This window comes from Rhizobium mesoamericanum STM3625, from assembly GCF_000312665.1.
GTDB classification, from domain to species: domain Bacteria; phylum Pseudomonadota; class Alphaproteobacteria; order Rhizobiales; family Rhizobiaceae; genus Rhizobium; species Rhizobium mesoamericanum.
Genome location: NZ_HF536778.1, coordinates 271,590 through 329,260 on the forward strand (window position 1 = coordinate 271,590; position 57,671 = coordinate 329,260).

Consider the following 57,671-nt stretch of genomic DNA (forward strand, 5'->3'; position numbering starts at 1 on the left):
TCGATGGCGACCACTATCTTTGCGCGGATCAATGTGGCGAAGAGCATCAACCGGGTCGATACCGTTCCGACCCTCGACGGTCAGAGGATGCGGCTGAAGAAGGACTTCGCCCTCAGTGTTTGAGGTCTCGCTATCAGTTCATCAGGCGGCCCCTGTTCAACTATCACGCCACCGTCCATGAAAGTCACCATATCCGCAACTTCTCGGGCAAATCCGATTTCGTGAGTCACTACAACCATTGTCATGCCTTCTGACGCTAGTTCCTTCATGACATTGAGAACCTCGCCGACCAGTTCGGGGTCCAATGCACTCGTAGGCTCGTCGAACAGTATCAGCTTTGGCTGCATGGCAAGAGCCCGCGCGATGGCGACACGCTGTTGCTGCCCCCCAGAAAGAGTGCGGGGATAGGCGTTGCGCTTGTTTTCCAGACCGACCTTCTTGAGAAGACTTTCCGCGTAGTCGGTCGCCTCGCGCTTGGACTGTTTTCTCACTCCGACCGGGGCTTCGATCAAGTTTTCGACGACTGTCATGTGCGGAAACAGGTTGAAGCTCTGGAACACCATTCCGATATCCGCGCGGATCTTGGCGATCTCTCGCGGCCGGAGCTCGTAGAGCTTATTGTTGCGTTCCCGATATCCGACGAGGCTCCCACCCACCGAGAGGTGGCCGCCATCGATGCGCTCCAAATGGTTCATGCAGCGTAGGAAAGTGCTCTTCCCCGATCCCGAAGGACCCAAGATGCAAGAGACTTGGCCATACGGAACATCGAAATTGATGTCCTTGAGGACCTCAAGGTGTCCAAAAGATTTTCGCACTCCTCGTGCAGAGACGGCGTTTTGCGGATTGATCTGACCAGAGCGGGAATCACGCATTGGAATTCTCCTCGGCAGTCGACGAGGCCTTTATGGTACCCCGAAGCTCACTGCGACCGAAGTGTCTTTCGAGGAAGAACTGAACGAAGGACAGGATCGTAGTCAGCACCAGATACCAGACCGACGCTACAATCAGCAGAGGGATAGTCTGGAAGTTGGTGGAGTAGATCAGCTGAGCTGAGTAGAGCAGCTCCTGCATCGCGATCACGCTTACCAACGACGTTGTCTTGAGCATACCGATCAGCTGGTTCCCCGTGGGCGGGACAATGACGCGCATCGCCTGAGGCAGAATGATCCGGAAAAGAATTCGCGGTCCGGTCATTCCGAGCGCTTCAGCGGCTTCGCGTTGTCCTTGAGGGACTGCATTCAGTCCCGAGCGGACGATTTCGGACATGTACGCACCCTCGTTAAGCCCGAGGCCCAAGACTGCTGCTACGTAAATCGTGATATATTGGTTTGCGTCGAGACTTGCGAAAGTCGGGCCGAAGGGAAATCCGATGTCGATTGTCGGATACAATGCTGACAGGTTGTACCAGAAGATGAGCTGCACGAGCAGCGGCGATCCGCGGAAGAGCCAAGCGTAGGCGGAAGCGAAACGCGAGAGTAACGGGTTTTTTGAAATTCGCATGATCGCGAGCACAGTGCCGAGCGACGTGCCTATCAACATGGCAGCTATCGTCAACCAGATCGTCGCATAAAGTCCCTGGAGTATGGACGGATCAAAAATGTACTGCCAAACCACGTCCCACTTGAAACGAGGATTGGTGACCATCGAGGTTGCGCAGGCAAATACAATGAGCCCGATAATACACGCGGCGGTCCACCGCCCGTAGTGTTTGAGAGGAACTACCTGCATTTCCGCGAAATCGGGGGCAGCCCGATGCGTATCACTGATTATCGACATCGCCAACTCCCTGAGACTTCTCATAATACCGGCTGCCGAGAGCCCGGCCGGCTGCGGAGCGGTCACCCACGGCGTGTGGATGACCGCATTTGAGTTAGTAGGTCGGCGGGGTCGAGCTAGCGTCGTAGATTTCGGACTTGGTGATTGCTCCGAAGCCCGCATGATTGGCATCAAGAATCTTCTGGTACTCACCGGATTCAATCAGAGAGTCCATTGCTTCCTTTACTGCCTCGTTCAGCCCCTTTGCACGATCTCCCCTGGAAACAGCGATCGCGGTCACGCCACCACCGATCTGCCCGTTCACGGCAAGACCAGGGTTGCCGCTCAGAGCTTCTTCGACCGCACCTCGGTCGGCGTACACAGCATTGACACGACCGCTCGTAACAGCCAAAACTGCATTAGCCGTTGAAGGAAATGCGCTGATTTTTATGGGCTTGTCGCACTTCTCAGCCTCCTTGGTAAGGGTTGCAAGTTCGACGGATCCCGCCATAGACGCGACTGACTTACCGCACATGTCGGCAACCTTGACCGGCTTGAGGTTGCTATCATTCTTCACAAGGAATGAGCTGAATGTGTGCCAGCTGGTAACCATGTCGACCACCTTGAGACGCTCCGCAGTGACGTAGAACTCACCGAACGACAAGTCATATTTCTTAGCCGCCATTCCGGCGAGGGCGGCGGTGAATGGTACGAGCGAAAACTCGGCCTTCAAGCCGAGCTTCTTTGAGACCGCCATAGCAAGATCGGGATCAATGCCCTTGAGCGCCGCGCCGTCCTTATAAGCGAATGGCTTCCCCTGATCCGGAATAGCTATCCGCAGTACTCCCGACTTCTGCACCTCCTGAGACAGCGCTGCCTTCGCGTCTTGCGCTCGGGCCACGACAGGACCCAGTGCGGTTCCTGCCAATGCACATGCTGCGAGCAGCAGATTTCTCCAGCGTGTCTTGTTCATGTACCCCTCCAATATTGGTTCTATTTCCCGCGCCGGCAGCTCATAGCCCCGGCGACTTCGATACCATACTAGCAAGTTTAAAAATTTGTCCAGCGAGTGCTTTTTAATTTTGATAATAATGTTGCGATCATTCGATAGGGTGCGTCTTCAGGCAACCAGTCAACCGAGGCGTTAGACGTTAAAGAAACAGGAAAAGGTTAAGCGGAATCGCCGCGAGGTTCGAAGGCAATAGCTCGTTGTTAGCTCCGAGTCGCAAGCCGCCAGCCGCACGCTATGTTACGAACTTTCTCGCGGATTAGCGGTTGCGTTTATCGATGGGTCACTAATCGCGGGAAATTGCCTTCGTCAGTGCCACGGGTTTTAAACTGCTCCACAAGGGAGCTGAGGGACTGCGCTTCTCGATGAAGGCCGGCGCTCGCTGCCGTCGTCTCTTCCACCATCGCAGCATTGCGTTGAGTGAATTCGTCCAGCTGGCCAACGGCATTGTTGATTTCGCGAAGGCCAGTTGCCTGCTCCGAGGCAGACGCAGAAATCTGCCTGATCACATCATTGATCTGCGCAACCTGGAGGGCGATGCCACGCAGAGCGTCACCCGCTGACGCCACGAGGGCGGCGCCGGTCGCGACTTGAGACGACGAATTTTGAACCAGTAATTTTATTTCCTTTGCCGCGGCAGCGGAGCGTTGCGCAAGTTCACGCACCTCCTGTGCGACGACTGCGAACCCCTTACCGGCCTCGCCGGCGCGGGCCGCTTCCACTCCGGCGTTCAGCGCCAGCAGGTTAGTCTGGAATGCTATTTCATCGATAACACCGATGATGCGACCTACTTCCTTCGACGATTGCTCGATGTCTTGCATGGCTTCAATTGCTCGGAGAACCACCTGCGCCGATCGCTCCGCATCGCTGCTGGCATTACCGACGGTGGCTGCTGCCTGCTTTGCGTGGTCTGCGCCCGCGTTGATCTGTACAGTTAACTGATTTAGCGCTGCAGCGGTCTCCTCGAGGTTTGCTGCTTGCTGTTCGGTTCGCTTTGACAGGTTGTTCGCCGCCGAACTGATATTCTTGGAGCCAGCGCTAATGGTAACGACTGCGGTACTGACCTTACTCACCAGGTCGATGAGGCCATCCACTGCGGAATTGAAGTCGACGCGGAGCTGATCGTAGCTCGCCTCGAACGTTTGGCGAATACGGTACGTTAGGTCGCCGGCCGCTAGGTGCCTAAGTCCTTCACCGAGCGATCGCACCACTTCCCGTTGAACCGCCTCCGCGCGCTGGTGCTCGTTATCGCGTTGGGCTCTTTCTTCGTCAGCCGCAGTGCGCTCCAGTTCCGCCCTAACTTCGATTTCCTTGCCGCGCGCGAGGCCGTTCCTGAAGCCCTCGAGCGCCTTAGCCACAGAGCCGATTTCGTCACCTCTATTCTGGCCAGAGACTTCGCTTTCGTAATCGCCATCAGACAAACTGCCCACCGCGGTGACAAGGTTCGAGATTGGATGTCGAACGAATACGCGTATCGCCACGTAAAGTCCGGCGATGACGGTCAGCATGACGCAGAAGCCAGCCGCGAGCATCAGAAGTGTCTGATCGCGGACCGGGACACCAATAGCTGAGCTCGGAACATCGAGGACCAGCGTCCATTTCGCCCCAAGGCCAGGCAGGTCGAACGGGTACGCAATTCGCGTAAATTGGATATCACCTTCGCCTACCTGTCCGACTTCGAATGGAAGGTCGCTAACCGTGGCCGCTTCGATACGTTCCTTCTGCGCCCCATCGTACGGTTGCATCAGGTCCGCTTCGTGCGCCCCGACGAGCCACCTCATATCTTGTGATATAAGCATCACGCGGCCCGAGCCGAACGGCCTGGCCTTCGCAACTTGTTCGGAAAGACTTTCGAGCGAGACGTCAATTCCAGCAACCCCGATCAGGTTGCCTGCCGAGAAGACAGGGTGAGCAATGGTGACCATCAGAATTCCGGAGGTCTCTCCTGAACCGATGGTCGGGACGCCCATAAGCGCATGGCCGGCCTTGGCTGTAGAAGCGAACCAGTCATCGTTAACACTGAACGGAAATGCCGACAGGCCAAGGGTGCCGTCTTGGTTGCGGGTCCAGTAAGGACTAAGATGACCGTCCTCATTTGCGCCAAGGTCGGTTCGGTTCTTCACCTCATCGCGTTAGCCGTCGAACGCCTTATCCGCTTCGGCAAAGTAGCTGCCAAGAGCGAGGGGGTTCGTCATGTTCGCCTTGAGCATGCTGATCAAACCCTTTCGGTCCAGTGTATGCTCGCCATGGCCGTTGCCGATGGAGGCGGCTGTCGCGCCGACTGAGCCATTGAGAAGCGAGATTTCGCTAACGATCTCCGAAGCGATGGCTCTCGCCTCGGTAGAAGCAATCCGAGTTACCAGATCCGACACTCTGTGCCGAGTTTCGAAGATGAGCACGGCATTGGATGCGACCAGAACTGTAGAGATGATCGTGCCAGTTACCAGAAGCAGCTTTGTCGCCAAGGAAATGTTTTTGAATTTTCGCATCTCGCTCTCCCGTGAGCATCAGTTCGTGCGCCATCGGGATTGATGGCTGAGATGGACGTGAGTTTGCTTAGGCGCACTTAAATATTTACTAAACTTATTCGTACGCAGAAAATACTTATACGTACGCACTGCGACAGGCGCGCTGATTTCGATACCGAGCAAAGAAGGCAGCGCGTAGTGGAACCAGATCAGACTTACCAACAACGGCGTGCAGCGGAACAGCTTCTGTTAATGCGACCAAAGACCACGCGAGAAGCCGAATTTCGGACATCCTGACGAAGGCCCGCTTGCCCAAAGAAAAGCCACCGGCGATGGTAAGGAGGTAAAGACGACGGTGTAAAGGAGCCCGCTCAGCAAGAGACCGCGATACTCGAATATTACGTTCAGATTCCAAGCGTACGTTCAGCGTCCCGATTATTAATGTATGAGCAGGCAAACCAAAAATACGATCGCTTAAGCGATATATCGAACCACGCGACCGAGGGACGGGACTGCCCAGACGGCTGCTCCTCATGCAATGAAATGAGCGCCTTAAGCAGCCGGGCTATTAATTCCAATAAACCCTGTTAAAGCGGCCCATAGATAGGCGAAAACGCCTGCCCAACTATCTTCCCCCTCCTGCGAGGCGACGGCCGATTTGAGATCGGCCGTTTTCTCCCCGCGAAGCGGCACTCCTTCGTGGCTTGTCTCCGGGTAGATCATGCTGAAGCCACCGCCCATCGCAATGGCACACCGACTTTCGTCATTATCCGTCACGCTCGCTCTCCCGTTAAACAAATTAGCTAGACGAAGTCGCTCAAATCGCAGGAAGTTTTCCGAACCACGGTAGGGCTTCCTCCAATCGTGCTGACAGCCGCAAAAGACTGTCTTCCGCACCGAATGGTGCGATCAGTTGAACGCCGATGGGAAGGTCCGATGAAGACCAGTGCAGCGGCACGCTCGCTGCGGGCTGCCCGGACGCATTGATGATCGCAAGGAAGGTCGCGTACCGGCTGATTTTCGTGCGGAAACTGAAGAAGTCATCGTCCATGTTGATCGCGCCAAGCTCTGCAGGTGGTTGCATCAACGTCGGCGTGAGAATGAAATCGAAGTCCTGGAGATAGTTTTCGAGCTGACGACCGATCGTGTGGAAACGTGTTATCGCCAGTGCATAGGTTTCCGCGCTTAGCGTTTTACCCCTCTGATAAGCATCCAAGATGGCCGGCTCGAGCTTCTGCTCCCAGCCCGATCCCAAATTGTTGCGGACTTTCCCGTTGACCGAAACGGTAACGTTGGCCGCCATCACATTGATTTGCGCTTCCACGAACTTCGAGAACTGGATTGGCGGCAACGGAGATTCTACCACTTCGTGGCCCATGCTCTCCAGCAGGGTCTTCGCCGTGATAAGCGCGGCGATGCAATCTTCGTGGACTGGAATGTCTTCGAAACCAACTTTCCACGTTGCGATTCGTAAAGGTCTTGCGAAAGGCTTGTCCAAATTTTCGAGGTAGGCCCCCCTTTTTGGCGGAGCCGCATAGGGTGCCCCGATCTCCATTCCGGCAATGCCATCGAGGGCTGCTGCGGTATCTCTGACCGAGCGGGACAACACGCCGTCGGTCGCGAGACCGCCCCACCCCTCACCCCTGGCCGGACCTGTCGGGACCAAACCGCGCGATGGCTTGAGGCCGTAGATCCCACAGCACGAGGCTGGAATGCGAATTGAACCACCGCCATCACTAGCGTGAGCAAGAGGCACGATGCCTGCTGCGATCGCAGCGGCTGCCCCGCCGCTCGATCCCCCGGTCGAGCGCGCGAGATCCCAGGGGTTGCGCGTTGGACCGCCATTCTGGATTGCCTCCGTGGTTGGAGCCATGCTGAACTCGGGAACAGTCGTTCGCGCGAACGGAACAAGCCCGTCATCCAGAAATCGACTAGTCAAGGTCGAGTTGAAGTTGATTTCGGTCCCCTCGAACAGTCGGGAGCCCAGCGAGTTGGTCAGCGCAGGATAGCCTAGCCCCGAGTCCTTCAACAAGAAGGGCAGTGCACCGAAATGCCCTTTGAGGGTCGCCGCTCGCGCGGTCTCGCGAGCCTGCTGGTAATTCGCGTTGCAAAGCGCGTTGATCTTGGGATTGATCTGCTCCGCCCGGTCGATGGCGCAATCCATCAACTCCAGCGGGGTCACCTCCTTCTCACAAAGCATCCTGGCGAAATCGAGACCGTCGTGCTTCCTATAATCGCTGTTGTTCATTTTGTCTTTTCCCGCGTTTCTCGGTGCTTCAAGCAGCTGCTAGCGCGTCTTCCGCACGGGCTTTGAGAGCCTTTTTGTCCACCTTTCCGGTCTTGCCCTGGGGCAGTTCGGACTCGAAGTAGATCGTGCGCGGGACTTTGAAATCGGAGAGCTTCTGGTCCAGGTACGCGATGAGCTCCTCAGGGCTGAGAACCGTGTTCGCGCGCAGTACGACGAAGGCGATCGGAACTTCCCCGAAAATGCGATCGAGGACACTGACGACCGCCGCGTCCTGCACGGATGGATGACTGATGATTGTCTGTTCTACTTCCGCGGGTGAGATATTGTGGCCACCTCGGATAATAATGTCCTTGATCCGCCCGACTATGTAGTAGAACCCGTCCTTATCCTGCCTGACGAGATCTCCTGTTCTAAAGAGTCCGTCCTGCAACGCAGCGGCTGTCATCGCTTCGTCTTTAGCGTATCGCTTGACCGTAGACGGACCGCGCACATAAGCTTCGCCGGCCTCGCCCAGCTCGCATTCGGTACCGTCTGGGTTCATGATCTTGACTGTGACGCCCGGACCGGCCCTTCCGATAGCTCCCGCCGGAAGAGGGGTTGGGTCATCGTAGTAGCGACCAAAGACAGGCGTGACCTCTGTAAGCGCGTAATAGTTCTGCAACGGTTTGCCGAATTTAGCCTCGAACCGGGCCGACACCGCCTCCGGGAGAGGCGCCCCCGAACAGATGAGCAGCCTGCTATTCGACAAGTCGAAAGATAGATCACGTTGTTCGCAATACTCCATCATCATGGAAAACATTGTTGGCACGCCGTGATAGACGGTCACCGAATAGGTGTTGAAAGCCTCGAGCACGTCGCGAGGGTGGAAGCGGCGCAAGAGAACTACGGTTCCGCCGACAGATAAAGCGGTTGCAGCCGCGGTTGATAATCCGAAAATATAACCCAGCGGCAGAGCGACCAAGGTGACGTCATTATCCGAGACGCCCCACATCGTGGACAGCGACGCTGCCACGCCGATCTGGCACCGTTGGTCCAACACCACGGCCTTCTGATTGCCTGTCGTGCCGGACGAGTAGGTAATGATGAAGTCGTCCTCGACATCAATTCTGGCGTGAGGATGCTCAGCTATAGATGGCTCTGCGGTGAGTTCGGAAATGGGAAGCAGCTTGTCTTCCGGCACCGCCTGCCTCGCGATTTCCTTAACGTAGTCGTCAAAGAAGAGGACCTTTGCGCCACTGTGCTTGAAGTTGTAAGCGACCTCCGGAGCCGTCAGGTTTGGGTTTACGGGAACAAACACCGCGCCGATCTTTGCAGCGGCGTAATAGCAATAAATCTGCTCCGGATGGTTCTGTCCAAAAACGGCGAAAACGTCGCCTTTCCCAATACCAAGAGATGACAAACGCGCGATAACATCTTCAATACGGGACAAAAGCAACGCGTAGCCAATGGCTTCGCCTTCGTGGACGATCGCAATCTTCTCCATGCGCCCCCGAGCCGCCGCCAATAGTACGTTGTAAACCGACGAAAAGGGTGTTTGGTGTTCCATTAGGTATTCCTAGGAAGGCGGTTGGGTTCGTTGGTAGAGGAGGATTTAAGAATTGAGGGCGACCGGTTCTGCACTTCGTCCGCTACGGTCCGGAAGACTACCCCCGGAGTTGTAGCCATGTAATCGATCAGTCTTCCAAGCATATTGAGGCGGGGGCCACGTCCTATTACTTGCGGATGCATAGTAAGGGTGAAGACCCCGTCTCCTAAGCTGTGGCAGAAATCAAACTCTTCTCTCCACAGTTCGAAGACTTCCCCAGGCGTCCGCAACCCGAGATACATTGGCTTATTGAGAAACGTGAAATGAGGAAAATCGTCGAGTTCCCAGGCGACAGGGACCTCGATCACATTGCTCGGCTCTCCCAGTTGGTAGTCGTCTTCGGTCGCGACGTAGTTCTTGCGCGCTCTGTATGGCTGAAAGTCGTCGGCCATCATGCTCGAGTCATAGAGGATCCCTCTCTCCTCGAGGATCGATATCGAATCCGGAGTGAGGTCCCACGCTGGAGACCTGTAGCCTACGGGGTTGTAGTCTTCGCCCAAAACTCCACGAAGCTTCTTGATCGAGCGGTCGATGAGCCTTTCTTCCTCGGCACGGGAAAGGCCTACTGGGGTCTCGTGACAATAGCCGTGAAGCGCGATCTCGTGTCCAAGCTCGCGGATTCGGCCTGTCTCGGTTGGAAACGCCCCTGCGGTATGCGATGGCACGAAAAATGTTGCGGGAATGCTGTTCCGAGTGAGCAGGTCAAGCACTCTCGGCAGTCCCACAAGCGCACCAAACTCGCCCCGTGAAAGGGGCGTGGCGCTTATTTGGCGCATGGTGCTGATCCATAGCGATACCGCGTCAAAATCGAAAGTCAGACAGACCGTCGTCATATTGCCTCCGGACCTAGACTCACCTTTTGTACTAAGGCGTATTATTTCCGTCCTATGAGTATCCCTACCCAGATTGGCTGCACATTGCAAGTCGAACATGCCGGCGCGCACAAAATACATTCTCCCTAGTATTTTTCAGTACGGTGGCGGGTGTGTAACTCAAGGCGCCCCCAGTCTCTTGCTATCTCGTTCCTTTGGGCTTTCTCTGGAAGGTGCGAAGAAATCCACGGCGGATTGTACGCAAAAGGCAGCTTCACATTCTTGACAGAATGTTTTTCGTATCCGAGGGTACGCGTGCGATAAAGGTCGCAATTAAGGACAATTGGGAGAGCTGCGCGCAATGAACAGTGATCAATCATTTCTCATTACCCGTCGCAATTTCGTGGCGAGTTCACTGGCGGCCGCAGGGGGAGCCGTCACGATGGGTATTCCGATCTCTAGCTGGGCAGCCGGGAAAGCACCGGTCGCCACCACCGTCAACGGACCCGTTTTGGGCTATGCCACTGCGAACGTTAACGTCTTCAAGGGTATCCCGTACGGCGCACCAACCGGCGGCAGCGCACGATTCAAGCGCTCCACGCATCCCAGCCCGTGGTCAGAGCCCCGCGTGACCCATGCGGTAGGCGACCCGTGCTACCAGATCAACGAAGACTGGAAGGGGTGGGTCGACAACCGAAACGGCAGCGAAGACTGCCTGGTGCTCAACGTCTGGTCGCCGATCGGAGCAGAGCGCAAACCCGTAATGGTCTTCCTTCATGGCGGCGCTTACAGATTTGGCTCGGGCGGAGCGCAGCTCTACGACGGAGAGAACCTGTCGGAGCGCGGTGACGTTGTCGTCGTGACCGTCAATCACCGGCTTCACGCACTTGGCTTCACGTATTTCGCCGACCTCGCGCCTCAAGCTGGTTTCGCCACGAATGTTGGACTTCTCGATCTGGTCGACGCGCTTGAATGGGTGAAAGCCAACATCGCTCAGTTTGGCGGAGACCCGGGTAATGTCACCATCTTCGGCGAGTCGGGAGGCGGCGGCAAGGTTTCATGCTTGATGGCCATGCCCTCTGCAAAAGGTCTCTTTCATCGCGCAATCGTGCAGAGCGGCGCGCAGCGAAGGTTGAGGACTCGGGAAGAGGCGACCAAGGATACGATCGCACTTCTGAAAGAGCTGAACCTGGGGGAGAAGGATGCGGTCAAGCTAACCGACGTTCCGGTCGAAAAGCTGTTCGCTGCGTTCAAAAAGGTTCTGGAAGACGGCAGCTCTGCGCCTGAACTTCCCACGGCATTCTCTCCGGTTATGGACGGTGAGATTCTACCCTGGAATCCAACCGACGACGAGGCCCTCAAGCTATCGAGCAGCGTCCCGAAAATGTATGGTACGAACGCCCACGAGACAGCCTATTATCTGGATTTCGCGGGGCTTCTTACCGTTCCAAAATCGGACGACGATGTTGTCCGCGACACGGCAGCATTCTTCAAGACGAAGTTCAAGCCCGAGCATAGCGCCGAGATCGCTAAGCTTCTAGCGGATTACAAAGCAAGATCCCCTAATGAGCCCTTGGACCGGATCAAGGGAAGGATAATTTCAGACCTATGGATGGCATCGGATGCAGTGAAGGCTGCGACCCGGGCATCGTTGGACGCCTCGGCTGCTCCGGTTTATCACTACATGTTCACATGGGAGGAGCCCTACAAGGGTGACTTCTGGTCGATCCACGGCGCTGAGCTATTGTTTGTCTTCGGCCGGGTGGACGCGGATGAAATGTGGGGCGAAGCGGGTGCGCCGACTGCCAGGGCTGATCGAGACCCGGAAGGAATGAGGTATATTTTGCGCGACGACATCATCTCCGCGTGGACGTCGTTCGCCAAGGACGGCAAACCACACCTCAAGGACAAGACGGAGTGGACCGCGTTTGACGCGGAGGGACTACGAAGCATGGTTTTTGGCAAAATCTCTGCGCTTGAATCCGATATCTTCGGTCCGAGAACACGGGAGCTGTTCTCCAGGATCGAGCTTGGTGTAGGAGCGTGACAACGCGGACCACGGGACGAACTGTCCCGTGGCCGGCCTTTTCCATCACGGAACGACGGCGATAACTTCAATCTCCGCGAACAGCCTTGGATCGTAGAGACCCGCCTGAACCATGACGCTGGCAGGCGGGCACTCCTGATTGTAGTGCAGGGCTCGGACCTCCTTGATCGTTCTGAGCAACTCCGGTGAGAACTCGCGGACGAAGCAAGTCGTTCGCGCCACGTGCTCGAAGCCCAGACCCGCCTTCTCGAGCGTACGCTTGAGATTCTCGAACATTGCGATGACCTGATCCTCAATAGAACTTGTTACCGGCTCTCCAGACGCGTCCAGGCCACAGTGACCTCCGGACACAAAGAACCCTGAGCCCTTGATCAACATTCCCTGCGAGAGACCTGGCCATTCAGCCTCCGGCGGATTCACTGCGGTCAACATTGGTGTCACATCCTTTACCTTAAGTTTGAAGCAAGCCGCGCTGTGGTGCACGCCAAGGAGACTGATAAAGATATTTTGCATACTTGTCAGTATGTCATCGGCCGCTAATTTTGTCTGCGGACGTATGCACGATAAATTTTTTGGATTTCTTTATATACTCTTGAGTATGTTTATCGCATCTTCTAGTATGTGGACGCTCGCCTTCGATGCCGAGATCGACGGAGTACTGGCCCGAAAGAGGTGCCGCAGAGACATCGGCAGGTTGCAGCGACTTCTTTGAACACTTTACGATGGGGATTGCATGCCAAAAGGAACACCGTCCCACTGGGTAACCGGGGTCAGCGAAATTTCCGAGTCCGACATTTTCATTCGCGGGTATGCGATGAACGAGCTTGTCGGGACGGTTCCGTTCTCAGCCATCACCTACTTGCTGATCCGCGGCGAATTACCCACACCCGGCCAAGCCCGTATGATGGACGTCATTCTCTCGTCCATTCTCGACTACGGTTTGCAGAAGTCTGGAACTGTCGCTGCTCGTGCGGTCGTCTCCGTAAACCCGGTGATGACCGCGGGGCTTGGCGCTGCCGTTCTAGCTGCCGGCGAGTACGCCTTGTCTCCGGAGGACACGGGTCGATTCATTGCTGAAACTTTCGCCAAATGGCAAGCGAGCGGGAAGTCTAAGGAAGAGGCCGCAACCGCGCTCGTGAGCGAACTCCGTGCGGCTAAGAAGAGGGTACCGGGGTTTGGTCACCAGGTATTTCGGTATGTCGATCCGCGTTCGCAGCGGCTGAAGGCTCTGGCAAAAGAGCAAGGCGTCTGGGGTGAGGCCATTGAGTGGTACGAGGCGGTCCATAAGGCGTTTCAAGATGCGACCAACAAGCCGGAACTTGTATTGAACGATGTCGGAATGCTCGCGGCGATCATGGTTCAGATGGGCTTTACGCCGCAGGAGATGTGCGGCCTCGCCCTGCTGTCGACGATGCCGGGATTGATCGCCCACGTGTCGGAAGAGCTTCAGTCAGGTGTCCGCAATCGACTCATCCCAGATTCTCACGTCGAATACGAAACCCCGAGGCGGGATCTTGCGGGTGAACTCACAAAGTTGGGATGGCGGTAAAGCAGCAAGCCGGCAATCGAATGTCACCCGTGCCGTACTGCTCGCTTGACATAGCAAACCGGCTAGTAGAAAATACATTCTGCGCAGTATGTCACGAAGACTTGGGCATATTCGTTCGGCCCCACGAACAGTTCAGCGCCGCGGCGCATATGGAGGGAATTAATGGATACGACACTTGAACGCCCGACTTTGATTGTTGGACCGAACGCGATGTTCTTCGACGACTTTAAGGTGGGGCAGGAGTGGACGACGCCGCGCCGGACCATCACCGAGACCGACATCGTCATGTTCGCCGCTCTTACCGGTGATCATAATCCTGTCCATACCGACGAGATTTTCGCTCAGTCCACTCCGTTCGGTGCTCGTATTCTCCATGGGCCTGCGGTTTTCGCGATCGTTACAGGTCTTGAATTCCGTCTAGGCATTAAGGAAGGCACCGCGATTGCATTCTTGGGAATGACCTGGGATCTGAAAGCACCGGTAAAAATGGGCGACACGATCCATGTGTATCAGCGTGTAGAGGAGGTTCGGCGCACGTCCAATCCGGAGCGGGGGATCGTCAACTTCTGGCTCGAGGTCCGCAATCAAAAGGGCGACGTTTGTCAGCAAGGGATTTGGAAAGTCATGTTCCACTCCCGCAATGCTGGATGAGGACAGGACCGCATTGTTGGAGCCTACGCAATATCACGCGGTCCAAAACATGGGAGCGGGCCAGCAGCAGGAGCGCAGTTTTAGATATGGACATCATCGTACTAATCAAGAAAGTTCCCGATCCGAATGTTCCGGAACACTTCGTGTCGATCTCGGATAACCACGAGAATATCATCCTCCACGCGTCGTCCCAGTATTCGATAAATCTTTATGACCTCAACGCGGTAGAAGCCGCGATCAGCCTCAAAGAAGCGCACGGGGGTACCATCACCGTCGTGACGGCGGACGACGCTTCGGCGGACCAATATCTGCGTCGAGTTCTGGCGATGGGTGCGGATAGCGCTGTCCGAGTGGAACTTGATCCAGCCGTTCGCAACGACGCATTCCAGACTGCCGATGCTCTTGCATCTGCCATCAAAGCGATAGGTATTCCGTCGCTGATCATTGCCGGCCGACAGGCGTCTGACACCGACGCGGGTTATGTACCATTCCTGGTCGCTCACGGACTGGGAATTCCAGCGATTTCGCCGGTTGTTGCGTTCAAGTCCGCCACGGACAAGACCATCAACGTAGGCAAATTGTCGGAGGTAAGCATCGATGAGTATGAACTGGCTCTGCCGGCGATGGTCCTGGTCTCGAATGAGATCAATAAGCCGAGAACTCCTGGTCTTAAGGGTGTAATGGCAGCCAAGAAGGCAACGATCGATGTTGTTGAGCGAGCCTCGGGTCAAGTGGAGTCCAAGCCCACCTATGCGCCTAGGAAGGGACAGCGCACTGTCCAATCAACGCAGTTCATCGAGGGCAGCGACGACGACAAGGCGGCCGCCCTCGTCGCCGCTCTCCAAAACTGAGGCTCAGGAATGACAAACGCTCTATTCGTACTTCATCACTCTGCGGACACCCGGGCCACCGAATTCGGGACCCTCGCCTCGCTGGCCGCTTCGCTCAACAGTGCTGGATACACCAGCGGCTTGTTTATCCTTGACACGACTGCTGCCTCAACCGTTACGGTCAAGGCCGGCGGTGTATTTCGGAAAATTTCAGCGGTCTCGGCCGGGAAGCCCGTAGGCGATGGAGCGGACTACCTGGTGCAAGCAGTTCGTAAAGCATCGTCTGACTCATCGGTCATTGTTGCCTTGGGAACGGTTTCGAATAGGAACTGGGGGCCGCAAGTGGCAGCGGCGCAAGGCGCAGAATTCCTGACGGCTTGCGAGACGATTAATGCCGGTCGCGACGGTATAACCGCTACGGCTCCAGCATTGGGAGGGCTGGTGGTGAAGACCGTCGACCTCGGCAGCAAGCAAGCAGTCTTGCTTTATAGCGGAGAGGCACTTCCTGCGCCCGCTTTTGCCGACGTCGAGGCGGCCGTGTCGACAGATGAAGCTTCCGAAGGCCGGGTTCGGTTTGTTGCCTCGGAAGCATTGCCGGATACAGGAGGCATTCCGCTCCGTGGAGCGAGCAAGGTCGTGGCGGGCGGTCTTGGCGTAGGCTCGGGCGACAAGTGGCGGATTATCGAGGAGTTCGCCGGAAAGGTCGACGCTGCAGTCGGTGCAAGCCGTGCGGCAGTGGAAATGGGCTGGGTGCCGTCAAGCCGCCAGGTAGGCTTCTCCGGACAGAAGGTTAGTCCGGATGTCTACGTAGCGATTGGCATCTCCGGCGCCGTCCACCATCTAGCAGGGATCGGAGGCGCGAAGAAGATCGTGGCCATCAACAAGGACCCCGACGCCAGTATCTTCAAGGTGTCTGACGTCGCCATCGTTGGCGACTACGAGCATATACTCGCTGCAGCGATGCGCAAGTTGTAGTAACAATCGGATCGCAATATCCGTCCGCTGGGAGGTACCACGGCGACGGCTTGATCAATACATGAGGCGGCCCAAGGCAGCCTGCACAAGGGAACACCGAAATGAGCGGCAAACGTATCGTCGTTATTGGTGCGAGCCGATTGGGTTGTGACTTCGCTTTGGCGGCCGGTTCGGCGGGGCATGAAGTTACGCTGGTCGATGAGCATCCGCAGGAATTAAAGAGCATGTCGTTCGACGCTCCGTATTTTTACGGTTCGGGACTGCCCGCATCTCTTAGCGACGAGACAGCCGTTTTCGATAACGTCCTTAGCTCCAACGAAGCCCTTCTCGAATGCGTCGAGAACGACGTGGACGTCAAGATTGGCGTCGTTGCGTGGGGCGCATTTCACAATGCGCCGAATTCACAGCACATAGGTGTTCCCAAGGTCGGCATCGTTTCCCGCGAAGGCAACGAACTTCTAGAGTATGACCAGCTGGTTCTCGCGACAGGCTCCCGTGACTTTGTTCCATCCTTCAAAGGCTGGGAACTTCCCGGCGTTCTTGGTGCCAAGGCTGGATTGAAACTTCTTCAATCCTATCAGTGTTTCAACGGCAGCCGCTGTCTCGTCCTCGGAACGACGGCGGTGGCGGTCGAATTTGCCAAGGCCGCGCGAGATTTCGGCATCGATGTCGCGGGCTTCGTCGAACCCACAGCATCGTTCCAGGCAGAAACCGAAATGCTTGAATGGGTCTCGTCGGAAGGAATTCCGATCTACTACGAGAGCGTGATCCTCGAGGCCAAGGGAACAGACAAGATTGGGTCAGCGGCCATCATCGCCGCAGATGGCTCGGGCAGTTTAGCGGAAATTGCCTGTGACTCGATCTGCGTCGCTATCGGTGTGTTGCCAAACGTCGAGCTTCCAGCCGCCATGGGCTGTGAAATGCGGTTCGACGACACGATCCCGGCCTGGGTACCTAAAGTCAAGGGGGACCGCGAAACGTCGATATCTCAGGTCTTTTGGCTTTCTTCTTTCGATCCGACCGACGAACAACCGGCGAAAGCATTGGCGGCGATAGAAAATGGACCAACTGGAACGAACGCAGCACTGGCTGAATCGGATGGCAGACAAGCAGACTACATCAATCTTTGGGTCGCCAAGCTGCATGAAATGGGCGGCGCTGACGTCGTGCTTTGCCAGTGTGAAACCGTTACGCGCGGCGAGTTTCTAAATCTACAGCCCCCGCGCTATCTCAAGGCCGGCCTCAAGGTGATCCATGATCCTGTGACAGGTGGTGAAGGCGGACCGAAAATCAGCCAGGACCTTGCCAAGCGCATGACGCGCGTTGGCATGGGCCATTGCCAGGGCAAGCGTTGCCGCGACGAAGCGGCTTTCTTGCTCTCGCAACGATTCGGCGTGCCATTGCGAGATATCAGGCCAGGCAGTTATCGGTTCCCGATCCGCCCTATCGACATGTCCCTGATAGCAGCAGAAGATGACGATTATCACACTCGCGAAAAGTGGCCTCACTGGATGCATGAGGAAGTCGTTCCGGTCGATGTGGCAGGCACCGAGTAAGGAGGATTGAGATGAATCACTACGACATTATTGTCGTCGGTTCCGGCCTTCTCGGATTGTCGACTGCTTACAATGCTCAAAAAGCTGGCGCGGGGGTGTTGGTTGTCGACCGAGGCCCCGTCGCATACGAAGCCTCGTCTCGCGCGACAGGCTACCTGAGCGTCAGAGCTGACGACCCCGATGAAGCTCCTCTAGCGAAAATGGCCGAGGACCTATGGGGAACACTTGATGAAGAACTTGGATATCCTACCGAATGGACGCCCAAGGGCCGTCTCTGGGTTGCGTTCTCCGATAAGCAGGTTGACGAACTGCATGAGACGTACAAGGCATTCCAACGGGCCGACGATAGCTTCGAAATCATCGACGCGGATGCATGTCGAAAATTGATCCCAATACTGTCTCCTGAAACGCGCGCTGGTCTTTATACACCACGCTCGGGCCACGCTAATCCTCAACGCGTTTCACAGGCGTACGCATGGGCGTTCCAGGACCGCGGCGGAACGATTGTCGAAAACAACCCTGTCTATTCTGTTATTGCAGAGGGCGGAAAGGTGAAGGGGGTCAGGACGGCGCGCGATAAAGTGTACGCCGATCGCGTCGTGCTCTGCGCTGGCGGCTACAACGCCACTTTGCTTCAGCCTTTTGGCGTGGCTTTTCCAGTTGCGACCGTGCGACTTGAAGCGTTGGTGACAACGCCCCTGCCCCATATGTATGACGTCGGCTTCATCGGCCTCAATGGTCTTTCTATCCGCCAGACAAAGCGCGGGAACCTTCATGCTAACGGCGGCCCGCACGAATGGGTGGATGTCAACGCCGACGAGGAGCCTGCTAAGCCAAACACCCCTATCGTCCGCAACCTCGTCCGTCGGATGATCGAGGCCTTTCCAGTCGCCGCGGGTGCGCAACTGCTCCGAACCTGGGCTGGCGTTCTCGACATCACGAAAGACCAGAAGACGATCGTTCACAGGTTCGACGAACCGGAAGGGCTCTTGGTCGCGGCCGGTGCCGGTCACGGCTTCGGTATGGCTCCTTCCGTGGGGATTGCCATGTCGGAGCTTGCTCTCGAAGGAAAAACGCGGGCACCGATTGAGAAGCTTACCCTGGACAGGTTCGCGAACCTAAACCCGAACTGGAAGGCCGATAAACGGTGGACGCCGGGGTCTTATAACACTTAATAAACGAAAGGCCGGCCAAAGGACAGGTCGGCTTTTTTTTCTGCGTGCCGCTCTTGGCTTGTCATTTCAGCTCTTATACCGTAGAGAACGAAAAAATACTTCAGAAGGTGGCCGATGGATATGGAATCGCAGAAAATCAGCGCGAAACCGAGCATTCGGGATAAAATCAAGCAGCAAAAAACCGAACTTATCCAGGAAGAGATTCTGGAAGCGGCATCGCGCTTGATCGCAGCTCGCGGGTTCCGCGCGGTAACGGTCGACGACATTAGCGCCGAGATGGGTTTTACCAAATCCATTATCTACTATTACATGAAGAGCAAAAACGAGATTCTGTGGCGGATTTTCGAGAAGATTGATGTCACTTATGCAGAGGGCCTTGAGGAGGCATTGCAGTCGGGCGGCAGCACGACCGACGTTCTTGCGAGCATCGTAAAGATGCACTCTCTAAACGTAATGCAGCATCAATCCTGGGCTACCATTTACAATCGTGATGAGAACGAGTTGATCGATGATCAGCACGCGATCGTCACGGCCAACCGCCGCAAGTACAACAAGCAGATCCAGGGTTTGTATTCTAGGGGCGTAACCGAGGGCGTTTTTAGGGACACTCCTCCGTTCATCGCGGTAAGCTGCCTAATCGGCGCGTGCAATTGGGCCTACACCTGGTTCAAGCCAGGCCTGAAACATACGGCCGAGGAAGTTGCGTCTGCGTTCGCTGACCAGCTCATTCTAGGCGTTTTAATCAAGAATTGAGCTTTTGCCCGGCCGTCGTGGCCTCCCGATCATGGATTGGGGGGGGTCAAGCTTCCCGCTGATTACAGCCTTCAAAGAGATTTGTTCGGGACGACCCCTGGCATTTTCGAACGCCAGGGGCGATTTTCATCATAACTACTGGATGGTCCAGCCGCCGTCGATGACAAGGGAATGTCCGGCCATGTAGCCAGCGTACGGAGACGCCGCAAACATGATCGCATTAGCGATATCCAGTGGCGCGCCCTTCTTCCCGGCTGGTACGCGCTTCAGGGCATCGGGGTTGACCCCCACACCACGGGCCATATCGGGAGCGGTATCTCCCAGAATGCGTGCAGAATTGCCACGCATATCGGTCTGAATCATTCCCGGGCATACCGAGTTGATCACAACACCGGTCTTCGTCAGTTCGACGGCCATCTGGCGCGTTAGGCCAATAACTCCGAACTTGGACGTTGTGTAGGCAAGACCGTCGGCACCACCGAGAATGCCGCCGACGGAAGCGACGTTTATGATTCTTCCTTCGCCTCGCGCAACCATGTCTTTGAGTACGGCGCGGCAGAAGTAAAACGTGCCGCGGAGGTTGGTGTTAATGACTTTCTCCCACAGTTCGTTCGACGTATCGAGTACGCCAGCAAAGCCGTCGAATACTGATGCGTTGTTCACGAGCACGTCAATCCGGCCATGCTTTGAAAGCACATGGGCGATTACGCTGTTGATCGAGCTTTCCTGCTGGACGTCGGTCTTTACGAATTCGACGGTGATCCCTTCGGAAGCAAGCGATGAAACAACATCCTGCCCCTTGTCCTCGAGGTAGCCCGCAATCACGACATCCCCGCCAGCCCGCGCGAACGCTTCGACGGTTGCCCGGCCGATTCCCGTCTCGCCGCCAGTGATAACCACTACTTTTCCCTTAAAGTCGAACATGAATGTCTCCTGCAGCTTCGCGTTCAATTCTCACGTCCGAGTCGCGGACGAGCACACGGGCGTTCTCAACCAGAGGTGGCGGACATCCTCGACGGCTCCGCCCCCTGGTCGGTTAACATACCGACAAGTACAATACAATACCAGAGAGATTGCGCAACCCTTAGCCGGGGCACGGAATGGGAAAAGTCGCACATCAATAATACGGCTCTTTACAAACGTACCGATCATAATGTTTATTATACCCATTGGTCGACAAACAAGCGCGATCGGTGGAAGGCTCAACACCTGGAGCGCGATACCGATTTGTTACTGGCTCGGAGGACGGACACTTGCAGACAGAAATCACGAAAATCTTGGGGATCGAAATTCCGATCTTTGCCTTCTCGCATTGCCGGGACGTTGTCGCAGCAGTGACCAAGGCGGGCGGCATGGGATCGCTCGGGGCAGCCTGGATGACGCCTGAGGAACTCGAAATGTCAATTGAATGGATCGAGCAGCGCGTCGACGGTCGTCCGTTCTCCGTGGATCTTGTGTTTCCCGGTACCGGTGGTGAAGACGTCGAAAAGACACCAGCTGAGTACAGAAAGATGATCCCTCAAAGCCACCTCGAATTCGTAAAGCATATGCTTGACGACGCAGGCATTGCCGATCTTTCTGAAAAAGATCGCGACGAGTATCTGGCCGAGTCTGCTGAGAAGATGTCGATGACCAACAAAAAGAGCCGGGAACAGCTTGAGGTCGTCCTTAGCAAGAAGTCCGTAAACCTCGTCGTCGGTGCGCTTGGCGTGACGCCAGACTGGGTCGTCAAGGAGGCTCATTCAAAGGGCGTGAAAGTCGGCGCGCTTGTCGGTTCAGGTCGACATGCTGCTAAACAGCGTGAAGCTGGCGTCGATGTTTTAGTTGCACAAGGAACGGAAGCGGGTGGTAGCGTCGGGAACATCGCCTCTATGGTGCTCTGGCCGCAGGTTGTGGAAGCAGCCGCCGGGACGCCGGTCCTTGCAGCCGGCGGCATCTCCCGTGGCTCACAGATTTTGGCGGCGCTTGCGCTCGGATGCCAAGGCGTCTGGATGGGATCACTGTGGCTGGGCACAGCGGAAAGCGATCTAAGCATTGAGATGCGTGAAAAGCTTTTTGCGGCGGCTTCTGAAGATGCTCGCATCGCCAAGGTTATGACCGGTAAGCAGGGTCGCATGCTCTATACTAAATATGTAGAAAACTGGCAGAAGCCGGACGCACCGCAGCCGCTCCAGTGGCCAATGCAGAGCATCCTGAACGGCTATCCTTACAAGCGTGCCGAGCGCGGGCGCAATCTTGACTACTGGACGTATGCGGTAGGTCAGGTGGTTGGCGATATGCATGAACATACCACCGTGAAGAGCGAGATTGAACGCATGCTGAACGAATACGTGGAGGCTCTCGAGAAGCTTCAAGGCGTAACCGCGTATTGAGTTCGATCGCCCGCCATTCTCCGGTGGCGGACATTTCACACTGACATTGACGCGCTGGGCGCATCGGCAGAAGCAAGCATGGAATCCGAACGCGAGAGTATGGAATTTGACGTGGTGATCGTCGGCGGTGGACCTGCTGGTCTATCAGCTGCCATTCGCCTCAAACAGGTAAACCCCGAGCTGTCGGTGGTCGTGCTCGAGAAGGGTTCGGAAGTGGGCGCCCATATCCTGTCGGGTGCCGTTGTCGACCCGATCGGCATCGACCGCCTGCTGCCGGGTTGGCGCGAAGAGGAGGGCCACCCTTTCAAGACGGCAGTGACGGACGACCAATTCCTACTTCTTGGGCCGGCGGGCAAAATCCGCCTGCCGAATTTCATGATGCCGCCGCTGATGAGCAATCACGGCAATTATATCGTCTCGCTGGGCAACGTCTGTCGCTGGCTGGCCGAAAAGGCCGAAGCCCTCGGCGTCGAGATCTATCCCGGTTTTGCCGCGACCGAAGTGCTCTATAATGATGAGGGCGCGGTCATCGGTGTCGCCACCGGCGACGTGGGCATCGAGAAGAATGGCGAACCCGGTCCAAACTATACCCGCGGCATGGCGCTGATCGGCAGATACGTGCTGATTGGCGAGGGCGTGCGCGGCTCGCTCGCCAAGCAGCTCATTGCCAACTTCGATCTGGCGCGGAACAGCGACGTGCCGAAGTTCGGCATCGGCATCAAGGAACTCTGGCAGGTCAAGCCGGAGAACCACAAGCAGGGCCTCGTGCAGCATTCTTTCGGCTGGCCGCTCGGCCTATCGACCGGCGGCGGTTCCTTCCTTTATCACCTGGAAGACAATCTCGTCGCCGTCGGTTTCGTCGTCCACCTGAACTACAAGAACCCCTACCTATACCCCTTCGAAGAGTTCCAGCGCTTCAAGACGCATCCGGCGATCCGCGGCACTTTCGAGGGCGGCAAGCGCCTTTCTTATGGCGCGCGCGCCATCACCGAGGGCGGTTGGCAGTCGGTGCCGAAGCTTTCCTTTTCCGGCGGCGCCCTGATCGGCTGTTCGGCAGGCTTCGTCAACGTGCCGCGCATCAAGGGCAGCCACAATGCCGTGCTCTCGGGCATGATGGCGGCCGACCGTATCGCCCAGGCAATTGCATCGGGCCGCGCCAATGACGAGGTGGTCGAGATCGAAAACGACTGGCGCAAGAGCGATATCGGCAGGGACCTGAAGCGGGTGCGTAACGTCAAGCCGCTCTGGTCGAAGTTCGGCACGGTTGTGGGCGTCGCCCTCGGCGGCCTCGACATGTGGACGAATCAGCTGTTCGGCCTCTCCTTCTTCGGCACGCTGAAGCATGGCAAGACGGATGCGCAGAGCCTAGAGCCCGCAGCCCAGCACCGGCAGATCGACTATCCGAAGCCGGATGGCGTCCTCACCTTCGACCGTCTCTCCTCCGTGTTCCTGTCGAACACCAACCATGAAGAAGATCAGCCGGTGCATCTGCAGGTCAGGGACATGGATCTGCAGAAGAGGTCGGAACACGATGTCTTCTCCGGTCCATCGACGCGTTATTGTCCCGCAGGCGTCTACGAATGGTTGGAGAAGGACGGCAAGGACACCTATGTCATCAACGCCCAGAACTGCGTCCACTGCAAGACCTGCGACATCAAGGACCCAAACCAGAACATCAACTGGGTGCCGCCGCAGGGCGGCGAGGGACCGGTCTATCCGAATATGTGATCGAAATTGCCCCTTTTTAGGAGGCCGAAATGCTCAATACCGAACTCGCAACACGCCGTTCGGACGCTGTCTCTCGGGGTGTCGGGGTCACAACGCAAGTCTATGCAGCGTGCGCCGAGAACGCCGAAATCTGGGACGTCGAAGGTCGTCGCTACATTGATTTCACAGCTGGCATCGCAGTCGTGAATACCGGCCACCGCCATCCCAAGGTCATCGAAGCAGTTAAGGCCCAGCTTGATTGCTTTACTCACACTTGCCATCAGGTCGTCCCATACGAGAACTACGTGCGCCTGGCAGAACGGCTGAATGCCCTGGTTCCGGGCGATTTCAAAAAGAAGACCATCTTCGTGACGACAGTCGCGGAAGCTGTTGAGAATGCTGTAAAGATTGCTCGTGCTGCCACGAACCGTTCGGCGGTAATCTCCTTCACGGGTGGCTTCCATGGGCGCACGTTCATGGGGATGGCCCTCACAGGGAAGGTGGTGCCATACAAGACAGGTTTCGGCGCTATGATGCCAGAGGTGTTCCATGTTCCGTTCCCGGTCGACCTGCATGGAACATCGGTGGAAGACTCGCTTGCCGTGCTCGGCAAACTGTTCAAGGCTGACGTTGATCCCAACCGCGTTGCGGCGTTCATCATTGAGCCCGTGCAGGGCGAAGGTGGGTTCTACGAAGTTCCACGCGCCCTCATGCATAAACTCCGTCAACTTGCAGACAAACACGGAATTCTTCTAATGGCCGATGAGGTTCAGACAGGCTTCTCGCGAACGGGCAAACACTTTGCGATGGAACATTATGGTGTTGCGGCCGACATCACAACGATGGCAAAGGGCCTTGGCGGCGGTTTTCCAATCGCGGCGGTAACGGGACGCGCTGATATCATGGACGCCCCTGGGGCCGGAGGCCTCGGTGGAACATACGGTGGTAATCCGGTCGGTGTAGCTGCAGGCAATGCTGTTCTCGATGTCATCGAACAAGAGGGCCTCAATGAGCGGGCCGAACTTCTCGGCAACCGTCTCAAGCAGCGCCTGCATTCACTTCGTGATGCGGTTCCGCAAATCGCCGACATTCGTGGCCTTGGCTTCATGAATGCCGTCGAATTCAATCTGCCGAACTCGGCGAACCCTAACGCCGACTTCACCAACAAGGTTCGCCAGAAGGCCTTGGATTACGGCCTCATTCTGCTGACCTGCGGCGTCTACGGGAACGTCATTCGCTTCCTCGCGCCGATCACTATCCAAGACAGCGTGTTCGCAGAAGCGCTTGGCATCCTTGAAAAAGCGATTCGCGAAGTCGCGGCGGAGGGTTGATCGATGACGGTTCGGCAAAACCTCTCCTCGAAACTCAAAGACCCGACGCTCGCGGTCGATAAGGCGCTGATCGCCGGCGAGTGGGTTCCAGTAAGCGATAGTGGGGGGACGTTCGACGTGAGCAATCCGTCGACGGGTGAAATTCTCGCGACACTTCCTGATATGAACCGCACTGAGACAAAGCGTGCGATCGCCGCTGCTCACAAGGCTCAAAAGGTCTGGGCGAAGAAGACGGGAAAGGAGCGCGCGGGGGTTCTTCGGAAGCTTTTCGATCTAATGATTGACAACGTTGATGACCTTGCGACCATCTTGACCCTCGAAATGGGAAAGCCCTTCGCGGAAGCAAAGGGGGAAATCCTCTACGGTGCATCGTATGTGGAATGGTTCGGCGAGGAGGCTAAGCGTCTCTACGGTGACGTAATCCCTGGGCATCTCTCGGATAAGCGGATCATGGTCATTAAACAGCCAGTTGGGGTCGTCGCCGCCATCACGCCGTGGAATTTTCCGAACGCGATGCTTGCGCGGAAGATGGCTCCTGCGATCGCCGCCGGGTGTGCGATGATTTCCAAACCGGCCGCTCAAACTCCGCTCTCTGCACTCGCGCTAGCGCTTCTGGCGGAACGGGCGGGAGTCCCAGCGGGTATTTTCAACGTAATCCTGTCGAAGGACTCACCCTCGGTAGGACGAGAGTTCACCGATAATGACAAGGTTCGAAAACTTACGTTTACCGGGTCGACTGAAGTAGGCCGCATTCTTATGCGCCAAGGCGCTGATCAGATCATGAAGCTCGGACTTGAGCTGGGTGGGAACGCTCCGTTCATTGTGTTCGACGACGCCGATCTAGATGCTGCCGTTGAAGGCGCGATGGTCTCGAAGTACCGCAACAACGGCCAGACCTGCGTATGTGCGAACCGGCTTTACGTGCAATCCGGTATCTATGACGCCTTCGCGAGGAAACTGGCTGATCGGGTCTCGTCAATCAAAGTCGGTGACGGTTTCGAAGCCGGTGTCGCAGCCGGACCGCTCATCGACAGCAAGGCCTTGGCTAAGGTTGAAGAACATATCCAGGACGCTGTTTCCAAGGGTGCGCAAATCGCCGTGGGTGGAAAGCGGCACGAGAAAGGTGCTCTCTTTTTCCAACCTACCGTGCTGACGGGTGTAACCACGGAGATGAAGGTCGCCCGTGAAGAAACATTTGGCCCCGTCGCCCCGCTGTTCAGGTTCGAAACGGCGTCAAGCAGTCTGGCCAAGGCCGGGAGGGATCGAAATACGGCTTAGAAGATTACACCGAGATCAAATATCTCTGCCTAAGTGTATGATCCCAGCCGATTCCGAATAGACCCACCACCCTGTTCGTCTTTGACCCTGCTTCTGCGAATCAATGCAGCTCCACCAACTGAGCTTTGGCCAGGAGCTGACCTGGGCGTTAGGACCGACGATGTGCTTATTCAGACGTGCACTCACCCGGAAATACGAGGCATCCTTCGTTACTAACGAGTTCGATTGAATACAAGAGGCCTGCGCAGGACGGAGCCAGTACCTTCTGGAACAGGAAGAGAGCGCTGTGCCTCAAAGAGGCATCTAATCTTTTCGATCATATCCTGAGACGCTGGCTCGGCCGAGGAAGCGCGCACGTGAATAGAAAGGTGCTCTCCTGTAGCCAGAAGCTTACCATGGGTGTCGAAAAGCAGGTGGTAGATGTGTAATCGCTTCTCGTCGTAACCGAGAACCTCCGTTTCACTCCACAGCTCCGTTCCGACTTTGGCCTCGGCTCGATGTTTGATGTGCGTTTCCAGTGTGTAGTAGGCACCCTTTTCGGCATGCTCGAAATCCACACCAATCTCTTTATAGAGCGCGTCAGAGCTTTCTCCGAAAACCTGAAGATACCGATGCTCGGTCATGTGGCTGTTGTAGTCCAGCCATTCTGGCAGAACACGACCGTTCCAAAGCCCTATGGGCTTACCCGCTTCGCGGTTCAATATGCGGTTCATGAGAGAGCCTCCACGATCTCAGCCGTCACCTGGTCCACTTCGCGCATTCCATCAATTGAAACCAGCCGACCCTGGTTGTAATAGAAGTTGGAGAGCGTAGCTGTGCTTTCGCGGTATGTTTGGAGCCGCTTCTTGATTATCACCGGATCATCATCTGACCTGGGAGACTCTCCCTTCCCGATAGCCTCCTGAGCGCGCTTCTCAAGCCGCCTCACAAGCAGATCCTCGTCGACAACAAGCTCAAGCACAGCGTCCAGCTTGAGGCGGCTCTGCCGCAGAACCTCGTCGAGAGCTACGGCCTGGGCAACTGTCCTCGGAAATCCATCAAGAATAAATCCCGAGCAGGCATCAGGTTTGGCCAGCCGTTCCACTACGCAGCCTACCACGATATCGTCCTGGACAAGGCCTCCTGCATCGATGACTGACTTAGCAGCCATTCCCATCGGGGTGCCAGCCTCGACCGCCGCGCGTAACATATCTCCGGTCGACAGTTGGGGCACGCTGAAGCGCTCCGACAGACGCTGTGCCTGCGTTCCCTTCCCCGCTCCGGGCGGTCCAAGCATTACAAGCCGCATTAAGTTCTCTCCGATGATTTCAATTAGGGTGTGTGCCGCTGGCCTTCGAGATGGCACCAGAGCACCAGTAGTGACTTTTGTGTGCACCGCATGGCGCATGTGCTGCTCGCGGGGTTGAACAAAACGTCCCCAACTCCAGCGCTCTTCCATTCCTCTTCGCCGAAACGAAATTCTCCAATCGACAGCGGCAAGAATACACGCGCCTGTTTTTGCATATGATCAGGAAAACGGGTGTATGGACCGAGAAAAGTCAGACCGAGAACGACATCAAGCCGGTGCTCCAGTGCACCCGGGCCGAGCAATATTCCTTGGGAATGGCTCTGCTCGAAGTTGACGCTTGCAAAGGCACCGGCTCTTCTTTTGAACCAATCCACCCGGTCGACCACCGCCAGAAGACCGTCTGTCAAACTCTTGTAAGACGGTGAGGTCGCGCTGGCTTCTGCTAGCAGGGCCTTGATCTGTTGGAGACACGAGAGTTCATCAGAAGTGCAAGACTCAACCGTTGCTGCTCCCCGTGCTCCGAGCAGGTTGATGATCTTGCCGGCAGTGAACTTTGCCATTAGCGGCACCGGCTCAGCCAATAAGATGTCACCGAGGGCCAGAATGATTGCTTGAAGTTCGGCTGGCCGCGCGGAATCCCATTTTCTGCGCGGTGTTCCGTCGAGCAAGTGACGGTCTTCGATCAGCAGATCGTCGCCAAGCTTCCCTGAGGCGCTGATACCGGCCAATGATGTCTCCCGCTCAGAGAGCTTTCTGCAGCTCGGGGAGTACCTCGAAGAGATCGCCGACGAGGCCGTAATCGGCGACCTGGAAGATCGGAGCTTCCTCGTCCTTGTTGATGGCGACGATGACCTTCGAATCCTTCATGCCGGCGAGATGCTGGATCGCACCCGAGATGCCGCAGGCGATGTAAAGCTGCGGAGCCACGACCTTGCCGGTCTGCCCGACCTGCCAGTCGTTCGGGGCGTAGCCTGCATCGACGGCGGCTCGCGACGCGCCCACGGCGGCACCCAGTTTATCCGCGACAGGAAGAATGATTTCGTTAAACCTCTCAGCGGATCCCAACGCCCTACCACCGGCGATTACGATCTTGGCAGAATTGAGATCCGGGCGTTCTGATGCGGCAATGGCGGTTGAGATCTCGCGTGACAACTCCGAGGAAGTGGCTGCCGTCGAGATAACCTCGACGGCAGCAGAGGAGCCTTGGGAGGCTGGAGTAAACGACGCCGTGCGAACGGTGATGACCCTCTTCGTATCGGTCGCCTGGACCGTTTGGATCGCGTTGCCTGCGTAGATCGGTCGTTTGAAAGTGTCCGCTGACACAACTTCTACGATTTCGGAGACCTGCGCGACATCGAGCAGAGCAGCAACGCGCGGCAGGACGTTCTTGCCGCTCGAGGTCGCAGCCGCGATGATTGCGTCGTAGCTGCCGGCCAGCGAAATGATCAGGTCGGCGATCGGTTCGGCAAGGTTGTTGGCGAGATCGTCGCTTTCGGCGAGCAATACCTTGGAGACGCCGCAGAGCTTCGCAGCGGCATCGGCCGCAGCTTTGGCGCCCTTGCCGGTTACAAGCACATGCACGTCGCCGCCAATCTGCGTTGCAGCCGTCAGGGCCTTAGCGGTCTGGTCGGAAAGGCCCGCGTTGTCGTGGTCAGCCAGAAGAAGAATGGCCATTATCGTGTTCTCCCTTTCCAGATCTCAGAGTACGCCAGCTTCGTTCTTGAGCTTGTCGACAAGCTCGGCGACCGACTTCACCTTCACGCCTGCCTTGCGGCCCGATGGTTCTTCCGTCCTCAGCACTTTAAGGCGCGGCGCGGTAGAAACGCCGAAATCAGCCGGGCTCTTCTTTTCGAGCGGTTTCTTCTTAGCCTTCATGATGTTCGGCAGCGAGGCATAGCGCGGCTCGTTGAGGCGAAGGTCCGTGGTGACGACAGCAGGAAGCTTGATCTCGATCGTCTGCAAGCCGCCATCGATTTCACGGGTGACGCGCGCTTTATCGCTGAACAATTCGATCGCCGAGGCGAAGGTTGCCTGTCCGACTCCAGCCAGCGCCGCGAGCATCTGGCCCGTCTGGTTCGAGTCGTCATCGATCGCCTGCTTGCCGACGATGATGAGGCCGGGCTTTTCAGCGTCGGCGACGCCCTTCAGGATCTTGGCGACGGCGAGCGGCTCGACGGCATCGTCGGTCTCGACGAGAATTGCGCGGTCGGCACCCATGGCGAGCGCGGTGCGCAGCGTTTCCTCGGCCTTGGCCGGGCCGATCGAGACGACGACTATTTCCCTCGCGTCGCCACCTTCCTTAATACGAAGTGCTTCCTCGACTGAGATTTCGTCGAAGGGATTCATAGACATTTTCACGTTGGTGAGGTCGACGCCCGAGCCGTCGGGATTCACGCGGATTTTAACGTTGTAGTCGACCACCCGCTTCACGGGGACCAGTATTTTCATGTTTGTCTCCCTCTTGAAGGATCGGACGAGGTTCCACAATCGGTCCTTGCCATACTCTCTAGTACAAAGACATTCGCATAAGTACAAGAACTTTTTGTGGAAGATTACGCATCCCGCCGTCTATCTCCGATCCTCTAGGAGGATCGGCCTACGAAAGTCAGCACGTCTCTTTGAAGTCGCCCATGGTCGCCCGGTGTCGTTTTGCATTTAATCGCGAGACTCCGCATGCAATAATTTCAACAACATAGCGCGGCACTTGAATTGAGATTGGGCACTTAATTTGAGATTCCGGCTTCGATTTTGGCAGTTAATGTGAGATTCGTCGCCATAGAAAAGATGGCTGGACGCGGCTAAGCTTCATCAGAAATGCTAGATATCACAAATGGTCGTGGCCGACTCAGAGGGTTTCAAGCGCCGAAAATCGCGCCGAAAAATCTCAAATTAGGTGTCATCACCTGCTCGAACAGGCGCATTCTTACGATTAAATGCCAAACGACACGCAGCAATCCTTGCCGCCGTCGCTTTTCAGGAGTGCGTCGAGCGCCAGTGAATCACCCAAGACGTAGTCAATGCGGGGGGAAGCCAGATCCTGGAAAGCCTCATCGAGTGTTTGGTAGGTCTTCTCCTCGGCAGCCCCGGCAAAATACTTTTTGTAATATTCCGACTGGATCGTCGACACCTGGATACCGATGGTCTTGCCCTTGACCTCTTCGGCAGTGGCGCCCGGCTTCCGGTCCTTGGGACCGATCAGGGTGCTCGGCGTGTTGTAATATTTGTCGGTGAAATCGATCACCTTCGAGCGCCCGGCGGTGTTCGACATCGACGACCAGATCACGTCGAACTTCTTGTTCTCAAGAGCCGGAATGAAACCGTCCCAGGAGATGTCGACGATCGAGCATTGTTCCCTCATCTCTGCGCAGACGGCGTTCATCAGGTCGATTTCCCATCCCTGCCACTCACCCGACGCATCCTTGGCGAAGAAGGGCGGATAGGATTCGTTCATGACGCCGAAGCGGACTTCGGCCTGCGCGGCGACCGTCGAAAGCGCAAGGGCCGCGCCGGCAAAAAGCGTAGGGAGCAGTTTCATTCGCGGGATTCTCCTGGTTCGTGTGTTGTCGATGATGGCTGACGTGGATCAGTGGGCGTGACGATCAGCATGGTCCGGCCTTCCTCCGCGAGATCGCGGATGACCTTGAGGACCTCGCCGACCAGTTCCGGATCGAGCGCCGATCTCGGCTCGTCGAACAGCATGACGGCGGGATCGACGCAGAGCGCTCTTGCAATCGCCGCACGCTGCTGCTGGCCGCCGAAAAGGAAAGCGGGATAGGCGTCGCGCTTGTCAAAGAGCCCTACCTTGTGGAGCAGGGCTTCCGCCTTTTCGATCGCCTAGCGCCTGGAAATGCCCATGACATGCACTGGCGCCTCGACGACGTTTTCCAATACGGTGCGATGGGCCCAAAGATTGAAACTCTGAAAGTCCATGCCGAGCCCCGTCCGCAGCCGTTCGGTATCTCAACCGAGGCCCACAAGTCGGATGTCATCTTTTCTGCGATGCATCATTTCCTGGAAACGCCGGATCGCGGGAGCATCCATGGTTCCGGCTGAACTTGAGATGCGAAGGACAATGATAAATTGCGCGGTTCCTCGCGCAATTTCGATCTCTTTTGCATTTTCTATGCAAAATGAACTTTCTCACGCGGCGAACACGGCAGAATGCGCCGCGCGCTGGCGAAATTCCGCGTCTGGGCCGAGAAGCAGGATCATATACAGCAGGTCTATTACGTCACCGGCGCGGTCGATCTGATCGCGATCGTCACCGCCCGCGATGTCGAGCATTATGACGACATCACCGCCCTGATCATGGCTGATAATCCGCAGATCCGGCGCATGCACACCAATGTCGTACTGCGCGACGTCGAGCTCGGCCTGTTCGTGCCGTTGGAAATAGGATCGCGCCCGGGCAAGCGACTGGACTCAGATCGGGCAAACGGCATAATTCCGGGCGCAGATCCTTGGGAGGAATGACCGTTGACGCTACGACACCAGATCATCGCATTGGCGATCGTTCCGCTTGTCATCTCGATCCTCGCGATCACCACCTTCATTACCTGGCAATCGGCAAACCTTGCCAAGAACAGCATCGACATGTTCGAGCAGAACATGCTGAAGGCCAAGGAAGCCGAGATCCTCAACCTGACCAATCTTGCCCTATCCGCCATCCAGACGATCTATGACGAGGCCGGGGCCGACGACGAAGCCGCCAAGCAGCAGGTGGCGGCGATCCTGACCTCGCTCGACTACGGCAAGGACGGGTATTTCTTCGTCTATGATTACGACGGCAACAATATCGTCCATCCGCGCCAGAGTTTCCGGCATGGGCACAATTGGCTCGATCTCACCGATCCGGATGGCGATAAGGTCATTGCAGAACTGATCGTCACGGCCAAGGCCGGCGGCGGCCTGCACCAGTACAAATGGCAGAAACCATCGACCGGACAGATCGCCGACAAGCTCTCCTTCGTCGTCAGCCTCGACAAATGGCACTGGGTCGTCGGCACCGGCGTCTATCTGGATGACGTCTTTGCCCAGAGCGCTGCCGCCAATGCGGTGACGCGCGCCAACATCAGACGGACCTTCGTCATCGTCGCGCTGATCGCCGTGCCTTCGGTGCTGGTCGTGTTCACGACCTGCATGCTGCTGACCTTCCATGAGCGCCGCATGGCCGACAGCCGGCTGAAGGAGTTGACGCAGCGGGTGATCGACACCCAGGAGGAAGAGCGCACGCGGCTGGCGCGCGAGCTGCATGACGGCATCTCCCAGACCCTTCTGGGCGTGCGTTATGCGATGGATCTCGCCGGCCGCAAGGTCAGGACCAATGTCGACGAGGCGGCGCTGACCATCGAGCGCGGCGTCGAGGCGCTGAATGGCGCGATCAAGGAAATCCGGCTGCTCTCGCATGATCTGCGCCCCCGCGTGCTCGATGACCTCGGCCTGACGGCTGCGCTGGAGGCACTGTGTCATCACTTTGCCGAGCGCACGGGGATCGAGACGGAGATCGATGCCTCGGCCTTCGCCGGCACGCTGAAGGCGGAAGCCAGTACCGCCCTTTATCGCGTCGCCCAGGAGGCCTTCAATAATGTCGAGCGGCATTCGGGAGCCTCGAAGCTCTCGGTCAAGCTCTGGAGCGACGGCGGCCGCGCCCGCATGACCATCTCCGACAACGGCACCGGCTTCGATGGCGCCGGGGATGGCGCGTCCGGCGGCTCGGGCCTCGGCCTGCGCAACATGCAGGAACGGATGGCGCACTTCCGGGGCCTGCTCCTCATCAACAGCAGCGAGGCCGGCACGACGCTGACGGCAATGATGCCGAGATCGGCAAATATTGCCGCCGGCAAGCAGGCGGAAGCCGCATGACGGAACGCCGGAAAATCAAGGTGCTCCTGATCGACAACCATCCGCTGGTGCTGGACGGGCTGAAAGCCGTGCTCGAAACCTTCGATCACATCGAAGTCGCCGGCACCGCCGGCCTCGCGCAGACCGGGCTCGATATCGCCCGGCAGATCCAGCCGCAGGTGGTGCTGATGGACATCAACATGCCGAAGCTCAGCGGCATCGATGCAATCGAGCTGTTCATGAGCGAACTTCCGCAGACCCACGTCGTGATGCTCTCCATGCATGACAGCCGCGAGTATATTTCCTCGTCCGTCATGCATGGCGCCGCCGGCTACGTACTCAAAGACGTCTCGACGGACGAGATCGTCGCGGCAATCGAAACCGTCGCCGGTGGGGGCACCTATTTCTCGTCGGGCGTCTTCGACGCATTGATGGGCGAACGCGCGGATGAGGGGAGCGATCCCCTGACGCCGCGCGAGCGCGATACGCTCGGGCTGATTGTTGCCGGCCGGAGCAACCGGGAAATCGCTAAGGCGCTCGGGATAAGCGCCGCCACGGCGGAAACCCATCGCAAGAACCTGAAGAAAAAGCTTGGCATCGCCACAACGGCGGGCCTCATCCGCTACGCGCTCGACCACGGCATCGCCTCTAAAGTCGACGCGAATTCGCGCCTACCCACTTCTGGGTAGGCCCCGGTATTTCGCCGCCGCGCCCATCTTGTGAGTGCAAAACCAACGTCCTAGGACTCCATTCGCGGCTTGCCAAGTGCCAAGCCGTTGGGAGGAATTCACATGTGTTACATCAGCTTCCGATCCGCCGGAAAAGCTCGAGCGACCCGAACCGGGCCTGCTGCCGCCGCCGGCTGACAGACCTGCCTTCCACGCCGACAACTGGAACATGGCGACCGCAACTGCGGCGCCTGAAAGGTACTCCGACATGGAAAAACCACGTAGCAAGGCAGCGCTGTGGCTGCTGATCATTCCTTACATAGGTCTGCTCTGGCCGCCATTTTACAATCTCCGCGAGCCGTCGCTTTTCGGCTTCCCCTTCTTCTACTGGTATCAGCTTCTCTGGGTGCCGATCACGGCGACGCTGACCTGGATTGCCTATCGGAGCGTTCGCCATGACGACTGACATCAATGGCACGGCGCTTGCCGTCTTCATCTTCTTCTTCGCCCTCGTCACCGTCATGGGATTCGTCGCCAGCCGCTGGCGCAAGCCCGAGACGCTCGCCCATATCGATGAATGGGGCCTCGGCGGACGCAACTTCGGCGCCTGGATCACCTGGTTCCTCGTCGGCGGTGACTTCTATACCGCCTATACCGTGATCGCGGTCCCGGCGCTGGTCTATACGGTCGGCGCCTTCGGCTTCTTCGCGCTGCCCTATACGATCGTCGTCTATCCCTTCGTCTTCATGGTCATGCCGGTCCTGTGGAAACGCGCCAAGGAATTTGGTTATGTCACGGCCGCCGACGTCGTTCACGGGCAGTATGGATCACGCGGTCTCGAACTCGCCGTCGCGGCAACAGGCGTCATCGCCACCATGCCTTACATCGCCCTCCAGCTCGTCGGAATGACGGCGGTGCTGAAGGCGCTCGGGCTGCATGGCGAACTGCCGCTTGCGATCGCCTTCATCGTGCTGGCGCTCTATACCTATTCGGCGGGCCTGCGCGCCCCGGCGCTGATCGCCTTCGTCAAGGACATCATGATCTACATCGTGGTGATCGCAGCGGTCGCGCTCATCCCGTCGAAGCTCGGCGGATATGCCAATGTCTTCGCCTCAGCCGATGCGGCCTTCCAGGCCAAGGGCGCCGGCAACCTCCTGCTCGGCGGCGATCAGTATGTCGCCTATGCCACGCTTGCTCTCGGCTCGGCGCTCGCGGCCTTCATGTATCCGCATACGCTGACCGGCATCTTTGCCTCCAACAGCGGCGAGACGATCCGCAAGAACGCGATCATGCTGCCCGCCTATACGCTGCTGCTCGGCCTGCTGGCGCTGCTCGGCTATATGGGCCATGCCGCCAACCTGAAGCTCGACAGCGCCAATGATGTCGTTCCTACGCTGTTCAAGACGCTGTTTTCGGGCTGGTTCTCCGGCTTCGCCTTTGCCGCGATCGCCATCGGCGCACTGGTGCCGGCGGCGGTGATGAGCATTGGCGCCGCCAATCTCTTCACCCGCAATTTCTGGAAAGCCTATGTCGACCCCAAGGTCAGCGATGCGGGCGAAGCCAAGGTCGCGAAGGTGACGTCGCTGGTGGTGAAGGTCGGCGCACTTCTCGTCATCATCTTCCTGCCGACACAGTTCGCCCTCGACCTGCAGCTGCTCGGCGGCATCTGGATCCTGCAGACGCTTCCGGCCCTGGTCTTCGGCCTCTACACCAACTCGTTCCGGGCGCCCGGCCTGCTTGCAGGCTGGTTCGTCGGTTTCTGCGGCGGCACCTTCCTCGTCTGGGATGCCGGCTGGAAGCCGCTGCACCTGATCAGCCTTGGCGGTGAACCCTTCACCGTCTACACCGGACTGCTGGCGCTCGCGGCAAATATCGGCGTCGCGGTCGTCGTCAACGCCCTGCTTCCAGCCAGGGCTCCGGTTCGGGCCTAAGATAAAATCCGAAGGGCAGCAATCGCTGCCCTTCAGTCTGCTGACAAACCCGCCGATTTCGAACTGACCCCCGAAAGTTGGACGACAACCTTCGGGGGTCAGTTCATTCGAGCGGGCCTATTCTTTATCTATTGAGAATTCCCACCATCCGATTGACAGCGCCCCAATATTCCTTGTGCATGGTTTCGGCTGCCTCCGAGATCGCCAGCTTCCAGGCAGGCCCGCGATCCCATGCCTCTTCCAGGTGTCAGCCAGTGAAGGCCCATGACCTGTGACCGGCAGGGCGTGACGGCGGCGTCGCCTTAACGGATCGTAGCCGCGGCAAGGCACGCGTCCCGAATTTCAGAGCACGGTCGACAATGCGAATTCACGCCAGGTGTTGACGGCGCGGGCGCGGGGTTGGCGGTGGTCTGCGGCAGTGAGAGTTTCCGATGGAGATGAAAGAGGTTGGCGACCTGGCCATGAACCGAGACGAAACGTTGACATTGCCGCGCCGATTTGAAGCGCATCATCCGCCTCTCTTGTCGCCGCAGCGGGAGATGAGAATTTTCGGCGCGGTTGTTCAACCCTTGTGGGATCGATGCTCAACGCCGGATATCAACTCAGCTTTCGTGGCAGCATAGGAGCGCAGCTTGTCGGTGACAATCACCCTTGGTGTGGCACCCTGGCTTTTGAGCAGCTTGCGCATCAGCCGCAGCGCAGCGCTCTTGTTCCTACGGTTTTGTAAAAGCGCATCTATAATAAAGCCTTAGGCATCGACGGCACGCCACAGCCAGTATTTCCTGCCCTTGATCGATACCACAAGTTCATCAAGATGCCATTTGTCGGCAAAGTTGCCGCTTGATCGTCGGCGGATGATAAGTGAACTTGAGACCAAATTTCACCACCCATTCCGACACTGTCTGAAACTACGGCAAGCAGGTCTTCGACATCGCGAAGGCTCAGCGGAAATCGGTAACCACACGGCATGGGCGATAATCTCGGCTGGAAAACGTTGGAGGTGGTAACGGGTAAACGGTTCTTCGGTCATGCTGGTCGAATTTCACCTCGATCAGCAAAATCCGTTAAGGCGATGCCACCGTCGGAGAACCTGTGCGGCTACTGGCAGGGCGGCGTTTGGCCGCCCCGTAGGAGCGCAATTTGTCGGTGATCATGCGCTTTGGCGGCATGCCCTGCTTCTTCAGAAGTCGCGTCAGCAGGCGCTTGGCCGCCTTGGTGTTGCAGCGCGTCTGGACGATCTCGTCGAGCACATATCCATCTGATCAACCGCTCTCCAAAACCAGCATTTCTGACCGTTGATGCGCACCGCGACTTCATCGAGGTGCCAGACATCGCCTTTCGTCGGCGCCTTGCGGCGTATGCGGCGCGCATAATCAGGGCCGTGCTTTCGGCACCATCGGCGGATGGTCTCGTAGGAAACGACGATCCCGCGATCGAACAGCATTTCCTCGACATCGCGCAGGCTCAGATTAAAGCGGAAGTAGAGCCAGACAGCACGGGCTACGATTTCGATCGGATAACGGTGGTTCTTGTAGGTCGGTGCACTCACGGTCATGGGCGCGCTGCTACCTCAATTTCCTTACCGCTCAATCAATGTGACAGCACCGGTCGAAACCCTCCCATTTCGAAAGCGAGCGTCCTGGCGCTGCTGCACAGTGACGTGGGCTCGTTCGTCAAAAGCGACGAGGTGATCGACGTCATCGACCGCCGTCTTATAAGTGAATAGGCCTGCCTCAGCTCAATCTTCTTTGACGTTCTCCTGGCGGGCGGCCGGAAAATCTTCTGGTTCTGCCGTTGTATCGAAAATATAGTTCTCAGTCGCCGCATACCGCTTCTGCCGCCGAGCCCAGTCGTAGTGACCACGCATCAGTGTGCCCATGTCGTTGAGGAAACGACGAAGCTCGGCGCCCGCCCAAGGGGTAATCCGTGCCTCCAGGTCGAGATAGTCGCCCACTACATCATTGTGGATCCGTACAGTATTCGTGATGGCTTCTTGTTGCGACAGGCCTTGTGCGATGAGAATGTTCGGCAAATTCCAGATTACGCCGATTTCGCGCGGGAACGACATGACGTCGTTGCATAGACTGAGGACGGTGCCCACGAGGGTCTGTAGCCGCCTGACCTGGACGTGCTGGTAATCGTTCCCCGGGACCTCGTATCCCGCAACGATATCGGCCAGCGCGTAGGTGGGCGGCGCGCCGGCAAAGCTTGCGCGACCGAGCAAATACTCCCTCACACTTGGCGGCGGACCGCTCATGTTGAGACCCACCTGCCAGATGGTGCTGAGAAAGTAAAAGGTCATGCCTTCCATCCATCGCGCGTATTGCATCGGGCTGCTGACATTCTCAATGCGCCGCGCCATGTCGGCAGTCGCCTCCCCCGTCCTGATGCAGAGTTCGGCATATTCGGTCGAAAGGTCGCGGACAATCTCTTGACACATCGACCGCCAGTCGCATCCGCGCGGATCGGTCAAGATCGCCCTTAGCCAGAGATGGAACTGTGCAAGTCCGCCCGGCGATCCATGATACGCGCCAACCTCGCAGAAGTGCTCGTCCACCAAGAACATCCACGCGCTCCAGATCGACGCAGCCAGGAACGCTTCGCGGTTCATGTGGTGGTACATCCGACCGATTACGTCGGCCGGGCCGAGGCTGCGCAGCATGGCTTCCCCCTTGCCGCCACACTCGACGAGGGCATGGCCGACCGCCCATTCCGCTACTTCCACTTCCACGGCGTCGGTATTCGGATTGCGACCGTCCGGAAATGGATAGTGAAACGCTGGAAGCCTCAGCTTGGTGGCCAGAAGTGCGCTGTTGGGGAGGAGCATGCTTTCGGGCTTGCCCGACCGTCTCGATTGATTCATGTCCGCTCCGGAAGTGACCTTGCCTTCCATACTGTCGCTCCTACTCTGGTGGCGAGCCCACGTAGCGACGCCAGATGTGCAGCAGGTCGTTGACTTCGTGCACAGACAGCAGTCGCTGGGCGCGACGCGCGGCGGCGAGTCGCCACACCCGTGCGCCGGCAGCTCACATGCGGTAGAACATGACGTTCCTGGTGCATCAGATGCGCGACAGCGACTTCGCCAGCCAGGATCCTGTCGCTGGCCAAAATCGCAAACCGCCCTTCAGTATAGGTGGCCGATGCGCGTGCGATACCGATGTTGCACGGCGCATTCATGACGGGCATTTCCGCTTGAATGTGCAGGGAAACTTTCATTGCCCGAACCTGCGATGACGCGACCGATAAACGGTGAGAGCCTCCTCGAAATCCGTGCGCCTGAAATCCGGCCAGCAAACGGGCGTGAAATAAAATTCAGAGAACGCACACTGCCAAAGCATAAAGTTCGACAGCCGCTGCTCTCCGGACGTTCGGATGACGAGATCCGGATCGGGTTGCCCTGCTGTATAGAGCCGACTCGTGATCGATTCAAAACTTAGGTCAGTCTGCAACGTGTTCACAGTGCCGGCCAAAAGGTGATCCGCGATCAGAGTTCTGATGGCATGCAACAATTCGAGGCGGCCGCTGTATCCGACGGCGATGTTCACGTCGAGCCCGTCGACGGTTGCGGTATGGCACTCGGCATTGCGAATGCGGCGCTTGACATCGGGCGGAAGACTGGAGAGGTCGCCGATCACGCGCAGATGCCAGCGGCCGGTGCATGCAAGTTCTTCAAAAACATCGGCGATGACCGTCAGCAGTGCCTGTAGTTCTTCTGGATCGCGACTCAGGTTTTCTGCGGATAACGGCCAAAGCGTGACCATCGGAATGTCAGCCTCACTGCACCACGATAAAAGGGCATGAACGTTGCGCCCTCCTGCTCGGTAGCCGTCGATCGACTGCAGCCCGCAACGCTCCGCCCACCGTCGGTTGCCATCCAGGATAACTGCAAGATGCCGGATCGCCACCCGTTGCTCGGACAACCGCGCATCGACCGGGTTCGTCGCGCATGCATTAAAAGTGGACGAAGCCGTAGCTTGCATTGTCACCCCTCCTTCAATTTGGTGCTGGTAGATCACGAAAACATCAGACGTCTTTCGCGAACGTGCTGCACGCTCCGGCGGCGGCAAAACTCAGTGTCATAACCGTTGATCGGTTTTCCTGATTTTTAATTATTCAGCTGCAGTTGCAAACTACCAGCTTTGGGAGGTTACGGATCGCTCGCCTACGCCGGCCAACGCGAATACGGCGATGCCGAAACCAAATCAGGTGGCGGGCATTTCCAATCTTAGGGGTGACTGCCGTCCAGTTCAGCAACGCCAGAATTCTACCATGATCCGCGAGCTAATCGGCTATAGCAGTAGCTCCAGGCCCTTCGGTCACCGAGCGTATGCTGGCGCTTGCCGAAATTTCGGCCGCCGCCCACCCAGCGGGGGGACGGCCTCGAAAGCTTTCGGAACTGGGCCTAAAGCGCGTCGCCCGTTTTTTGATTCAGGTTCTCGAATCGGCCGATTTGTGATTCCTTCTTAGCTGGAAGGAGACCGATCATGGGCAAATCACATCCGATCGAGTTGCGTTCCCGTGTTATTGCATTCGTTGAAGAGGGCAACACCCATCGCGAGGCGTCCCGTCATTTCCGGGTGTCGCCTCGATTTGTGAATAACCTTGTTATCCTGAAGTGGTAGACGGGCTCTCTGTCGCCGAGACGACAGGGTCATATTGGTGGCGGCAAGTTAAGTGACCATGGTGCGTGGTTTCGTGAACGTATGGCTGAGAAGGGTGAATTGACGCTTGATGAATTGTGCGTCGAGCTTGCCGAGCGCGGCGTAATTGTGCATCGCTCGAGCGTCGGCCGCATGTTGCACCGGCTCGGGTTAAGCCACAAAAAAAAGCCTGATGGCAAGCGAGCAGCTTCGTCCAAAAATCGCCCGGGCGAGAAGTCTATGGATCGAAAGGCGCAAGCCGTTTTTTGATAAGGCCCTGGCACGCCTCACTTTTATCGATGAGACGTCGACGAGCACAAAGCTGACAAAACGCTCCGGTTGGTCGTTACGGGGTCACCGTTACCGCAGTCATGTGCCTTTCGGATCCTGGAAGACGCAGACGTTTATCGCTGGCCTCAGATCGCATTCCATGGTCGCGCCATGGATTGTCAACGCACCAATGAATGCCGAGATATTCGAGACTTGGATCGAAACGCAACTCGTCCCAACTCTATCAAAGGGCGACATCGTCATTGCCGATAATGTCGGTTTCCACAAAAGCCAAAAGGCCGAAAACTCATCAGACAAACCGGTGCAAGGCTGCTGTTCCTACCGGCCTATTCGCCCGACTTGAACCCAATCGAGATGGCCTTCTCGAAACTCAAGTCGCTCCTACGAAAGAAAGCCGCAAGGAGCTTCGACGCAATATCGAATGCCCTCAGCGACATCTGCGCATTGTTCTCCGTTGACGAATGTCGAAACTACTTCAAGGCCGCAGGGTATGAGGCGATTTAGATGCGACAAGCTTTAAATGTGAAGTCAAGCGACTGCGATTTCACAACGAGAGCATCCCAAAGCCCACTGGCGACCTCGTGAAATGGCGTTGTCACGTTGTTTGAAATGTGGCCACGTGAGCCGACACGGCGCTTTTCAGGCAGGCGGTGCACTTACGGCTTCCTACGCGGCCATGGCCTGGCGTCGATGGGTTGGAATTTGTACTGCGGAGCGGTTGGTCTGGAATGGAACGAAGAGGTTTCGGACGGCGGAGAAGATCGACACGAAATGTTGCAATGAGCCGACCGACCGGAAACCCTGTCGCGTTCGCTCCCGTTTTCTGAACGGCAGGTGAGAATTCTCCGCTCGGTTGTTCAAGCCTTTATGCGAGCGGTGTTCCACGTTCGGCATGACCTGGGGTTTGGTCGCCCCGTAGGAGCGCAATTTGTCGGTGATCATACGCTTTGGCGGCATGCCCTGCTTCTTCAGAAGTCGCGTCAGCAGGCGCTTGGCCGCCTCGGTGTTGCAGCGCGTCTGGACGATCTCGTCGAGCACATATCCATCCTGATCAACCGCTCTCTAAAACCAGCATTTCTGACCGTTGATGCGCACCGCGACTTCATCGAGGTGCCAGACATCGCCTTTCGTCGGCGCCTTGCGGCGTATGCGGCGCGCATAATCAGGGCCGTGCTTTCGGCACCATCGGCGGATGGTCTCGTAGGAAACGACGATCCCGCGATCGAACAGCATTTCCTCGACATCGCGCAGGCTCAGATTAAAGCGGAAGTAGAGCCAGACAGCACGGGCTACGATTTCGATCGGATAACGGTGGTTCTTGTAGGTCGGTGCACTCACGGTCATGGGCGCGCTGCTACCTCAATTTCCTTACCGCTCAATCAATGTGACAGCACCTAGTCAGCAAAGCCTCCGAACTTATTTTGCAGGAGTTGCATCTGCTCGCTGCGCTCCTTGACCAAGTGGCCTAAACGGCGGATCACGTCATGTACGAGAAGACCGAGAAATGTTGTCACCGGTGCGTTGCTTTCCCAGAACATATCGACGTCTGTGGCAATTCGAAATACATTTTCCGTGAGTTCCTGCGCCCAGTAGCATACCGAATCGGTGATTATGATTAGATCAACGTCCGATTGCGCGGCCTGCCGAGCCAACAACATGGCCTGTTTTGCATAGCGTCGAACGTCTATAACAATGAGGAGCGGCCTTCCCATTTCGTCCGCGAATAACTCGCTATAGGTGCCACTGCCGCCATCCATAAAGCGCACATTCGGTCGTGCGTATTCGAGTCGCAAGGCAAAGTCCATCGCCAGGCCGCGCACGGTCTGGAAACCAGCCACATAAACCCGATCAGCCTTGGCGGTCAGCTCGGCCGCATGGCTGAACTGCTCGGTACGCGCGAGCTCATAGGTGCTGATGATGGCCTTCAATTCAAGATCGAGATTTGCTGAAAGATCGTATGTTGTACTGTCCGTCTCACCCCTCGAATGCTCGTTGGAAGCGATGCGCTCATATCGTTCTCCGACAAGCCAGGTGATCTGATGGATGGTGCTCCCCAGTTCCTCCTTGAGCGCGGCGAGGTTCTCATAGCCGAGCGAACGAAGGAAACGCCCGACGGTCATAGGGCTCAATTTGAGCTTGCTGGATATGGAGGCCGCTGTCTCGAAGGGGATATCGCGAATATTGGTAACAAGATAAGCAGCGATGGCGCTCTCAGCCTTCGAGAAGGCCGCCTGCCGTTCCTTGATCTTCTCCATGAAGGGAAACGAGGCCGGTGCGGGCTGGGGCGCTTGCTTGCTGTTCATGCTTTCAGTCGTCCATAATTGCGCATAACCTCCTTTACCGCATCGTGCTCGATAGCGGCAACAAGCCTGTTCTCGCGCCCCACCATCGTTTCGGCAGCCACCATGGCGTTTATAATCGCTTCCTCCACCGCCTGCGCCGTTGCCTCGAAAAGTGGGTCGAGCATGTTATTCGGCAAAAAGGCCAGATCGCCGACAGCGGGTGCTATGGCCGACTCGCTGATAGTCAGGTTTGCCGTGGAGAAGGCAAGGCAGAGGTCGCCGGAGCCGTCTCCGGCCGGTGTGCCCGTTCGGCCGATACCGAGACCCGCCCGTCGTGCGACCCGCTCCAACTGGGTCGGCATGAGTGGCGCGTCTGTCGCCACCAGGGCGATGATGGAACCCTGCTCACCGGCCCAGAGCCGGTTCGCGGTCAGGTGTTCGCCGACAGGCACACCGAGAATTTTGAGGAGCGGTCGAATTCCAAAGTTCGCCTGCACGAGGCAGCCTACGGTATAGCGTGAGCCAAAAAAGTCCACAACGCGAGACGACGTTCCTGTGCCACCTTTGTATTCGAAGCAGATCATTCCCGTCCCGCCGCCGACATTGCCCTCGGCTATCGACCCGCTGGAAGCCCTATCCAGGGCCTCCGTCACATGATCGGCTGTCACATGGAAAGCGTTCATGTCGTTGAGATAAGCATCGCAGGTCTCGCCGACCACGGGCAGCATGAACTTGTAGGGCCCAACTCCGGTATCCGGCTTCCCAATCATCCATCGCAGGATCGACTGATGAACGGTTCCAAGACTGTGGGTGTTGGTAATGGCGATCGGTCCTGTAAAATAACCAGCCTCCTTGATCCAGTGCGTCCCCGTCATTTCACCGTTTCCATTAAGCGAGTGGAACCCCGCCCACACGGGAGCCCGCAGAGGACCCATGCGGCCTCTCGGAAGAATGGTGGTAACCCCTGTACGCGCTGGGCCTTTGCCCGACGTTAAGGAGTCGCTGACTACGGTCGAATAGCCCACTTCCACGCCGGCTACATCGGTTATGGCATTGAAAGGACCGGTTATTCCAGAAAACGGCAATCCTAGGTCGCGCGCGGCCTCGACGGCGCATCAGGTGTCAGTCGGTGTGTAATTTCCATTGGTGTCCTCGTCTATTTAGATTTCCGGGTGCGCACTTTAACGAGCGTTTGGGAGAAATGATAGTTGAATAATATTTCATAGACACCGATATTTATATATCATCACCTATGTCGACCGATGCGAACAGTAGAAGACGCAGCGGCTTCAATGGTAGCAACCACGGACGAGGCGGCACGTTTTTGCGGAACAGCGTTCCGACAATCGCTCTCGCGCCATGGATGAGAAGCGCCCGCAGATGTCTGTCACCCCCCTTACTGATCCTGCCGATACGCTCCTTCTTCCCGCTGGCATGCATCCTCGGAGTCAGCCCGAGCCAGGCCGCAAAGTGCCGTGCGGATTGGAACTGACGACCGTCTCCCACAGCTGCGACGATGGCACTCGCAGTGATCGGGCCTACGCCGGGTGCAGTCGCCAGCCGCCGGCTATCTTCGTTGTTCTTGTGCCACTCGACAATTTGTTGTTCGACAGCAGCGATCTGTCCTTCAAGCGTATTGATATGATCGAACAGGGTATTGATAGCTTGGCAGGCGATCGCTGGCAGGTGGTCTGGCGTCATTGCGTTCATTCGCTGCCGCAGCTCTGACATACGGTAGCGGCCTTTTGCGGCGATGAGCCCAAACTCACCAACCAATCCACGAACAGCATTGATCGATGCTGTTCGTTGGCGAACCAACAATGAACGAGATCGATGCAAAGCGAGCACGGCTTGCTGGTCTCGGGTCTTGATTGGAACGAAGCGCATGTTTGGCCGAGTGGCCGCCTCGCATATCGCCTCTGCGTCTGCCGCGTCGGTTTTATTCCGTTTGACATACGGTTTGACGTATTGCGGCGGAATGAGCCGAACGTCGTGACCCATAGTGACCAGCTCGCGAGCCCAGTGATGAGCGCTCGAGCATGCTTCCATCGCAATCAGGCAAGGCGGCAGCTTAGCGAAATACGCGAGCAACTCGCTTCGTCCAAGGCGTCGGCGTAGAACGGTTTGGCCGACGTCATCAACGCCATGAGCTTGGAAGACTGTCTTTGCGAGATCAAGACCAACGGTAACAACAGGCATGAAAACGTTCCTTCTTGGCTGAAAGACGTCCGCCATCTTCGCTGAGGGGACGGGAGCGGTCCATGCCATCAAATGGGCTGTCCAGCGCGCCAGATACATGACGCTGGGAACCATCAGCCAGATGAGCGATGATCCGCTCATCAGCTTGGCAGCCGTGGCGCGCTGATCATCCCGGCCCATGCCGGAGAACGCGGCGACCAAAGCCGCCACCTACACCACTCCCTGGGACATGATCACATAGCGCGGCACTTGAATTGAGATTGGGCACCTAATTTGAGATTCCGGCTTCGATTTTGGCAGTTAATGTGAGATTCGCCGCCATAGAAAAGATGCCTGGACGCGGCTAAGCTTCATCAGAAATGCTAAGATAGCACAAATGGTTATGGCCGACTCAGAGGGTGTCAAGCGCCGAAAATCGCGCCGAAGAATCTCAAATTAGGTGCCATCACCTGCTCGCAGACTTATTCTTACGATTAAATGCCAAACGACACCCGGAGGCGAATGGGATCAAAGTTTGCATGGTCCGGTCCGGTTCGTTCGGGCAAGAGAGCTGACATCGGCATTTTCGCGAGGCCTGCCTCCCCCGCCTTACTGGCTCAAAACGCGTGAGTCCTTGCCGTTCCACGCGAGCCAGATTTTGCCGCCACGAGATACCGTGACGGGAAGCATTTGATTAGCAGGCCTCAGGGCCGTCACAAGTTGTGACTGCCCTGGCAGGCGGACCAGTACGTTTTCGTTCTGGCCGTGGTAATTGACTTCCTCGACAACACCCTCGAGACAATTGTCGAAGTCTGCCGGACGGTCGTTATAAAGGCGTATCCACTCCGGTCGGATCGAATAGGTCACCGTCCCAACTGCATCGACGTCGCCCGTAAGCTCACCGAGCTGCTGGACTCCGATCTTTCGGCCTTTTGCGACGCCGTCAAAGAAGTTCGTACGCCCAATGAAGTCCGCGACAAATTTAGAAGCTGGCCGTTCGTAAAGCTCGGCGGCGGTTCCGACCTGTTCGATCTTGCCGGCACGCATGAGTGCGATGCGGTCGGCCATAACGAGCGCCTCCTCTTGGTCATGGGTAACGACAACGAACGTCAGTCCCATCTCATGCTGCAGGCGCTTGAGTTCCAGTTGCATTGCTTCGCGGAGCTTTTTGTCCAGTGCTCCAAGAGGCTCATCCAGGAGCAGGACTCGCGGCCTCATGACCAACGCCCGCGCAAGGGCAACACGCTGTCTTTGTCCGCCGGATAGCTGGTTCGGACGGCGACCCGCCATGGTGGTCAGATGGGTAGTTTCGAGTATCTCTGCGACCCTCTGTTTAATTTCAGCCGAGGGTAGCCTTGCCATTTCAAGACCATAGCGCACGTTCTGCTCGACGCTCATGTGTGGGAACAGCGCATAGGACTGGAACATCATGTTGATAGGGCGACGCCGGGCTGGGACGTTTGTCATGTCCTTGCCATCAAGGAGAACTTCGCCAGAATTTGGCTCGACAAACCCCGCGACGATGCGCAGGAGCGAAGACTTGCCGCAGCCGGAAGGACCCAGCAGCGCAAAGAACTCGCCCTCTGCCAAATCGACGGAGACATTGTCGATCGCGGTGTAGTTGCCGTACTTGAGGACAATGTTGTTGAGTTGGATTACTTTGGGTGTGGTCATAGGTCTTCGAAGACCCCCTTATTGAACCGCTGAGCGGCGAATACCAAAAGAAAGCTGATAGCCAGCGTCAGAGCGGCAAGAGCGTTGATGTCGGGCTTCACGCCAAACCTTAGCATCGAGTAGATGTGCATCGGAAGCGTCTCCGATGCGCTGGAAGAGCCGGCGGTGAAGGACGCGATCATGTATTCGTCGAACGACATCGTGAAGGATAGTAGCGCACCTGCGACGATGCCAGGCATGATCAACGGCAGCGTCACTCTCCGGAACGTCGTGAAGCTTCCGGCACCGAGGTCGGTGGAGGCCTCCAATAGCGACGAGTCAAAACCGTCAAGGCGGGCCCTGACAATGGCAGTGACGAACGCAATGCAGAAAACTACGTGCGAGATGACGATGGTGTGAAGTCCAAGCGTCAAATTGACGAGAACAAAGAAGCTCAGCAGTGAAATTGCCAGGACGATATCCGGGATGACCATGGGAGTCAGTAGAAGGCCGTCAAGGAGAACAGAGGGTCGCATCCGCTCAACCCCGAGCGCCAACATCGTACCAATGATGGTTGAAAGCAGCGCCGCTGTCCCACCAACGATCAGCGTATGGATCATCGGACGAATAATGTTTTGATCATTTGCCAGTTTCACGTACCATTGAAGCGAGAAGCCGCCCCAGACCGTAGGCAAACCCGAGGAGTTGAAGCTCAGGACAACGAGGATGAGGATCGGCACGTAAAGAAACGCGAGCGTCGCACCGAGATGAATGAAGAGAAGTCTATTTTTGTTACGCAACCTCCTGCTCCTTCTCGACGTTCCGGACACCCTGCTGTATTCGGGCTTGAATAGCGAGCAGTGCCAACATGATGGTTATAAGGACCAGAGCTAGCGCAGATCCGAACGGCCAGTCACGCGCAGACGCGAATTGATCCTGAATAAGATTGCCGACCATCTTCATTCGTCCACCACCAAGTAACTGCGGCGTGACGAAGTTTCCGATCGACAGCACGAAAACGAAGACGCCGCCCGCAGCGATGCCGGGCATCGTAAGCGGGATGGTTACGCGGCGAAGCGTTTGCCACGCACTTGCACCAAGATCCTCGCTCGCCTCGGTCAGCTCCGGGTTGAGGCGCTGAATAGACGCGAACACCGTCAGAATGACGAATGGCAGATAGTTGTAGACGAAACCTATGACAACCGCCGACTCGTTGTAGATCAGGGTCAACGGCTCGTGGATGATCCCAGTGGCCATCATGACCTGGTTCACGATGCCTGCGCGGTTGAGAAGTACAATCCAGGCATAGGTTCTGATCAGGTAGTTGCTCCAGAAAGGGAGGATAACCAGAAACAGAAGCGGCATCTGCCATCTTCTCGGAGCGCGCGAGATCGCGAGCGCAGCGGGATACCCAATGAGCAGAGATATTAGGGCAGACTCAATGGCGATCCGTGCTGACCGTATGAAAATCTCAAGATAGAGCCCGTTGAATGCGCGGACGAGGTTCTCGAGATTGAAGTTCGGGATGACACCACCGTAGGTGCCCCGCTCCATAAAGGCGTACGCCAGTACAAGCGCGCAGGGGATGATCAAAAAGAACATCCACCACGCGAGACCGGGCGCGGCCAGCAGATATGGACCCAGTTTCCTGTTCATAAGATTTGTTCCCATGCTGATCCGCGAACGTCGGAGACATTGCTCAATCGGCACCAATTTTTTGCATAAAGCCGGTCGAAACCGCGGCCGTGACCTCGCCTTTCAACCTTGGCAATCGGGAACGGAGTCAAACTCCGTCCCCGCAAGGCGGTTACTGAGACATGATCTCGGTCACGAACTTCGAAACGCGCGGCGCATCCGGGCCGAGATCGGAAAGTATCTCGTTCTTCAAGAGGTCCTGAGCGGACATCTGAAGCGGTGGGTACTTCTTAATGAGTTCGGGATCGACCGAGTCCATCGCTGCCTTATTGGGAATTTTGTAAAGCAGCTGCGTAGTCATCCACGCATGGTGGTCAGCTTCGAGGATGAAATTGATAAACTTCTCCGCGGCCTCTTTATGCTCTGCCTTCTTGGGAATGACGAAGCCGTCGACGAAGGTATCGGTGCCCTCCTTCGGTATGACATACTTAAGGTTATCGCCACCGCCGTCGCGCATGGCCATTGTGCACCAGGCTTCCCAGGTTGCCGCCGCAACGATCTCGCCCGAAACCAGACGGCTTCCCATGGTGAAGTTATCGAACGCGAGAGCGTTCTTCTTGGCTTCAATGAGCAACGGACGAATCTTTTCTAGAGCTTGTTCGGAAACGTCGTTGATCGAGAGCCCGCTCACCAGTTGAGCCGGCTCCAAGAACCAGCGCTCGTCGGGTACGAGAGTGAACTTGCCCTTCATCTCATCGTCGGGCTTGAGAAGATCGTTCCAGCTGACGGGCTTCTTCTTGAGCATATCGTCGCGATAGCAAATGCCGAAGGTTCCCCAAGCGTAGGGAACGGAGTATTTAAGACCCGGGTCGAACGCCAGCTTCTCAGCTTCAGGGTATAGATTCTTCATATTCGGAATCTTGGAGTGATCGATTTCACTCAGCATGTCGAGCTTCTGGAGCGCAGTCACAAACGGCGACGAGAAGATAATCGCGTCGAACCCAGTGCCGTTCGATGCCATCAGCTTGCCCATACCCTCCTCGTTCGTTGCGACTTCAGTGAGATCGACGTGGATACCGGTGGCAGCTTCGAACTCTTCGAAAATCTTAGGTGGATAGTATCCGCTGAACGTCATGAAAGTGATCGTTTCTGCCGCGTTCGCAGCACCAACAGACAACGCGATTACGCTCACGGCTGTGGTGACGGCCATTTTGACGCTGCTCAACATCATTTTTCTCCCGTGTTTTGTCGAACAAGCGGGTCAGAACCGCCGATCGAACTAGTCAATGTCCCCTGCGTACGCTATCCGACCATTTACATACTAATCAGAAGCTTTTTTGAACGCGCTAGTCAGCTTAGCGCTGATTACCTGAATGTCAACTATCTTAAAGGAGGATTACTGCGCTTCGGGAAACATGGTTTAGCCTCCAAGTCGGTTATGAAAACCGTCCCGGCAGCATGTCTCCACACAACGATCATCAATCATCGATGCAGGCGTAAGCACGCAGATGGCGGGGCTTGCGGCCGCAATCCACTGATAGGAGTTTGCTATCCACGAGCAAGCGTATGCCGGCTCCTTTGTCAGCTACGCCTAGTTGACATCATGCTTCATTTTGGTCTCGATGGGGATAAGCTGGCGATAGATGCCATCTCAACCTTGACGACCTCCATGGCAAACGGAGACGGCGATATTTTCGAGATGACCTAGTTGATGCATCATTGCCGTTCGAGACGGGACAGAGGAAGCGAGCCCGATACTCCGAAGGTCTGGTTTCCCGAAATTAGCTCGAACGATCAAGAGGCAACACCAAGTTCTTTTGGACGAGAGCGGCCAAAGCCTCCAACCTCCGAGAGACGGTATGAATCCGGGAATGGCTGGGCTTCCTACTATAACTGTGTACTGACGAAGCATAATACGTCAGGGGCCCGCCACGCTTCATCAACCCGCTTGGCTCGTCTGCCTAGCCGTGGCCTACGACGGCTTTGACCTCGAGGAAGTCATGAAAGCCATATTCGCCGTTCTCGCGCCCGTTGCCTGATTGGCGGTAGCCACCGAACGGAGCCATGGGATCAAGATCGGGGGAATTCACGAATACCGATCCGGCCCGGACTTCCCTGGCTAGACGTTGAACTACATCCATGTCTTTCCCGGTGATGTGCGCAGCCAGGCCGTAGACGGTATCGTTTGCGATTCGGATAGCGTCATCCAGATCGTCATAGGCTATGACGCTCAGCACTGGGCCGAAGATCTCCTCGCGATAAACCGTCATCGATGGCTCGACATTCGCAAAAATCGTCGGCTTCACATAGTACCCGGCCTTAAGTCCGTCCGGACGTCCTAACCCGCCAGTGACTAGGCTGGCACCCTCGTCGAGCGCAGTGAGTATTAAATGTTGTACCCGTTCAAACTGATTTTTGTTTATGACCGGCCCAAGCGTCGTCTTGGGATCGGCCGGCGAACCGATAACGTTCCTCTCAGCCGCGGCGGCTGCGAGTTTGAGGGTTTCCTCCACGCGACCGCGCGGAACCAGCAGACGAGTTCCAGCGTCGCAGGCCTGACCGTTGATGAAGAAGCAGCCTGCAACAGCACTCTCGATAGCGGTCGGGAAGTCCGCGTCATCCAGGATAATGTTTGCAGACTTTCCACCAAGCTCAGTCACGACACGTTTTATGGTATCGGCTGACGCCTTTCCGATCTGGATACCGGCTCGGGTCGACCCCGTAAACGAGACCATGTCAATCTCCGGGTGCGTTGAGATCGCATCCCCGACCGTATGACCTTCGCCGTTAACGAGATTGAATACACCCGCAGGCACCCCGGCCTCATCCAAGACCTCGGCAACAAGGACAGCATCAAGCGGAGTGAGCTGGCTCGGCTTCAACACCATGGTGCAGCCGGTTGCAAGTGCCGGCAAAATTTTGGTGAAGATCTGCCCGATCGGCCAATTCCACGGGGTTATCATGCCCACGACACCAATCGGCTCCTTGTAGACCGTGGTTGTCCCGAGCTTCTCGGCGAACTCGAACTTCCTGAGAATTTCGATGGTGGCAGCAGTGTGGGCTTTGCACCAATCGATCAGAGCGGTGCCGCTAATCGATATCGGCATGCCCACCTCTTGAGTGACGGTTTCGGCGAACTCCCGCTGCCGACGCTCAAAGATCACTGCAATGCGTTCCAGAAGGGCGATACGTTCCTCGACGGAAGACTTGGAGTAACTTGCAAACGCTCTACGAGCTGCCTTTGCCGCGCGATCTACATCCTCCGCCGACCCCATCGCAGCACGGGCGTAGGGCGTTTCGGTAGCGGGATCGATTAGATCGCTCATTTCGGCGGATGCGGGTTCTACCCATTTCCCATCGATGTAGAACAAACTCGCAGTTTTCATGATGTAACTCTCCATTGCTGCTCACGAGCGACGTGACGTTGCAGCTACCGCTAGATAGCTTCATACTCATGGGTATCTTTACATGCCAATCAGTTGAATGTCTATATTGCGGGGGAGGCCTGTACTCAGTATCCAATAGACGGCCATCTTCTAGTGATGCCCCCTCGAAGACATTTGCCGCGGTAGCGACGGATGCTATCAAACGGAACCTGCCCTCAAAGCCTCTATGCAACCAAGAGCCATTTCACAGAAGCCGCCTTGACCAGCCGCGAGCGATTTCTGATCAGGCCTTAGATACGCAAGTTGTAAATACGGGAAGCTCGAAAGCGGTTACCTCGGGCAAAGGGCCGTTGAATAGCTCAATTTCCACAAGGCACGACTGAGCCACCGTCGCCTGGGTCATGGAGGACGAACCGACGTCAAGCGTTAGAACATTCGGGTTGCCATGCTTCTCCAGCGGGTTGCCGTCGCCCCAATTTTCGGGATCGAACCATGCGCCGGTCGCCATGACGGCAACGTTCTCTGCAAGATCTTGCGTGACTTTCACGCCGGCCAGACATGCACCGCGATCGTTGTAAATCCGAACAATATCATTCTCACTGATGCCCCGTACCTTCGCGTCTCGAGCGTTCATAAGGACTGGTTCTCTCCCCTTGATTTTCCCCTCCCGACTATATGGTGAGTGGTCGAGCTGGCTATGCAACCTGCGTCGCGGTTCCTGAGTCAGGAGATGCAACGGGTATCGAGTCGCCTTATCGCCCCCCAGCCACTCGAAGGGCTCTATCCAGGTGGCCTGTCCAGGGCAATCGCTGTAACCGAAGCCATCGATTTCGTCTGAAAAGAGTTCGATGCGATGCGACGGAGTGTTGAGGGGATGCTCGTCTGGGTCCGCCCTAAATTGCTCAAGAAGAATAACAGGACCTCCGGGCGAGGGAAACTCTACTCGCCCCATCTCCCAAAACTCGTGGAATGACGGAAGCGGTATCTGGCTGCCGACGCGTGACCTGAAATCGTCGTACATATGCTCCAGCCACTGATCCGCCGTGCGCCCCTCGGTGTACTTTTCACCGACGCCCATCACGGACGCGATACCTGCAAAGATCTCGAAGTCGCTTCTGGACTCCCCAACGGCGTCTTTTATCTTCCGCATCGCGACCAGTTGACCCTCTCGTGAGGCAAAACCAAGATCATTTCGCTCCAAAGCTGTATTAACCGGCATGACGATGTCGGCCGCCTTTGCGGTGCTCGTCCAGAATTGCTCGTGAACGATTATGGTCTCGGGCTTCTGCCACGCTGTCATCAGGCGGTTCAGGTTCTGATGGTGATGAAAGGGATTTCCTCCTGCCCAATAGACCAGACGGATATCTGGATATTCGTAAGTGCCTCCGTCATAGTCAAACCTTGCGCCAGGGTTCATCAGCATGTCGGAAATCCGGGCAACGGGGATGAATTCCTCGACGGAGTTCGCTCCCTGCGACAATCTCGGTCCCGAAACCCTGAGTTCGCTTGAACCGATAGAGTTCAATGTGCCGTAGCCGAGACCGAAACCACCGCCGGGCAGTCCTATCTGACCAATATGAGACGCCAGGGTTACTAAAGCCCAGTAGGATTGTTCGCCGTGGCTTTGGCGTTGCAGAGACCAAGACGCATTTATCATTGTCTTGGAGCCGGACATTTCTCTTGCAAGCGACCTAATCCGGCTAGCAGGCACGCCCGTTATCGTGGAGGCCCACTCGGGGCTCTTTGGCAATCCGTCTTTCCTTCCGAGAACGTACTCCCGCACTTGCGCCGCGCCGGTGCAATAGCGCGCGAGAAAATCGCGGTCCTCAATATTGTCCGATAACAATACGTGGATCAGCGCAAGCATCAACGCCACATCGGTATTCGGCCTGATAGCTATCCATTCTGCATCTCCATCGATGTCCTGACGCAGAGGACTAATGTTGATGAAGCGGACATTACGCGACCGCATGAGCGCGAGCGCATCGCGTACCCGGTGACGGCTCGGGCCTCCAGCTGTCATTTGTGTGTTTCTGAGAGGAATGCCGCCGAAAGCAACGAAAAGATCGCTGTTATCGGCGAGTGTAGCCCAGTCCGTATGCTGATCGAGGAGATATTCCATCGGCGCGATGATGTGCGGAAGGATGACTGATCCCGCGCCGTAACTGTAGGAATCCTGACCACGGACATACCCGCCAATCACGTTGAGGAACCGGTGAATCTGGCTTGATGCGTGGTGGAAGCGGCCGGCACTTCCCCAGCCATAAGAGCCACCGAAAATCGCCTTGTTGCCATAGGTCTCGGTGACGCGCCGGAGTTCAGCACCGGTAAGCTCAAACGCTTTATCCCACGAGACTTCGACGAAACGATCACTCCCTCTGAGGTCTGTTCGAGACCCCGGGCCATGTCGCAACCAGCTTTCGCGAAACGCCGGCCTACGGATGCGAAGTGCCTCGACGTCCACGCTGAGCTGATCGAGACCGATTGGGCTTGGGTTCGCGTCCTTCTCCCAAGCCAAGAGCTGAGGCTGCCCTTGAGTGTCTCGGATAACGCGATGCATACCCCAGTGTCCAAGGGCGTACAACGGGCTTCTGTCACTGGATACCATGCTACCTCCTCCTTAGCCTGCGCGTGCGTTTGCGATGCCTTTTCGCAGATCGTATTTTGGTCGCGGTCCCGCGGCCAAGGCGGCAACGATCGTCAGCTGCGTCTGCTGATGGCCTTGACGCCAAACCTTCAGCGGCGGCAACGCGCTTGTTCCGGACTCCGGCTTAGCTCGGCGCAACCACTTTGCCGGGGTTCATGTATCCAGTCGGATCGAGCGCATCCTTGATCTTCTTCATTGTCGCGACTTTTGTAGCATTGCCATATTTTGCAAGCAGATGCAGTTTGACCCGGCCAATGCCGTACTCGGCACTGAACGAGCCTCCTGTCGAGGCAACCAGATCGTAGATGAGCGGCGACACGGTTAGCTCAAATTTCTTCTTGAATTCCGAGGGCACGGCATTTGCGGGCGGGACGACATTGAAGTGCACGTTGCCGTCTCCGACGTGACCATAAATCGAAAGGATTGAATCCGGCGCGTTAGAGAGCACGAGTTGCGATGCTTGCTCGATGAAAGTGCCCAGCCGTGAGGTTCGAATAGAGATATCGTGTTTCACAGAACCGCCGTTCAGGACCTCGCCTTCCGGTATATTCTCCCGAAGGTGCCAGAAGTGATTCCGTTGTTCCTCGCTGGAAGCAACCGCGCCATCCACCACAAGCCCTTCGATCATCAGCTCTTCCAACAAGGCGTCCAAAGCGCCCTTTATGTCGAGGAGGTGAGACGAAGTCGCTGCTTCTAGAAGGACGTAGTGCTCGGAGGGTGCCGCAAGTGGGTGACGGAGGCTCGTGCGCTTGGCAATCAGCAGTTCCAAGGAGTTTCGAGAAATATATTCGAACGAGGTAATCGATTCACCGGTGAACCTTTGAGCCCTATCCAGCAACTTCGGAAGTTCGGATACGTCGGCGATAGCAAGAAAAGCCGTGACAATGGTCCTCGGCTTTCGCGCAAGCTTCAACGATGCGCCAGTGATGATTCCGAGCGTTCCCTCTGCCCCGATAAACAGCTGCTTCACGTCATAACCGGAATTGTTCTTCCTGAGCGGGCTGAGATCAGTCAATAGCGATCCGTCTGGGAGAACGACTTCGAGGCCCAGGACGATGTCCCTGGTCATGCCATATTTTATGACCGCAATTCCCCCCGCGTTGGTCGAGATGTTTCCCCCGATTTGACACGATTGCTGTGAGCCTAGGCTAAGTGGGAACAGCAGGTCTTTATCAAAAGCCGCCTCGTGTAGCGTACTAAGTATACAACCAGCGTCTACGGTCATTGACAGGTTGCCGGCATCGACTTCCCTCACCTTGTTCAGCCGTTCGAGACTGACCACCACCTCGCTTCCACTGCGATCGGGCGTGGCGGCCGTGCAGTAGCTAGTGTTGCCCCCTTGCGGAACAATTGGAACCCGGTGTTTCAACAGTGTTGAGGCGATAAGTTGCACCTCTTCCACGCTGCGCGGCCGCAATACTGCATAAGTACGTCCAGAATAGAGCTGGCGGAAGTCAGTGACGTACTTGCTGATAATGTCTTGGTCGAGCACTACGATTTCGGGCGGTAAGCTTGCAACGGCTGTTTCGGTAGGGTTCATGATTTTCTCACGCGAAGTGCGTCTGTCTTTGCACTCGTGTCGTTCCTGTTACGGAACGATAACGAGCTTGCCTACGTGGTTACGCTTGAGCAACTCCGTTTGGGCTAGCGCCATTTCCTGAAGCTGATAGGTTCTCTCGATCAAAGGCTTGAGTCTGCCAGCGACTACATGATCGATTACCGCTTTGAAGGTGTCGGGCGTCGGGCATGTGATGCCGAACATCTCCAAATCTTTGTAGATCAGGTCCCGAAGATCGATGGACTGTATCGGGCCCGCTAGAGCACCCGCGGTGGTATAGCGCCCGCCCCGGCGAAGCAGTTTGAGGCTGTCGGTAAAGAAGGGCCCACCGACAACATCGGCGATAACGTCGATGGCACGGTCCCCTGCGATCGCCTCGATGGCTTCGCGGACATTTTCCTTCTCACGTGCCACGAAATGATTCGCACCGAGGGCACGTAGTCGTTCTTCTTTAGCAGCTCCCGCGATGGCGATAACCTTAGCGCCACGGATCAGGGAAAGCTGAACGAGTGCAGTACCCACACCTCCAGCGGCTCCGGTAACAATCACGGTTTCACCTTCTTGCAATCGTGCTCTAACAAGCATCTCCTCCGCGGTATCGTAGGACGTCGGAAAGGTTGCAAGCTCTGCATCCGAGAGGTGTGATTGGATCGCGTGAGCGTTTTCATCGTGCACCACGGTATATTCAGCGTACCCCCCGTCCCTCTCGCCGCCGAGATAGGCGACGAGTTGTGCACGGTTAGGCAGTGAGAGATCGCGAACCTGCGGGTCGATAATCACACGTTCGCCGATCCTGCTTTCCGCAACAGCTACTCCTACACCTGCAATCGTACCGACCACGGCAGCGCCCTGGATTCTCGGAAATACTATTGTCTCTTCTTTCCAAGTACCGCGCGTGCTCGTGTCCCCTCTTGCATCGCCCGCTCCTTTCAGTCCGACATCTTCGGAAAGGCTCTCGTTCACCTCGCGATCGTACCATCTGGTGCGAAGATTGATGTCAGTGTTATTCATTCCGCAAGCACCGACGCGTATCAATACCTCTCCACGACCGGGCTTTGGGACGGCGACGTCGTCTCGATATTGAAGCTTGTCGATTCCTCCAAAGCCAGTAAGGACAACGGCACGCATCTTTTCCGGAACCTTATTTGTCTTGATCATTAAATGTCTCCCACTTGGCGTGATCGCTGGAGTGCTTGCTTAACGAAAGTTGCGCTGTCACCGCTGGCTACTTTGCCAATCAGGGTTCACCCAATACGGTTCGTTAGACGGGCTAAGTTGCGGTCGGCCGAGACAGAAATCCGCTGCTCGGTCACCGATCATGATCGCGGTCGCGTTCAGGTTGGACGTCACGATCACCGGCATCACAGAACTATCTGCGACTCGCAGCCCCTCGATTCCATGCACTTTGAGCTCGGGGCTCACCACCGCGTTGGGGTCGTCCGCTCGTCCCATACTGCATGTGCTGGAGATGTGGTAAGCGGTGGTGGCGCGATGCCGGATCCACTGGTCCAGCGCTTCCTTACTCTGTACGTCTCTTCCTGGTTCGATTTCGGCGCCTCGGAATTCGTCAAA

Annotated in this window: 48 protein-coding genes and 8 pseudogenes (1 of these 56 only partly in view); 21 read left to right on the forward strand and 35 right to left on the reverse strand. The window is 56.8% G+C overall.

The window, feature by feature from the left end:
- Positions 1-80 precede the first annotated feature (80 nt).
- From BN77_RS29950 to BN77_RS29985, 9 genes are all read right to left on the reverse strand, one after another.
- The gene (locus BN77_RS29950) at positions 81-872 is read right to left on the reverse strand and encodes an amino acid ABC transporter ATP-binding protein (protein WP_007539375.1); all 792 of its coding nucleotides are present in this window, start codon (positions 870-872) and stop codon (positions 81-83) included.
- Positions 865-1,776: an amino acid ABC transporter permease gene (locus BN77_RS29955; RefSeq protein WP_007539377.1), complete on the reverse strand. Its 912-nt coding sequence runs from the start codon at positions 1,774-1,776 to the stop codon at positions 865-867. The genes BN77_RS29950 and BN77_RS29955 overlap by 8 nt, the downstream gene beginning before the upstream one ends.
- 94 nt (positions 1,777-1,870) lie before the next feature.
- Positions 1,871-2,728, reverse strand: coding sequence for a transporter substrate-binding domain-containing protein (locus BN77_RS29960; RefSeq protein WP_007539379.1), 858 nt, complete (start codon positions 2,726-2,728; stop codon positions 1,871-1,873).
- Positions 2,729-3,036: 308 nt separating this feature from the next.
- Positions 3,037-4,887, reverse strand: coding sequence for a methyl-accepting chemotaxis protein (locus tag BN77_RS29965; protein WP_007539381.1), 1,851 nt, complete (start codon positions 4,885-4,887; stop codon positions 3,037-3,039).
- Positions 4,888-4,896: 9 nt separating this feature from the next.
- Positions 4,897-5,253: a hypothetical protein gene (locus BN77_RS31720; RefSeq protein WP_007539382.1), complete on the reverse strand. Its 357-nt coding sequence runs from the start codon at positions 5,251-5,253 to the stop codon at positions 4,897-4,899.
- 531 nt (positions 5,254-5,784) lie between these two features.
- Positions 5,785-6,009, reverse strand: coding sequence for a hypothetical protein (locus BN77_RS29970; RefSeq protein ID WP_007539388.1), 225 nt, complete (start codon positions 6,007-6,009; stop codon positions 5,785-5,787).
- 40 nt (positions 6,010-6,049) lie between these two features.
- Positions 6,050-7,480, reverse strand: coding sequence for an amidase (locus BN77_RS29975; RefSeq protein ID WP_007539391.1), 1,431 nt, complete (start codon positions 7,478-7,480; stop codon positions 6,050-6,052).
- 28 nt (positions 7,481-7,508) lie between these two features.
- Positions 7,509-9,026 (reverse strand): class I adenylate-forming enzyme family protein, encoded by a 1,518-nt coding sequence (locus BN77_RS29980; protein ID WP_007539393.1) that lies wholly within the window; start codon positions 9,024-9,026, stop codon positions 7,509-7,511.
- The gene (locus BN77_RS29985) at positions 9,026-9,898 is read right to left on the reverse strand and encodes a polysaccharide deacetylase family protein (protein ID WP_051177353.1); all 873 of its coding nucleotides are present in this window, start codon (positions 9,896-9,898) and stop codon (positions 9,026-9,028) included. Before BN77_RS29985 ends, BN77_RS29980 begins: the two co-directional genes overlap by 1 nt.
- A gap of 340 nt (positions 9,899-10,238) precedes the next feature.
- On the opposite strand from BN77_RS29985, the gene BN77_RS29990 reads away from it, so the two are divergent.
- A complete protein-coding gene (locus tag BN77_RS29990; protein WP_007539396.1) occupies positions 10,239-11,924 on the forward strand; it encodes a carboxylesterase/lipase family protein in 1,686 nt (561 codons plus the stop codon).
- 45 nt (positions 11,925-11,969) lie between these two features.
- Here BN77_RS29990 and BN77_RS29995 read toward each other — a convergent pair whose 3' ends face one another.
- Entirely contained in the window at positions 11,970-12,356 is a 387-nt protein-coding gene (locus BN77_RS29995; protein WP_007539398.1) for a RidA family protein, read from the reverse strand.
- Positions 12,357-12,657: 301 nt separating this feature from the next.
- Here BN77_RS29995 and BN77_RS30005 point away from each other — a divergent pair, with 301 nt between their 5' ends.
- The 7 genes from BN77_RS30005 to BN77_RS30035 all read left to right on the forward strand — a co-directional run bounded on the left by BN77_RS30005 (position 12,658) and on the right by BN77_RS30035 (position 19,413).
- On the forward strand, positions 12,658-13,473 hold the full coding sequence (locus BN77_RS30005) for a citryl-CoA lyase (RefSeq protein ID WP_007539400.1): 816 nt from the start codon (positions 12,658-12,660) through the stop codon (positions 13,471-13,473).
- A 162-nt stretch (positions 13,474-13,635) separates the two neighbouring features.
- Positions 13,636-14,124: a MaoC/PaaZ C-terminal domain-containing protein gene (locus BN77_RS30010; RefSeq protein ID WP_007539402.1), complete on the forward strand. Its 489-nt coding sequence runs from the start codon at positions 13,636-13,638 to the stop codon at positions 14,122-14,124.
- A gap of 86 nt (positions 14,125-14,210) precedes the next feature.
- The gene (locus BN77_RS30015; RefSeq protein ID WP_007539404.1) at positions 14,211-14,975 is read left to right on the forward strand and encodes an electron transfer flavoprotein subunit beta/FixA family protein; all 765 of its coding nucleotides are present in this window, start codon (positions 14,211-14,213) and stop codon (positions 14,973-14,975) included.
- Between the two features lie 9 nt (positions 14,976-14,984).
- Complete coding sequence (locus BN77_RS30020; RefSeq protein WP_007539406.1) at positions 14,985-15,929, forward strand: electron transfer flavoprotein subunit alpha/FixB family protein; 945 nt, start codon at positions 14,985-14,987, stop codon at positions 15,927-15,929.
- Positions 15,930-16,030: 101 nt separating this feature from the next.
- The gene (locus BN77_RS30025) at positions 16,031-17,485 is read left to right on the forward strand and encodes an FAD-dependent oxidoreductase (RefSeq protein ID WP_007539408.1); all 1,455 of its coding nucleotides are present in this window, start codon (positions 16,031-16,033) and stop codon (positions 17,483-17,485) included.
- 11 nt (positions 17,486-17,496) lie between these two features.
- Positions 17,497-18,660: an NAD(P)/FAD-dependent oxidoreductase gene (locus BN77_RS30030; RefSeq protein WP_007539410.1), complete on the forward strand. Its 1,164-nt coding sequence runs from the start codon at positions 17,497-17,499 to the stop codon at positions 18,658-18,660.
- Between the two features lie 114 nt (positions 18,661-18,774).
- Positions 18,775-19,413, forward strand: coding sequence for a TetR/AcrR family transcriptional regulator (locus BN77_RS30035; RefSeq protein ID WP_007539412.1), 639 nt, complete (start codon positions 18,775-18,777; stop codon positions 19,411-19,413).
- Between the two features lie 135 nt (positions 19,414-19,548).
- Here the strand turns inward: BN77_RS30035 and BN77_RS30040 are convergent, their stop codons facing one another.
- The gene (locus BN77_RS30040) at positions 19,549-20,337 is read right to left on the reverse strand and encodes an SDR family NAD(P)-dependent oxidoreductase (RefSeq protein ID WP_007539414.1); all 789 of its coding nucleotides are present in this window, start codon (positions 20,335-20,337) and stop codon (positions 19,549-19,551) included.
- 329 nt (positions 20,338-20,666) lie between these two features.
- On the opposite strand from BN77_RS30040, the gene BN77_RS30045 reads away from it, so the two are divergent.
- From BN77_RS30045 to BN77_RS30060, 4 genes and pseudogenes are all read left to right on the forward strand, one after another.
- Positions 20,667-21,785, forward strand: coding sequence for a nitronate monooxygenase (locus BN77_RS30045; protein WP_007539415.1), 1,119 nt, complete (start codon positions 20,667-20,669; stop codon positions 21,783-21,785).
- Between the two features lie 78 nt (positions 21,786-21,863).
- A complete protein-coding gene (locus tag BN77_RS30050) occupies positions 21,864-23,513 on the forward strand; it encodes an electron transfer flavoprotein-ubiquinone oxidoreductase (RefSeq protein ID WP_007539417.1) in 1,650 nt (549 codons plus the stop codon).
- 29 nt (positions 23,514-23,542) lie between these two features.
- Complete coding sequence (locus BN77_RS30055) at positions 23,543-24,823, forward strand: 4-aminobutyrate--2-oxoglutarate transaminase (protein ID WP_007539419.1); 1,281 nt, start codon at positions 23,543-23,545, stop codon at positions 24,821-24,823.
- 3 nt (positions 24,824-24,826) lie between these two features.
- Positions 24,827-26,142 (forward strand): annotated as a pseudogene (locus BN77_RS30060) (NAD-dependent succinate-semialdehyde dehydrogenase).
- Between the two features lie 171 nt (positions 26,143-26,313).
- Here BN77_RS30060 and BN77_RS30065 read toward each other — a convergent pair.
- The 7 genes and pseudogenes from BN77_RS30065 to BN77_RS30095 all read right to left on the reverse strand — a co-directional run.
- On the reverse strand, positions 26,314-26,814 hold the full coding sequence (locus BN77_RS30065) for a thioesterase family protein (protein WP_007539424.1): 501 nt from the start codon (positions 26,812-26,814) through the stop codon (positions 26,314-26,316).
- Entirely contained in the window at positions 26,811-27,389 is a 579-nt protein-coding gene (locus BN77_RS30070) for an adenylate kinase (protein ID WP_007539426.1), read from the reverse strand. Before BN77_RS30070 ends, BN77_RS30065 begins: the two co-directional genes overlap by 4 nt.
- A gap of 23 nt (positions 27,390-27,412) precedes the next feature.
- A complete protein-coding gene (locus BN77_RS31725) occupies positions 27,413-28,117 on the reverse strand; it encodes a dimethylsulfonioproprionate lyase family protein (RefSeq protein ID WP_007539428.1) in 705 nt (234 codons plus the stop codon).
- 13 nt (positions 28,118-28,130) lie between these two features.
- Positions 28,131-29,063, reverse strand: coding sequence for an electron transfer flavoprotein subunit alpha/FixB family protein (locus BN77_RS30080; protein WP_007539430.1), 933 nt, complete (start codon positions 29,061-29,063; stop codon positions 28,131-28,133).
- Positions 29,064-29,087: 24 nt separating this feature from the next.
- Positions 29,088-29,837, reverse strand: a complete 750-nt coding sequence (locus BN77_RS30085; RefSeq protein ID WP_007539432.1) for an electron transfer flavoprotein subunit beta/FixA family protein — start codon at positions 29,835-29,837, stop codon at positions 29,088-29,090.
- Between the two features lie 487 nt (positions 29,838-30,324).
- A pseudogene (locus BN77_RS30090) lies at positions 30,325-30,924 on the reverse strand (transporter substrate-binding domain-containing protein); the annotation flags it as partial.
- A 56-nt stretch (positions 30,925-30,980) separates the two neighbouring features.
- Positions 30,981-31,343: pseudogene (locus tag BN77_RS30095) on the reverse strand (ATP-binding cassette domain-containing protein); the annotation flags it as partial.
- Here BN77_RS30095 and BN77_RS34345 point away from each other — a divergent pair.
- The 6 genes and pseudogenes from BN77_RS34345 to mctP all read left to right on the forward strand — a co-directional run bounded on the left by BN77_RS34345 (position 31,248) and on the right by mctP (position 35,829).
- A complete protein-coding gene (locus BN77_RS34345) occupies positions 31,248-31,442 on the forward strand; it encodes a hypothetical protein (protein WP_028749031.1) in 195 nt (64 codons plus the stop codon). The pseudogene BN77_RS30095 and the gene BN77_RS34345 sit on opposite strands and share 96 nt — an antisense overlap.
- A gap of 117 nt (positions 31,443-31,559) precedes the next feature.
- Positions 31,560-31,862, forward strand: a pseudogene (locus BN77_RS30100) (Lrp/AsnC ligand binding domain-containing protein); the annotation flags it as partial.
- 3 nt (positions 31,863-31,865) lie between these two features.
- A complete protein-coding gene (mctS, locus tag BN77_RS30105; protein ID WP_007539439.1) occupies positions 31,866-33,251 on the forward strand; it encodes a two-component system sensor histidine kinase MctS in 1,386 nt (461 codons plus the stop codon).
- Positions 33,248-33,919: a two-component system response regulator MctR gene (gene mctR / locus BN77_RS30110; protein ID WP_007539441.1), complete on the forward strand. Its 672-nt coding sequence runs from the start codon at positions 33,248-33,250 to the stop codon at positions 33,917-33,919. The genes mctS and mctR overlap by 4 nt, the downstream gene beginning before the upstream one ends.
- Positions 33,920-34,166: 247 nt before the next feature.
- Positions 34,167-34,364, forward strand: a complete 198-nt coding sequence (locus BN77_RS30115; RefSeq protein WP_007539443.1) for a DUF3311 domain-containing protein — start codon at positions 34,167-34,169, stop codon at positions 34,362-34,364.
- The gene (gene mctP, locus BN77_RS30120) at positions 34,354-35,829 is read left to right on the forward strand and encodes a monocarboxylate uptake permease MctP (RefSeq protein WP_007539444.1); all 1,476 of its coding nucleotides are present in this window, start codon (positions 34,354-34,356) and stop codon (positions 35,827-35,829) included. Before BN77_RS30115 ends, mctP begins: the two co-directional genes overlap by 11 nt.
- Before the next feature lie 342 nt (positions 35,830-36,171).
- Here mctP and BN77_RS30125 read toward each other — a convergent pair.
- The 4 genes and pseudogenes from BN77_RS30125 to uppS form a co-directional block, all read right to left on the reverse strand.
- A pseudogene (locus BN77_RS30125) lies at positions 36,172-36,859 on the reverse strand (IS6 family transposase).
- Between the two features lie 82 nt (positions 36,860-36,941).
- Positions 36,942-37,384: pseudogene (locus tag BN77_RS30130) on the reverse strand (IS6 family transposase); the annotation flags it as partial.
- Between the two features lie 183 nt (positions 37,385-37,567).
- On the reverse strand, positions 37,568-38,692 hold the full coding sequence (locus BN77_RS30135) for a terpene synthase family protein (protein WP_131815367.1): 1,125 nt from the start codon (positions 38,690-38,692) through the stop codon (positions 37,568-37,570).
- A gap of 349 nt (positions 38,693-39,041) precedes the next feature.
- The gene (gene uppS, locus BN77_RS30140) at positions 39,042-39,845 is read right to left on the reverse strand and encodes a polyprenyl diphosphate synthase (protein WP_202902649.1); all 804 of its coding nucleotides are present in this window, start codon (positions 39,843-39,845) and stop codon (positions 39,042-39,044) included.
- Positions 39,846-40,313: 468 nt separating this feature from the next.
- Here uppS and BN77_RS35430 point away from each other — a divergent pair, with 468 nt between their 5' ends.
- From BN77_RS35430 to BN77_RS35440, 3 genes and pseudogenes are all read left to right on the forward strand, one after another.
- On the forward strand, positions 40,314-40,451 hold the full coding sequence (locus BN77_RS35430) for an IS630 transposase-related protein (protein WP_244426294.1): 138 nt from the start codon (positions 40,314-40,316) through the stop codon (positions 40,449-40,451).
- Between the two features lie 81 nt (positions 40,452-40,532).
- Positions 40,533-40,739: a winged helix-turn-helix domain-containing protein gene (locus BN77_RS35435; RefSeq protein ID WP_244426295.1), complete on the forward strand. Its 207-nt coding sequence runs from the start codon at positions 40,533-40,535 to the stop codon at positions 40,737-40,739.
- Positions 40,663-41,264 (forward strand): annotated as a pseudogene (locus BN77_RS35440) (IS630 family transposase). Before BN77_RS35435 ends, BN77_RS35440 begins: the two are co-directional and overlap by 77 nt.
- 162 nt (positions 41,265-41,426) lie before the next feature.
- Here BN77_RS35440 and BN77_RS30150 read toward each other — a convergent pair.
- From BN77_RS30150 to BN77_RS30210, 13 genes and pseudogenes are all read right to left on the reverse strand, one after another.
- Positions 41,427-42,104: pseudogene (locus tag BN77_RS30150) on the reverse strand (IS6 family transposase).
- A 50-nt stretch (positions 42,105-42,154) separates the two neighbouring features.
- The gene (locus BN77_RS30155) at positions 42,155-43,015 is read right to left on the reverse strand and encodes a MurR/RpiR family transcriptional regulator (RefSeq protein ID WP_162145360.1); all 861 of its coding nucleotides are present in this window, start codon (positions 43,013-43,015) and stop codon (positions 42,155-42,157) included.
- 44 nt (positions 43,016-43,059) lie between these two features.
- The gene (locus BN77_RS30160) at positions 43,060-44,127 is read right to left on the reverse strand and encodes a DmpA family aminopeptidase (protein ID WP_007539460.1); all 1,068 of its coding nucleotides are present in this window, start codon (positions 44,125-44,127) and stop codon (positions 43,060-43,062) included.
- A gap of 151 nt (positions 44,128-44,278) precedes the next feature.
- The gene (locus BN77_RS30165) at positions 44,279-45,355 is read right to left on the reverse strand and encodes an IS110 family RNA-guided transposase (RefSeq protein ID WP_235777073.1); all 1,077 of its coding nucleotides are present in this window, start codon (positions 45,353-45,355) and stop codon (positions 44,279-44,281) included.
- Between the two features lie 474 nt (positions 45,356-45,829).
- Positions 45,830-46,894, reverse strand: a complete 1,065-nt coding sequence (locus tag BN77_RS30170) for an ABC transporter ATP-binding protein (RefSeq protein WP_007539464.1) — start codon at positions 46,892-46,894, stop codon at positions 45,830-45,832.
- Positions 46,891-47,673: an ABC transporter permease gene (locus tag BN77_RS30175; protein ID WP_028746900.1), complete on the reverse strand. Its 783-nt coding sequence runs from the start codon at positions 47,671-47,673 to the stop codon at positions 46,891-46,893. The genes BN77_RS30170 and BN77_RS30175 overlap by 4 nt, the downstream gene beginning before the upstream one ends.
- On the reverse strand, positions 47,666-48,529 hold the full coding sequence (locus tag BN77_RS30180) for an ABC transporter permease (RefSeq protein ID WP_007539468.1): 864 nt from the start codon (positions 48,527-48,529) through the stop codon (positions 47,666-47,668). The genes BN77_RS30175 and BN77_RS30180 overlap by 8 nt, the downstream gene beginning before the upstream one ends.
- Before the next feature lie 151 nt (positions 48,530-48,680).
- A complete protein-coding gene (locus tag BN77_RS30185; protein ID WP_028746901.1) occupies positions 48,681-49,739 on the reverse strand; it encodes a polyamine ABC transporter substrate-binding protein in 1,059 nt (352 codons plus the stop codon).
- Between the two features lie 730 nt (positions 49,740-50,469).
- Positions 50,470-51,894 (reverse strand): aldehyde dehydrogenase family protein, encoded by a 1,425-nt coding sequence (locus BN77_RS30190; RefSeq protein WP_007539471.1) that lies wholly within the window; start codon positions 51,892-51,894, stop codon positions 50,470-50,472.
- Between the two features lie 283 nt (positions 51,895-52,177).
- Positions 52,178-54,502 carry a molybdopterin-dependent oxidoreductase gene (locus BN77_RS30195; protein ID WP_007539472.1) on the reverse strand — a complete coding sequence of 775 codons (2,325 nt, stop codon included), beginning with the start codon at positions 54,500-54,502 and terminating at the stop codon, positions 52,178-52,180.
- Between the two features lie 163 nt (positions 54,503-54,665).
- Positions 54,666-56,081: an FAD-binding oxidoreductase gene (locus BN77_RS30200; protein WP_007539473.1), complete on the reverse strand. Its 1,416-nt coding sequence runs from the start codon at positions 56,079-56,081 to the stop codon at positions 54,666-54,668.
- Between the two features lie 48 nt (positions 56,082-56,129).
- Positions 56,130-57,257 carry an alcohol dehydrogenase family protein gene (locus BN77_RS30205; RefSeq protein ID WP_007539474.1) on the reverse strand — a complete coding sequence of 376 codons (1,128 nt, stop codon included), beginning with the start codon at positions 57,255-57,257 and terminating at the stop codon, positions 56,130-56,132.
- Between the two features lie 57 nt (positions 57,258-57,314).
- Positions 57,315-57,671, reverse strand: partial view of a choline dehydrogenase gene (locus BN77_RS30210; protein ID WP_007539475.1) — the end only. The gene runs 1,308 nt beyond the window's last position; the window shows 357 of its 1,665 coding nt (coding positions 1,309-1,665); its start codon lies off the right edge, out of view — the gene reads right to left on this strand; its stop codon occupies positions 57,315-57,317.

Coding starts and splice junctions, on each gene's coding strand:
- BN77_RS29950 (WP_007539375.1), bottom strand. CDS start 872: ATGCGTGATTCCCGCTCTGGTCAGATCAATCCGCAAAACGCCGTCTCT.
- BN77_RS29955 (WP_007539377.1), bottom strand. CDS start 1,776: ATGTCGATAATCAGTGATACGCATCGGGCTGCCCCCGATTTCGCGGAA.
- BN77_RS29960 (WP_007539379.1), bottom strand. CDS start 2,728: ATGAACAAGACACGCTGGAGAAATCTGCTGCTCGCAGCATGTGCATTG.
- BN77_RS31720 (WP_007539382.1), bottom strand. CDS start 5,253: ATGCGAAAATTCAAAAACATTTCCTTGGCGACAAAGCTGCTTCTGGTA.
- BN77_RS29975 (WP_007539391.1), bottom strand. CDS start 7,480: ATGAACAACAGCGATTATAGGAAGCACGACGGTCTCGATTTCGCCAGG.
- BN77_RS29980 (WP_007539393.1), bottom strand. CDS start 9,026: ATGGAACACCAAACACCCTTTTCGTCGGTTTACAACGTACTATTGGCG.
- BN77_RS29985 (WP_051177353.1), bottom strand. CDS start 9,898: ATGACGACGGTCTGTCTGACTTTCGATTTTGACGCGGTATCGCTATGG.
- BN77_RS29990 (WP_007539396.1), top strand. CDS start 10,239: ATGAACAGTGATCAATCATTTCTCATTACCCGTCGCAATTTCGTGGCG.
- BN77_RS29995 (WP_007539398.1), bottom strand. CDS start 12,356: ATGTTGACCGCAGTGAATCCGCCGGAGGCTGAATGGCCAGGTCTCTCG.
- BN77_RS30005 (WP_007539400.1), top strand. CDS start 12,658: ATGCCAAAAGGAACACCGTCCCACTGGGTAACCGGGGTCAGCGAAATT.
- BN77_RS30010 (WP_007539402.1), top strand. CDS start 13,636: ATGGATACGACACTTGAACGCCCGACTTTGATTGTTGGACCGAACGCG.
- BN77_RS30015 (WP_007539404.1), top strand. CDS start 14,211: ATGGACATCATCGTACTAATCAAGAAAGTTCCCGATCCGAATGTTCCG.
- BN77_RS30020 (WP_007539406.1), top strand. CDS start 14,985: ATGACAAACGCTCTATTCGTACTTCATCACTCTGCGGACACCCGGGCC.
- BN77_RS30025 (WP_007539408.1), top strand. CDS start 16,031: ATGAGCGGCAAACGTATCGTCGTTATTGGTGCGAGCCGATTGGGTTGT.
- BN77_RS30030 (WP_007539410.1), top strand. CDS start 17,497: ATGAATCACTACGACATTATTGTCGTCGGTTCCGGCCTTCTCGGATTG.
- BN77_RS30035 (WP_007539412.1), top strand. CDS start 18,775: ATGGATATGGAATCGCAGAAAATCAGCGCGAAACCGAGCATTCGGGAT.
- BN77_RS30040 (WP_007539414.1), bottom strand. CDS start 20,337: ATGTTCGACTTTAAGGGAAAAGTAGTGGTTATCACTGGCGGCGAGACG.
- BN77_RS30050 (WP_007539417.1), top strand. CDS start 21,864: ATGGAATCCGAACGCGAGAGTATGGAATTTGACGTGGTGATCGTCGGC.
- BN77_RS30055 (WP_007539419.1), top strand. CDS start 23,543: ATGCTCAATACCGAACTCGCAACACGCCGTTCGGACGCTGTCTCTCGG.
- BN77_RS30065 (WP_007539424.1), bottom strand. CDS start 26,814: ATGAACCGCATATTGAACCGCGAAGCGGGTAAGCCCATAGGGCTTTGG.
- BN77_RS30070 (WP_007539426.1), bottom strand. CDS start 27,389: ATGCGGCTTGTAATGCTTGGACCGCCCGGAGCGGGGAAGGGAACGCAG.
- BN77_RS30080 (WP_007539430.1), bottom strand. CDS start 29,063: ATGGCCATTCTTCTTCTGGCTGACCACGACAACGCGGGCCTTTCCGAC.
- BN77_RS30085 (WP_007539432.1), bottom strand. CDS start 29,837: ATGAAAATACTGGTCCCCGTGAAGCGGGTGGTCGACTACAACGTTAAA.
- BN77_RS34345 (WP_028749031.1), top strand. CDS start 31,248: ATGCACTGGCGCCTCGACGACGTTTTCCAATACGGTGCGATGGGCCCA.
- mctR (WP_007539441.1), top strand. CDS start 33,248: ATGACGGAACGCCGGAAAATCAAGGTGCTCCTGATCGACAACCATCCG.
- BN77_RS30115 (WP_007539443.1), top strand. CDS start 34,167: ATGGAAAAACCACGTAGCAAGGCAGCGCTGTGGCTGCTGATCATTCCT.
- mctP (WP_007539444.1), top strand. CDS start 34,354: ATGACGACTGACATCAATGGCACGGCGCTTGCCGTCTTCATCTTCTTC.
- BN77_RS30135 (WP_131815367.1), bottom strand. CDS start 38,692: ATGAATCAATCGAGACGGTCGGGCAAGCCCGAAAGCATGCTCCTCCCC.
- BN77_RS35430 (WP_244426294.1), top strand. CDS start 40,314: ATGGGCAAATCACATCCGATCGAGTTGCGTTCCCGTGTTATTGCATTC.
- BN77_RS35435 (WP_244426295.1), top strand. CDS start 40,533: ATGGCTGAGAAGGGTGAATTGACGCTTGATGAATTGTGCGTCGAGCTT.
- BN77_RS30155 (WP_162145360.1), bottom strand. CDS start 43,015: ATGGAGAAGATCAAGGAACGGCAGGCGGCCTTCTCGAAGGCTGAGAGC.
- BN77_RS30165 (WP_235777073.1), bottom strand. CDS start 45,355: ATGGTTCCCAGCGTCATGTATCTGGCGCGCTGGACAGCCCATTTGATG.
- BN77_RS30170 (WP_007539464.1), bottom strand. CDS start 46,894: ATGACCACACCCAAAGTAATCCAACTCAACAACATTGTCCTCAAGTAC.
- BN77_RS30180 (WP_007539468.1), bottom strand. CDS start 48,529: ATGAACAGGAAACTGGGTCCATATCTGCTGGCCGCGCCCGGTCTCGCG.
- BN77_RS30185 (WP_028746901.1), bottom strand. CDS start 49,739: ATGATGTTGAGCAGCGTCAAAATGGCCGTCACCACAGCCGTGAGCGTA.
- BN77_RS30190 (WP_007539471.1), bottom strand. CDS start 51,894: ATGAAAACTGCGAGTTTGTTCTACATCGATGGGAAATGGGTAGAACCC.
- BN77_RS30195 (WP_007539472.1), bottom strand. CDS start 54,502: ATGGTATCCAGTGACAGAAGCCCGTTGTACGCCCTTGGACACTGGGGT.
- BN77_RS30200 (WP_007539473.1), bottom strand. CDS start 56,081: ATGAACCCTACCGAAACAGCCGTTGCAAGCTTACCGCCCGAAATCGTA.
- BN77_RS30205 (WP_007539474.1), bottom strand. CDS start 57,257: ATGATCAAGACAAATAAGGTTCCGGAAAAGATGCGTGCCGTTGTCCTT.